General features: G+C 72.3%; 50 protein-coding genes and 1 riboswitch (1 of these 51 cut by a window edge). Of the genes, 8 read left to right on the forward strand and 42 right to left on the reverse strand.

What is annotated here, in order from left to right:
• Window positions 1–305: 305 nt before the first annotated feature.
• Entirely contained in the window at window positions 306–1421 is a 1116-nt protein-coding gene (locus ACH4J0_RS17800; RefSeq protein WP_396241067.1) for a HoxN/HupN/NixA family nickel/cobalt transporter, read from the reverse strand.
• A gap of 31 nt (window positions 1422–1452) precedes the next feature.
• A riboswitch (cobalamin riboswitch) is annotated at window positions 1453–1647 on the reverse strand.
• An 81-nt stretch (window positions 1648–1728) separates the two neighbouring features.
• Here ACH4J0_RS17800 and ACH4J0_RS17805 point away from each other — a divergent pair.
• Both ACH4J0_RS17805 and ACH4J0_RS17810 read left to right on the forward strand, forming a co-directional pair.
• Window positions 1729–2112, forward strand: coding sequence for an ArsR/SmtB family transcription factor (locus ACH4J0_RS17805; protein WP_396241069.1), 384 nt, complete (start codon window positions 1729–1731; stop codon window positions 2110–2112).
• 69 nt (window positions 2113–2181) lie between these two features.
• On the forward strand, window positions 2182–3852 hold the full coding sequence (locus tag ACH4J0_RS17810; RefSeq protein WP_396241071.1) for a hypothetical protein: 1671 nt from the start codon (window positions 2182–2184) through the stop codon (window positions 3850–3852).
• Here ACH4J0_RS17810 and ACH4J0_RS17815 read toward each other — a convergent pair.
• From ACH4J0_RS17815 to ACH4J0_RS17880, 14 genes are all read right to left on the reverse strand, one after another.
• Entirely contained in the window at window positions 3849–5840 is a 1992-nt protein-coding gene (locus tag ACH4J0_RS17815; protein WP_396241073.1) for an AAA family ATPase, read from the reverse strand. The genes ACH4J0_RS17810 and ACH4J0_RS17815 overlap by 4 nt on opposite strands.
• Window positions 5841–5910: 70 nt before the next feature.
• Window positions 5911–6720 (reverse strand): Fpg/Nei family DNA glycosylase, encoded by an 810-nt coding sequence (locus ACH4J0_RS17820; RefSeq protein WP_396241075.1) that lies wholly within the window; start codon window positions 6718–6720, stop codon window positions 5911–5913.
• A gap of 97 nt (window positions 6721–6817) precedes the next feature.
• The gene (locus ACH4J0_RS17825) at window positions 6818–7741 is read right to left on the reverse strand and encodes an AAA family ATPase (protein WP_396241408.1); all 924 of its coding nucleotides are present in this window, start codon (window positions 7739–7741) and stop codon (window positions 6818–6820) included.
• A 141-nt stretch (window positions 7742–7882) separates the two neighbouring features.
• Window positions 7883–8311, reverse strand: coding sequence for a type II 3-dehydroquinate dehydratase (gene aroQ, locus ACH4J0_RS17830; RefSeq protein ID WP_396241410.1), 429 nt, complete (start codon window positions 8309–8311; stop codon window positions 7883–7885).
• A gap of 8 nt (window positions 8312–8319) precedes the next feature.
• Window positions 8320–9411, reverse strand: coding sequence for a 3-dehydroquinate synthase (gene aroB / locus ACH4J0_RS17835; protein WP_396241077.1), 1092 nt, complete (start codon window positions 9409–9411; stop codon window positions 8320–8322).
• Complete coding sequence (locus ACH4J0_RS17840; RefSeq protein WP_396241079.1) at window positions 9404–9925, reverse strand: shikimate kinase; 522 nt, start codon at window positions 9923–9925, stop codon at window positions 9404–9406. Before ACH4J0_RS17840 ends, aroB begins: the two co-directional genes overlap by 8 nt.
• On the reverse strand, window positions 9922–11106 hold the full coding sequence (gene aroC, locus ACH4J0_RS17845; protein ID WP_396241081.1) for a chorismate synthase: 1185 nt from the start codon (window positions 11104–11106) through the stop codon (window positions 9922–9924). Before aroC ends, ACH4J0_RS17840 begins: the two co-directional genes overlap by 4 nt.
• 171 nt (window positions 11107–11277) lie before the next feature.
• Window positions 11278–12111, reverse strand: a complete 834-nt coding sequence (locus ACH4J0_RS17850) for a shikimate dehydrogenase (protein WP_396241083.1) — start codon at window positions 12109–12111, stop codon at window positions 11278–11280.
• 34 nt (window positions 12112–12145) lie between these two features.
• Window positions 12146–13960 carry an endolytic transglycosylase MltG gene (mltG, locus tag ACH4J0_RS17855; RefSeq protein ID WP_396241085.1) on the reverse strand — a complete coding sequence of 605 codons (1815 nt, stop codon included), beginning with the start codon at window positions 13958–13960 and terminating at the stop codon, window positions 12146–12148.
• A gap of 188 nt (window positions 13961–14148) precedes the next feature.
• Entirely contained in the window at window positions 14149–15390 is a 1242-nt protein-coding gene (gene mltG / locus ACH4J0_RS17860; RefSeq protein ID WP_396241087.1) for an endolytic transglycosylase MltG, read from the reverse strand.
• A gap of 158 nt (window positions 15391–15548) precedes the next feature.
• Complete coding sequence (gene ruvX / locus ACH4J0_RS17865) at window positions 15549–16031, reverse strand: Holliday junction resolvase RuvX (RefSeq protein ID WP_396241089.1); 483 nt, start codon at window positions 16029–16031, stop codon at window positions 15549–15551.
• Entirely contained in the window at window positions 16031–18700 is a 2670-nt protein-coding gene (gene alaS / locus ACH4J0_RS17870; RefSeq protein WP_396241091.1) for an alanine--tRNA ligase, read from the reverse strand. Before alaS ends, ruvX begins: the two co-directional genes overlap by 1 nt.
• The gene (locus tag ACH4J0_RS17875) at window positions 18700–19149 is read right to left on the reverse strand and encodes a DUF6167 family protein (RefSeq protein WP_396241093.1); all 450 of its coding nucleotides are present in this window, start codon (window positions 19147–19149) and stop codon (window positions 18700–18702) included. Before ACH4J0_RS17875 ends, alaS begins: the two co-directional genes overlap by 1 nt.
• Window positions 19150–19153: 4 nt before the next feature.
• Window positions 19154–19633 (reverse strand): DUF948 domain-containing protein, encoded by a 480-nt coding sequence (locus ACH4J0_RS17880; RefSeq protein WP_396241095.1) that lies wholly within the window; start codon window positions 19631–19633, stop codon window positions 19154–19156.
• A 219-nt stretch (window positions 19634–19852) separates the two neighbouring features.
• On the opposite strand from ACH4J0_RS17880, the gene ACH4J0_RS17885 reads away from it, so the two are divergent.
• Window positions 19853–22072, forward strand: coding sequence for an ATP-binding protein (locus ACH4J0_RS17885; protein WP_396241097.1), 2220 nt, complete (start codon window positions 19853–19855; stop codon window positions 22070–22072).
• Window positions 22073–22120: 48 nt separating this feature from the next.
• The gene (locus ACH4J0_RS17890; protein WP_396241099.1) at window positions 22121–22438 is read left to right on the forward strand and encodes a tetratricopeptide repeat protein; all 318 of its coding nucleotides are present in this window, start codon (window positions 22121–22123) and stop codon (window positions 22436–22438) included.
• 96 nt (window positions 22439–22534) lie between these two features.
• Here the strand turns inward: ACH4J0_RS17890 and rpsD are convergent, their stop codons facing one another.
• The 7 genes from rpsD to ACH4J0_RS17925 all read right to left on the reverse strand — a co-directional run bounded on the left by rpsD (window position 22535) and on the right by ACH4J0_RS17925 (window position 30378).
• Window positions 22535–23149 (reverse strand): 30S ribosomal protein S4, encoded by a 615-nt coding sequence (gene rpsD, locus ACH4J0_RS17895; RefSeq protein WP_270148363.1) that lies wholly within the window; start codon window positions 23147–23149, stop codon window positions 22535–22537.
• 314 nt (window positions 23150–23463) lie between these two features.
• A complete protein-coding gene (locus ACH4J0_RS17900) occupies window positions 23464–24870 on the reverse strand; it encodes a replication-associated recombination protein A (protein WP_396241101.1) in 1407 nt (468 codons plus the stop codon).
• Between the two features lie 217 nt (window positions 24871–25087).
• Entirely contained in the window at window positions 25088–25906 is an 819-nt protein-coding gene (ppk2, locus tag ACH4J0_RS17905; protein WP_396241103.1) for a polyphosphate kinase 2, read from the reverse strand.
• Between the two features lie 91 nt (window positions 25907–25997).
• Window positions 25998–26516, reverse strand: coding sequence for a GNAT family N-acetyltransferase (locus tag ACH4J0_RS17910; protein WP_396241105.1), 519 nt, complete (start codon window positions 26514–26516; stop codon window positions 25998–26000).
• Window positions 26517–26609: 93 nt separating this feature from the next.
• Entirely contained in the window at window positions 26610–28400 is a 1791-nt protein-coding gene (aspS, locus tag ACH4J0_RS17915) for an aspartate--tRNA ligase (RefSeq protein WP_396241107.1), read from the reverse strand.
• Window positions 28397–29659 (reverse strand): histidine--tRNA ligase, encoded by a 1263-nt coding sequence (gene hisS / locus ACH4J0_RS17920; protein ID WP_396241109.1) that lies wholly within the window; start codon window positions 29657–29659, stop codon window positions 28397–28399. The genes aspS and hisS overlap by 4 nt, the downstream gene beginning before the upstream one ends.
• Window positions 29660–29670: 11 nt before the next feature.
• Window positions 29671–30378 carry an MBL fold metallo-hydrolase gene (locus tag ACH4J0_RS17925; RefSeq protein ID WP_396241111.1) on the reverse strand — a complete coding sequence of 236 codons (708 nt, stop codon included), beginning with the start codon at window positions 30376–30378 and terminating at the stop codon, window positions 29671–29673.
• Between the two features lie 239 nt (window positions 30379–30617).
• Here ACH4J0_RS17925 and ACH4J0_RS17930 point away from each other — a divergent pair, with 239 nt between their 5' ends.
• The gene (locus ACH4J0_RS17930) at window positions 30618–31463 is read left to right on the forward strand and encodes a peptidylprolyl isomerase (protein WP_396241113.1); all 846 of its coding nucleotides are present in this window, start codon (window positions 30618–30620) and stop codon (window positions 31461–31463) included.
• A gap of 264 nt (window positions 31464–31727) precedes the next feature.
• Window positions 31728–32957, forward strand: coding sequence for a DUF349 domain-containing protein (locus tag ACH4J0_RS17935; protein ID WP_396241115.1), 1230 nt, complete (start codon window positions 31728–31730; stop codon window positions 32955–32957).
• A gap of 66 nt (window positions 32958–33023) precedes the next feature.
• Here the strand turns inward: ACH4J0_RS17935 and ACH4J0_RS17940 are convergent, their stop codons facing one another.
• From ACH4J0_RS17940 to pgsA, 16 genes are all read right to left on the reverse strand, one after another.
• On the reverse strand, window positions 33024–35540 hold the full coding sequence (locus tag ACH4J0_RS17940; protein ID WP_396241117.1) for a RelA/SpoT family protein: 2517 nt from the start codon (window positions 35538–35540) through the stop codon (window positions 33024–33026).
• Between the two features lie 117 nt (window positions 35541–35657).
• A complete protein-coding gene (locus ACH4J0_RS17945) occupies window positions 35658–36209 on the reverse strand; it encodes an adenine phosphoribosyltransferase (RefSeq protein WP_396241119.1) in 552 nt (183 codons plus the stop codon).
• 25 nt (window positions 36210–36234) lie between these two features.
• A complete protein-coding gene (secF, locus tag ACH4J0_RS17950; RefSeq protein ID WP_396241121.1) occupies window positions 36235–37332 on the reverse strand; it encodes a protein translocase subunit SecF in 1098 nt (365 codons plus the stop codon).
• A 4-nt stretch (window positions 37333–37336) separates the two neighbouring features.
• Window positions 37337–39184: a protein translocase subunit SecD gene (gene secD, locus ACH4J0_RS17955; protein WP_396241123.1), complete on the reverse strand. Its 1848-nt coding sequence runs from the start codon at window positions 39182–39184 to the stop codon at window positions 37337–37339.
• Window positions 39185–39331: 147 nt separating this feature from the next.
• Entirely contained in the window at window positions 39332–39742 is a 411-nt protein-coding gene (gene yajC, locus ACH4J0_RS17960; RefSeq protein ID WP_396241125.1) for a preprotein translocase subunit YajC, read from the reverse strand.
• A gap of 260 nt (window positions 39743–40002) precedes the next feature.
• Window positions 40003–41070 (reverse strand): Holliday junction branch migration DNA helicase RuvB, encoded by a 1068-nt coding sequence (gene ruvB / locus ACH4J0_RS17965; protein WP_396241127.1) that lies wholly within the window; start codon window positions 41068–41070, stop codon window positions 40003–40005.
• A gap of 131 nt (window positions 41071–41201) precedes the next feature.
• Window positions 41202–41813 carry a Holliday junction branch migration protein RuvA gene (ruvA, locus tag ACH4J0_RS17970; RefSeq protein WP_396241129.1) on the reverse strand — a complete coding sequence of 204 codons (612 nt, stop codon included), beginning with the start codon at window positions 41811–41813 and terminating at the stop codon, window positions 41202–41204.
• Complete coding sequence (ruvC, locus tag ACH4J0_RS17975) at window positions 41810–42367, reverse strand: crossover junction endodeoxyribonuclease RuvC (protein ID WP_396241131.1); 558 nt, start codon at window positions 42365–42367, stop codon at window positions 41810–41812. Before ruvC ends, ruvA begins: the two co-directional genes overlap by 4 nt.
• Window positions 42368–42565: 198 nt before the next feature.
• A complete protein-coding gene (locus ACH4J0_RS17980) occupies window positions 42566–43324 on the reverse strand; it encodes a YebC/PmpR family DNA-binding transcriptional regulator (RefSeq protein WP_380612089.1) in 759 nt (252 codons plus the stop codon).
• An 89-nt stretch (window positions 43325–43413) separates the two neighbouring features.
• Window positions 43414–44031 (reverse strand): pyridoxal 5'-phosphate synthase glutaminase subunit PdxT, encoded by a 618-nt coding sequence (gene pdxT / locus ACH4J0_RS17985; RefSeq protein WP_396241133.1) that lies wholly within the window; start codon window positions 44029–44031, stop codon window positions 43414–43416.
• A 96-nt stretch (window positions 44032–44127) separates the two neighbouring features.
• Window positions 44128–45039: a pyridoxal 5'-phosphate synthase lyase subunit PdxS gene (gene pdxS / locus ACH4J0_RS17990; protein WP_030286348.1), complete on the reverse strand. Its 912-nt coding sequence runs from the start codon at window positions 45037–45039 to the stop codon at window positions 44128–44130.
• Between the two features lie 129 nt (window positions 45040–45168).
• Window positions 45169–45669 (reverse strand): hypothetical protein, encoded by a 501-nt coding sequence (locus ACH4J0_RS17995; RefSeq protein WP_396241412.1) that lies wholly within the window; start codon window positions 45667–45669, stop codon window positions 45169–45171.
• Window positions 45670–45757: 88 nt separating this feature from the next.
• Complete coding sequence (locus tag ACH4J0_RS18000) at window positions 45758–46126, reverse strand: 5-carboxymethyl-2-hydroxymuconate Delta-isomerase (RefSeq protein ID WP_396241135.1); 369 nt, start codon at window positions 46124–46126, stop codon at window positions 45758–45760.
• Window positions 46127–46236: 110 nt separating this feature from the next.
• Window positions 46237–47421 carry a glycosyltransferase family 4 protein gene (locus ACH4J0_RS18005; RefSeq protein WP_396241137.1) on the reverse strand — a complete coding sequence of 395 codons (1185 nt, stop codon included), beginning with the start codon at window positions 47419–47421 and terminating at the stop codon, window positions 46237–46239.
• A gap of 40 nt (window positions 47422–47461) precedes the next feature.
• Window positions 47462–48427 carry a phosphatidylinositol mannoside acyltransferase gene (locus ACH4J0_RS18010; RefSeq protein ID WP_396241139.1) on the reverse strand — a complete coding sequence of 322 codons (966 nt, stop codon included), beginning with the start codon at window positions 48425–48427 and terminating at the stop codon, window positions 47462–47464.
• Between the two features lie 16 nt (window positions 48428–48443).
• The gene (gene pgsA / locus ACH4J0_RS18015; protein WP_030286338.1) at window positions 48444–49091 is read right to left on the reverse strand and encodes a phosphatidylinositol phosphate synthase; all 648 of its coding nucleotides are present in this window, start codon (window positions 49089–49091) and stop codon (window positions 48444–48446) included.
• Between the two features lie 232 nt (window positions 49092–49323).
• On the opposite strand from pgsA, the gene ACH4J0_RS18020 reads away from it, so the two are divergent.
• Window positions 49324–51372, forward strand: coding sequence for an elongation factor G-like protein EF-G2 (locus tag ACH4J0_RS18020; RefSeq protein ID WP_396241141.1), 2049 nt, complete (start codon window positions 49324–49326; stop codon window positions 51370–51372).
• Here ACH4J0_RS18020 and ACH4J0_RS18025 read toward each other — a convergent pair.
• Entirely contained in the window at window positions 51360–51803 is a 444-nt protein-coding gene (locus ACH4J0_RS18025; protein ID WP_396241414.1) for a thiol-disulfide oxidoreductase DCC family protein, read from the reverse strand. The genes ACH4J0_RS18020 and ACH4J0_RS18025 overlap by 13 nt on opposite strands.
• A gap of 198 nt (window positions 51804–52001) precedes the next feature.
• Between ACH4J0_RS18025 and ACH4J0_RS18030 the strand changes: the two genes are divergently transcribed.
• On the forward strand, window positions 52002–53648 hold the full coding sequence (locus ACH4J0_RS18030) for a hypothetical protein (RefSeq protein ID WP_396241143.1): 1647 nt from the start codon (window positions 52002–52004) through the stop codon (window positions 53646–53648).
• 83 nt (window positions 53649–53731) lie between these two features.
• On the opposite strand, the gene ACH4J0_RS18035 is transcribed toward ACH4J0_RS18030, so the two are convergent.
• The 3 genes from ACH4J0_RS18035 to ACH4J0_RS18045 all read right to left on the reverse strand — a co-directional run.
• Entirely contained in the window at window positions 53732–54292 is a 561-nt protein-coding gene (locus tag ACH4J0_RS18035; protein WP_396241145.1) for an HIT family protein, read from the reverse strand.
• Between the two features lie 81 nt (window positions 54293–54373).
• Window positions 54374–56353 (reverse strand): threonine--tRNA ligase, encoded by a 1980-nt coding sequence (gene thrS, locus ACH4J0_RS18040; RefSeq protein ID WP_396241147.1) that lies wholly within the window; start codon window positions 56351–56353, stop codon window positions 54374–54376.
• Between the two features lie 88 nt (window positions 56354–56441).
• Window positions 56442–57177, reverse strand: the 3' portion of a protein-coding gene (locus ACH4J0_RS18045) for a hypothetical protein (RefSeq protein ID WP_396241149.1). The gene runs 431 nt beyond the window's last position; only the last 736 of its 1167 coding nucleotides appear in the window; the start codon falls outside the window, past its right edge; its stop codon occupies window positions 56442–56444.

The raw sequence follows: 57177 nt of genomic DNA on the forward strand, positions 1-57177 counted from the left end.
GGGCGCCCCCCCCCGCCGGCGGGGGCGCCCTGGCCCCCCCCCCCTCCGGCCCCGGTTCGTCCCCTCACCGGGCCGGGCCCCCCCCCCCCCCGGGGGCCCCCCCGCTTCCGGCGTACGGACGACGCTGCTGCTCGTACTGTGCGTCCAGCGGCTCGTCAACGTCCTCGTCGGCGGTGCCGCGCTGCTGATCGGCCCGCGCCGCACCGACACCTCCGGGCTGCTGCGACTGCGCCCGGTCCAGGTGGTCGGCGCCGGGCTCGCCGTCGCGGGCACGCTGCTGCCCGCCGCGGCGTGACCGCCCTCCGCTACCCCTGCCCGGTGGGCGTCCAGCGCTTCTCGACGCCCGCCAGCTTCCAGTAGGCGATGGCGATCGCCCACACCACCACGAACAGCCCCGCGATCGCGTAGCCGACGTTGTCCAGCGAGATGTCCGCGATGAACCCGGTCACCGGGTCGGTCAGGTCGAGCTTCTCGTGCAGCACGCCGACCAGCTCGATGGTGCCGATGACGAAGGCCACCGCGATCGACAGCCCGGTGATGGTCAGGTTGTAGTACACCTTGCGCACCGGGTTGGAGAACGCCCACTGGTACGCGAAGTTCATGAACGTCCCGTCCAGGGTGTCGAACAGGCTCATCCCGGCCGCGAACAGCAGCGGCAGGCAGAGGATCGCGTACCAGGGCAGCCCGGCCGCCGCGCCCGAACCCGCCATCACCATCAGCGTCACCTCGGTCGCGGTGTCGAAGCCCAGGCCCAGCACCATCCCGACCGGGAACATCTGCCCGGGCCGGGTGATCGAGCGGGTCGCCCGGTTCAGGATCCGGGCCATGAAGCCGCGCGAGTCGAGGTGCTCCTCCAGCTCCGCCTCGTCGTACTGCCCGGCGCGCATCGAGCGGAACACCTTGAGGATGCCGAGCAGCGCCGCCAGGTTGAGCGCGCCGATCAGGTAGAGGAAGGCGCCGGAGGCCGTGGTGCCGACCACCCCGAGCCACTTGTGGGTGGCCGAGTCGTCGTCCATCAGCGTGTTCGCCAGCTGGGCGCCGCCCGCCACCAGGGCGGCCATCACGACCACCATCGAGGAGTGGCCGAGGGCGAACCAGAAGCCCACCGAGACCGGTCGCTTGCCGTCCGCCATCAGCTTGCGGGTGGTGTTGTCGATCACGGCTATGTGGTCGGCGTCGAAGGCGTGCCGCATGCCCAGGGTGTACGCGGTGATGCCGAGACCGACCCCGAACACCTGGGTGCCGACGGCGTAGTTCTGCGGGGCGACCAGGAAGACGAGCGTCCCGAACGCCACCACGTGCATGGCCAGGATCACCCCCATCAGCCCGGCGGTACGGAGGGTGTCCTCGCGCTTCCAGCGGAAGGCGGGCAGGACGGAGGGGGCCGCCTCGACGGGCGTGGCGGTTTCGGGCAGGGTCATATCGGGATCACGCTCCAGCACCTCGTGGAATGACTTCGTGAGATGCCGTGGCCGGTCTCCTGGCTTACGGGGCTTCCGAACCCGCCTTCCCAGGCGCACGAGGCGCCCAGTGGCACGTGGGTCCGGACAACTCTCCCCCGATCACAGTGGCGAGGGCCGCTCCGGACTGGGACCCGTTGATGGTCCGTCACCGGTCTTCCCGAGCACCACGGCGGGGAACACCGTAGGGGCAGGACCTCACCCTCGCAAGGTTGCGCACCCGTGCAGGTGTCCAGGATCACAGGTGGTGAGCTGCCAGAATGTCCGCATGCATCTCGTACCGGCCGACCGCGCGGGCCACCGCACCATCGACGGACACCGGGTCTGCGAAGCCATCGCCGCCATCGGTGACACCGACCACGTCCGCTCCTGGGCCGAGCGGTTCTCCCTGCTCGCCGACCCCGGACGGCTCGCCCTGCTGCTCGCCCTCCACCGGGCCGGCCCGCTCGCCGTCAGCGACCTGGCGGTGGCCACCGGCATGCGCGACCCCGCCGTCTCCCAGGCCCTGCGGCTGCTCCGCACCGCGGGCGTGGTCAGCGGTGACAAGGACGGACGCGTGGTGCGCTACCGGCTCGTGGACGACGGCATGCGCCCCCTCCTCGACGAGTGCGCCGCCGCCGACCACGAGGAGCCGACCGCGGCCGCGGGCTGACCGACACTCGGGGCCGGCGGACTTCCGCTGAACGGACGCCACGACCCGGCGGATGAGTACGATCACGATGTGCCGTCCCACCCCCACGTCTGGCCCGCCGACCGCTGGAACACCCGCCCGGTCAAGGCTCGCGTGCTGGCGGTCGCCCGCACCCTCACCTCGGCGACCCGGGTCCTGGACGTCCTCACCCTGCTGCACCCGGACGGCATCGAGCGGTACTTCACGGTCAACCCCGGCTCCGCGTTCGCCGACCGCGCCCTGGACGACTTCCTCCACGGCCTGCCCGGCTACACCGTGCTGGACTGGGAGGACGCCGTCCGACGCCGCTTCGACCTGGCGGTCGCCTGCGCCGTCCACGCCTCCATGCACCGCCTGGACGCCCACCTCGTCGTGCTGCCGCACGGCGCCGGCTACAACCGCCTGGTCACCGAGTCCACCGGCGACACGGTCAGCGCCGCCGGCCTCTCCCGCCACGAACTCACCCACCGCGGAAGGGTGTTCGTCGACGTCCTCGGCCTCTCCCACCCCGAACAGCTGGACCGGCTGCGGTTCTCCTGCCCCGAGGCACTGGACGTCGCCCGGGTCGTCGGCGACCCCTGCTTCGACCGGATCCTGCGCAGCGAACGCTCCCGCGACGGCTACCGCGCCGCGCTCGGAGCCGTCGACGGCCGTCGGCTCGTCGTCGTCAACTCCACCTGGAGCGAGCACTCGTTATTCGGCCGCCACCCCGACCTGCCGCAACGCCTGGTCCGCCGCCTGCCAGCCGACGAGTACACGGTGGCCGTCGTGCTCCACCCCAACGTGTGGAGCCGCCACGACCCCGAAGCCCTGCTCGACGACGCCCGCCGGATGGGCCTGCGGCTCATCCCGCCCCACCAGGGCTGGCAGGCCGCGCTCGTCGCCGCCGACTGCCTGATCGGCGACCACGGCTCGGTCTCCGTCTACGGCGCCGCCCTGGAACGCCGCACCCTGCTCGTCGCCACCGGCGCCGCCGAACTCGATCCGCGCTCCCCCAGCTACGCCTTCGGCCAGAACGCACCCGCGCTCGACCCCGACGGCGACCTCGCCGCCCAACTCGAACTCGCCCTCGCCCGGGACCGGACCGACCTGAGCGACCTCACCGACCGCTCGCTCGCCCACCGCGGCGAATCCGCCCGGGTGCTGCGTCCGCTGCTCTACTCCTTCCTCGACGGCCTGGACGAACCCGCCGACGAACCGGTCCTTCCGCCCTACCCCAGGCCCGCGCCCCACCCGACCGGTGACGGGCCCACCGCGTACGACGTCGAGGGCAAGAGCGAGGGCACCGAGGTCAGCCTGCGGCGCTACCCCTTCCACCCCGACGACCACACCCCGCGCGGCTTCCACGCCCTCACCGACGACCACCCAGGCGACGCCCTGCGCTACACCGCCGAGGTCCTCGCCCGCACCGAGGCGCACGCCGAACGCCCCGCCGTCCGCTGGCTCGCCGACACCGCGCTCGAACTGCCCGGCCTCGCCGTCGCGGTGGCCGCCCTCGGCCCGGCCCGCCACCTGCTCCGGCTGCACGGCGGCCTGCTCCTGGAAGCCCGCGCCGAACGGGACTTCGGCTGCCCCGACCCCAGCCTCGACCCCCTGCTGCTCGGCTCCGCCGTGGCCAGCTGGCTCGCCGACGGCGGCGACCCGGTCGGCCTGCCCCACCACGGCCTCACCGTCCGCACCGGCGAGCACCGCACCCGGGTCTCCTTCACCGCGGGGCCCTAACCCTCCAACTCCGCCAGCCGCGACCGACTGCGCTCGGCCAGCTCGGCGTCGTCCAGCTGCTCGGCGAGGGCGACCAGCAGGGTGTGCGCCTGGGCCTCCTTGGCGTACTGCTTGCGGGCCCTGGCCCGCTCGACGCAGGTACCGGCGTGCTCGACCGCGAGGGCGAGCTGCCCGAGCGCCCGGTGGCCCCGGGCCCGGACCAGCGGCAGCTTCATCAGCATGTCGTGGTCCTCGGTGGCCACGGCCAGCGCGGTCGCCCCGCTCAGCACGGCCAGCGCGTCGTCCGGGCGGCCGTCGGCGATCAGCGCCTGTGCCAGGTTGTAGCTCTGCACGATCTCGCCGTGGGCGTCGCCCTCGTTGGCCTCCCGGGCCAGCGTGAACTTCTCGACCGCGTCCCCCGGGCGGCCGTCGGCCAGGCACAGCAGGCCGTCCGTCTCGTACAGCACGCCCACCACCTGGCGGTTGGACACGAGCGGCACCTGCTCCGCGGCGAGCGCCAAGTGCTCGACGGCCGAGGGGAATTCCTCCCGCTCGTAGTGGGCCCGCGCCAGCTGGTTGTGCATCCGGACCACCGCGTCCGGGTTGTTGGCCCACCGGGCCGACTCGATCCCGGCCTCGTGGGTGGCGATCCAGTCCGCGTACAGCTTCCGGCCGTGGTAGAGCGGCCACAGCGACTCGCACAGCCGCCACACCTCCTCGTGCCACTGCCGCTCGGCCGCCGCCTCCACCACCGCGCGCAGGTTGGCCCGTTCGGCGTGGAGCCACTCCAGAGCGGCCGCCCCGGAGGGGAACCCGGGCAGGCCCTCACCGCTCGGCTCCTGCAGGCGCAGTCGTGGGCCCATCGCCCGGTCCGCCAGCGACGCCCTGCCCCGGTAGTACGCCACCACCCGCGCCAACAGCCCGCTCCGGCCGGGCAGTTCCCGCGCGCAGGCGTAGGCGTGGGTCCGCACCACGTCATGGGCCTGGAAGCGCTCACCCGGCCCCTGGTCGACGACCACGTCCAGCAGGTGCACGGCGCACAGCTCGTCCAGGGCCTCCTCCGCCCGCTCGACGCCCGCCGCCTCGGCCAGTTCGGCCGACACGAAGGGCCCCGGATGCACGCCGACCAGCTGGTAGAGCGACCGGCCCTGCGGCGAGAGCCGCTCGTACACCGGGTCGTAGGTCTCGTGGAGGTTCCCCTCCTCGTTGTTCAGGATGGCCAACCTGCCCTCCTGGTGGGACAGTTCCGCCACCACCTGGCCGACGGACAGGCGCCCGCGGCCCAGCAGCTGGCTCCCGACGGCGTTCAGCGCGAGCGGCAGTCCCTGGCACCGCTCCACCAGCGCCGCCACCTCCAGGTCGGTGCCGCGCCCGGCGCTCAGCCAGCCCCGGACGAGTGCCGCGCCGGCCGCCGCGCTCAGCCGGTCCAGTTGCAGCACCTCGGCACCGTCCATCCGCAGCGCGTCCAAGCGCCGCCTGCCCGCCGCCACCACCAGCCCGCTGGACGGCAGCAGGGCACGGACCTCGGCGGCGTGCTCGACGTTGTCCAGGAAGACCAGGCAGCGCCGGTCCGCGGTGACGGTGCGGAACTCCCCGAACCGCTCCGCCTCGACGTCCGGAGGCCGGACCCCGAGGGCGCGCAGGAAGCCCTCCAGCACCCCGGCGAGGTCCACCGCGGACCGGTGCCGGTAGGCCTTGAGGTCGGCGTACAGCACACCGCCAGGGAAGTGCGCCGCCTGCTCGGCGGCGAACTTCGCCACCAGCTCGGTCTTGCCGACGCCGCCCAGGCCGGTGAACACGACGATCGCCGGCCCTCCCCGGTCGGACCGGGCCAACGCGTCGGTGAGCGCCGCGAGTTCGTGCTCACGGTTGACGAAGCTCGCCCGGGGCGGACGCACCTGGTGCGGGCTCGGGCGCTTCGGTGGCAGGTGGACCGTGACGTTCCGCCCCTGGACCACGTGCCCGTGCACCGTGCCCGACACGCTGTTGGACACCTCGTAGCCGTCCACCCGTCCGCTCCCTCCGACCGGCCCGGGCCCCAGCCTACGGCGTGCGGCACCCCCCGGTGCCGAATCCGCCTCAGGCCGCCTGGCAGGTCGGGCACCAGAACAGGTTGCGCGCCGCGTGCTCCTCCGTCCGCACCTCGGTGCCGCAGACCAGGCAGGGCATCGCGGCGCGGCGGTAGACGTACACCTCGCCGCCGTGGTCGTCCACCCGGGGCGGGCGGCCCATCGCCTCGGGGGTGTGCTCGGGACGGACGGTGTCGATCCGGCCGGCGGCGACGCCCTCCTGCATCAGGGCGACCAGATCGGCCCAGATCGCGTCCCACTCCCGGCGGGTGAGGTCGCGGCCGGCCCGGTGCGGGTTGACGTGGTGGCGGAACAGCACCTCGGCGCGGTAGACGTTGCCCACCCCGGCCAGCACCTTCTGGTCCATCAGCAGCGCGGCGACGGTCGTCCGGCTGCCGGATATCCGGCGCCAGGCGGCCTCCGGGTCGGCGTCGGTGCGCAGCGGGTCGGGGCCGAGGCGGGCGGCGACGGCGGCCTTCTCGGCGTCGGTGACCAGGGCGCAGGTGTTGGGACCGCGCAGGTCGGCGTAGCCGTCGTCGTTGGCCAGCCGCAGCCGGACCAGGCCGACGGGCTCGGGCGCGGGGCCGGTGCCGAAGCTGAAGCCGCCGTAGAGGCCGAGGTGGATGTGCACCCAGGCACCCTCCTCGAAGCCGAGGAAGAGGTGCTTGCCGGTGGCCTCCGCGCCCGTGAGCAGCTGCCCGTCGATCGTCCTGGCCTCGTCGGCGAAGCGGCCCTGCGGGCTGGAGACCTGCACCGGTCGGCCGCCGAAGGCCTCGCGGCTCTGGCCGGCGAGGCGGTGGATGATGTGGCCTTCCGGCACGGGTGTCAGCTCCCCGGGTGGTTCTGGCGGGACCGGTCCATCATCGCAGCCGCCACCGACACGTCGGTGGCACCCCGGATCCGCCGGGGTGGGCAGGTCAGCGGACCGGCATCCCCATCAGCCGGGCCAGGATGACGCGGTCCAGCTCGGCGGCCGTACCCGCGACGTCCAGGTAGGAGTTGTCGATGATCGGCAGCCCGGAGTTGTACCAGCCGGCCATCCGCCCGTGGATGCGTGCCACCTCCTCGTCGCCGAGCCGCCGGGTGCCGCTGCGGCGGGCGTTGCGGCGCAGCACCGAGTCCAGGCTGGGCAGCAGCACGACCGGGATCATGCCGGGGCCGATGTGCCGCTTCCAGCCGCCGAGGCCGATCGCCGGGCGGTCCGGGAAGACGGCGTCGTCGATGATGCAGGAGATGCCGTTGGCCAGGTAGTTGCGGCAGGCGAAGCCGCAGGTGCGGCGGGCCAGCCGGTACTGGGCCTCGGAGGCGTTGTTCCAGCCGGACTGCGGGTTGGCGAAGCCGGACTGCACCCACTCCCGGACGTCGTCCAGGCTGATGTGCGCGGTCGGGGTTGCCCGGCGCTCGGCCCAGTGGCGGGCGACGGTGGTCTTGCCCGCCCCGGCCGGACCGATCAGCAGGACGGCGATCGGCCCGGCGGGCGCGTGCCGCTGCGGCGGGTGGGCGGGGAGCTGGACGGGCGTGCCGGCGGGCAGCACGAAGTGCCCGGTGCCGCCGGCCGGTACGGGCGCACCGGGCGGCGGCGCGGCGGCCGGAGGCCGGGCGGGCGCAGGTGCGGGTGCGGGTGCGGGCGCAGGCGCCGGAGCCGCGGCGGGCACCGGGGCAGCGGGCGCAGGCGCCGGAGCCGCGGCGGGCACCGGGGCAGCGGGCGCCGGAGCCGCGGCCGGCACCGGCCCCGGGGCGGGTACGGGAGCAGCCGCGGGCCGAACCGTCGGTGGCGGCGGAGAGGGTGGCGGAACCGGCGCCCCCGACGGGGACACCCCCGTGCCGCCCCCCGGCGGCACCGGCGGAGCGGCGGGACGCGGCGGGACCTGCCCACCTCCGGCGTACTGCGTCACGGCACCTCCTCCCGACACCTCTCAGCGGGGACACTACACGGCGGCCCGGCGGCGGGCACAGTCCGCCGCCGGGCCACTGACCAGCAGTCAGCGCGAGGAGAGCTGCTCCGCCAGCGCCCGGAGCGCCAGCTCGTACGACCCGATCCCGAAGCCCGCGATGGTCCCGGAGGCCACCGCGGCGATCACCGAGGTGTGCCGGAAGGTCTCCCGCGCGTACGGGTTGGAGATGTGCACCTCGATCAGCGGCGCGGTGCGCTGCGCCGCGGCGTCCCGCATCGCGTACGAGTAGTGGGTGAACGCACCCGGGTTGATCACCACGGGCACCTTCCCGTCGGCCGCCTCGTGCAGCCACTCCACCATCTGCTGCTCGGAGTTGGTCTCGTGCACCTCGACCTCGAAGCCGAACTCCTCGCCGAGCGCGGTGCAGCGCTCGACCAGCCCGGCGTACGAGGTGGCGCCGTAGACGTCCGGCTCCCGGCTGCCCAGCCGGCCGAGGTTGGGGCCGTTGAGCACCATCACCCGGGTCACGCGGAGACCTCCGCGTAGGCGGCGACCAGCAGGGACGGGTCCGGGCCCTCCAGCACGGAGGTCTTGCCGAGGCCGTCGAGGACGATGAAGCGGATCAGGTCGCCGCGCGACTTCTTGTCGATCTTCATCGCGTCCAGCAACTTCGGCCAGGCGTCCGCCCGGTAGGTCAGCGGCAGGCCGACCGAGGCCAGCACGGTGCGGTGCCGGTCGGCCGTCTCGTCGTCCAACCGCCCGGCCAGGCGGCCGAGTTCGGCCGCGAAGACCATGCCGATGGAGATCGCCGCGCCGTGCCGCCACTTGTAGCGCTCGTTGCGCTCGATGGCGTGGCCCAGGGTGTGGCCGTAGTTGAGGATCTCGCGCCGGCCCGACTCCCTGAGGTCCCCGGAGACGACGTCGGCCTTGACCTGGATGGCCCGGCGGATCAGCTCGACGGTGTGCGGTCCGGCGGGCGACTTGGCGCCCTCCGGGTCGGCCTCGATCAGGTCGAGGATGGCCGGGTCGGCGATGAAGCCGCACTTGATGACCTCGGCGAGGCCGGAGACGTAGTCGTGCCTGGGCACGGTCTCCAGGGTGCCGAGGTCGGCCAGCACGCCCACCGGCGGGTGGAAGGCGCCGACCATGTTCTTGCCCTCGGCGATGTTGATGCCGGTCTTGCCGCCGACGGCCGCGTCGACCATGCCGAGCAGCGTGGTGGGCATGGAGATCCAGCGCACCCCGCGCAGCCAGGTGGCCGCGACGAAGCCGGCCAGGTCGGTGGTGGCACCGCCGCCGAGACCGACCACGACGTCGCTGCGGGTGAACCCGGTCTGCCCGAGCACCGACCAGCAGTACGCGGCGACCTCGGCGCTCTTCGCCTCCTCGGCGTTGGGCACCTGGAGCGCGATCGCCTCGTACCCCTCGCCGGCCAGGTCCTCGCGGATGGCGTCGGCGGTGGCGGCCAGCGCCTCCGGGTGGATGATCGCGACCCGCTTGGCCCGCGTCCCGATCAGCGGCGCCAGCTCGCCGAGCAGCTGGTGCCCGATCAGCACGTCGTACGGGTCGTGGCCGGCGCTGCCGCCGACGTGAATCCTGACGGTGGTGTCAGTCATGGGGGGTCTTCAGCTCCAGTGCTTCCAGTACGGCGTCCGCGACCTGCTCGGGGGTGCGGTCGGCGGTGTCGACGACGGCGGTGGCCACCTCCAGGTAGAGGGGGCGGCGGGCCTCCATCAGCTCGCGCCAGCGGGCCCGCGGGTTGACGGCCAGCAGCGGACGCGGGGCGTCCAGGCCGACCCGCTTGACCGCGTCGCCGAGCGGGACCTCCAGGAAGACCACCGGCAGCTCGCGCAGCAGCTCACGGGTGGCCTCGGCCATCACCGCGCCGCCGCCGAGCGCCAGCACTCCGCCGTGCCCCTCGGCGGCCACGCGCACGGCGCGGACCTCCAGCTCGCGGAAGTGCGGCTCGCCCTCGTCGATGAAGATCTCCGGGATGGGCTTGCCCGCCAGCGCCTCGATGTCGGCGTCTGTGTCCCGGAAGCCGACGCCCAGGCGTTCGGCCAGGGCCCGCCCGACGGTGGACTTGCCACTGCCGGGCGGCCCGACCAGCACCACGACGGGCGTCATCATCGGATGATCAGGTTGTCGAGGTAGCCCTGCACGTTGCGACGGGTCTCGGAGACGTTGTCGCCACCGAACTTCTCGCTCACCGCGTCGGCCAGCACCAGCGCGACCATCGCCTCGGCGACGATGCCGGCGGCCGGCACCGCACACACGTCCGAGCGCTGGTGGTGCGCCTTGGCCGGCTCGCCGGTGCGCACGTCCAGGGTCTGGAGCGCCCGCGGCACGGTGGCGATCGGCTTCATCGCGGCGCGCACCCGCAGCACCTCGCCGGTGGTCAGGCCGCCCTCGGTGCCGCCGGAGCGGCCGGAGGTGCGTTTGACACCCTCGGGGGTCGGGACGATCTCGTCGTGCGCCTTCGAGCCCGGCACCCGGGCCAGCTCGAAGCCGTCGCCGACCTCGACGCCCTTGATCGCCTGGATGCCCATCAGCGCGGCGGCCAGGCGGGCGTCCAGCCTGCGGTCCCAGTGCACGTGCGAGCCGAGGCCCACCGGCACGCCGTACGCGAGCACCTCGACCACGCCGCCGAGGGTGTCGCCGTCCTTGTGGGCCTGGTCGATCTCGGCGACCATCGCCTTCGAGGCGTCCGCGTCCAGGCAGCGCACGGGGTCGGCGTCCAGCCGGGCCTCGTCCGAGGGCAGCGGCACCACACCGGCCGGCGCCTTGGCGGCGGCCAGCTCGACCACGTGGCTCACGATCTCGATGCCGGCCACCTCCTTGAGGTACGCGCGGGCGACGGCGCCCAGCGCGACCCGGGCGGCCGTCTCCCGGGCGCTGGCGCGCTCCAGGATCGGCCTGGCCTCGTCGATCGAGTACTTCTGCATGCCGGCCAGGTCGGCGTGGCCGGGCCGGGGGCGGGTCAGTGCCTCGTTGCGGGCCAGGCCCGCCAGCACCTCGGGGTCGACCGGGTCGGCCGACATGACCTGCTCCCACTTCGGCCACTCGGTGTTGCCGACCATGATCGCGACCGGGCTGCCCATGGTCAGGCCGTGCCGCACGCCCCCGAGGAAGGTCACCTCGTCCTGCTCGAACTTCATCCGCGCCCCGCGGCCGTAACCGAGCCGGCGGCGCGCCAGCGCGTCGGCCACCACGTCGGTGGTGACCGGTACGCCGGCGGGCAGGCCTTCCAGCGTCGCGACGAGTGCGGGGCCGTGCGACTCCCCCGCCGTCAGCCAGCGCAACGTACCCAACGGAGCTCCTTCATCAGCGGACCGGCCCACGGCACCGCCGCGGCCCGCCCGAGCGTGCCTTCTGTCCGAATCCTTTCACGACCCGGCGGCACCCGGGGGCACAGTCCGCGTGACGGACGGCAACCGGTCATCCAACGAAACGATCTAGCCGCGGCCCGTCCGCCCGGAAGGTCACCAGCGGTCGGCGAGGGCCTTCTCCCCCGCCTCGCGCATCGCCGCCAGCGGCCCGGGCCCGCGCCCGGTGAAGGCCTCGCTCTGCAGCACCGCCTGGTGCACCAGCAGGTCCAGGCCGCCCAGGACGGTCGACCCGCGCTCGGCGCAGGCGGCGGCCAGCGCCGTCGGCCACGGGTGGTACAGCACGTCGAACAGCGCGCCCGGGGCCGTCGGCAGCGCGTCGGCGAAGGAGTCGGTCGCCCCGACCGGCGTGGTGGAGACGGTCAGCGGCCGCTCCAGCGCCTCGGCACCGCGCTCCCAGTCGGCGGTGCGCACCGCGACGCCGAGCCGCTCGCCCAGCTCGGCCATCTCCCGGGCCCGCCCGGCGCTGCGCACGTAGACCGTCACCTCGCCGGTGCAGACCTGGGCGAGCGCCGCCAGCGCCGAGGAGGCGGTCGCCCCGGCCCCCAGGACGGCGGCGGCGGACACCTCGGTGATGCCGCGCTCGCGCAGCGCGTTGACCAGGCCGGGGACGTCGGTGTTGTCGCCGGTGCGCCGCCCGTCGGCCGTGAACACCACCGTGTTCACCGCGTCCACCGAGCGGGCCGTCGCGCTGACCTCGTCCAGCAGCGGGATGACGGCCCGCTTCAGCGGCATGGTCAGCGACAGCCCCGCCCACTCGGCCTCGTCCAGCCCGGCGAGGAAGCCGGGCAGGCCGGCCTCGTCGACCTCGAAGCGGTCGTAGCGCCAGCCGTCCAGCCCGAGCGCCGCGAAGGCGGCCCGGTGCAGGTCCGGCGAGAGCGAGTGGGCGATCGGCGAGCCGAGGACGGCCGCCCGGTGCTTGCTGGTCAACGCTGCCTCTCCGTGAACGACGTTGCGATGACGGCTACTTGCTGGTGCAGTGCAGGCCGACCTTGTCGAAGCCCTGGCCCGCCGCCTTGCAGTACGCCTCGACGTTGGCCGCGTGCTCCTTGTCCGTCTCGGCGAACAGGGTGTTGGTCGGGGACATCGCGATGAAGTACAGCCACTTGCCGTCCGCCGGGTTGAGCACCGCGTTGAGCGCCTCGTCGCCGGGGTTGGAGATCGGCGTCGGCGGCAGGCCCGGGTTGATGTAGGTGTTGTACTTGTTGGACCCGTCGTTGATGTCCTTCGACGTGAGTTCCTTGCGGCCCAGCGAGTACTGCAGCGTGGTGTCCATGCCGAGGGTGTGGTGCACGGTGTCGCTCGCCAGACGGTTCTGGATGGTCCTGGCCATCTTGGCGAAGTCGCCCGGGTTGTTGCCCTCGCGCTGCAGGATGCTCGCCTCGATGACCACCTCGTAGCCGTTCTTGAGGCCCGCCTTGGAAGCCTGGCCGTCCAGGTTCGCGTACTTGTCGGCGGCGTTCTTCACCATCTGCTTGAGCAGGTCCTCGGGCTTCATGCCGTCGGCGATGTTGTAGCGGGTCGGCCAGAGGAAGCCCTCGATGTTGCCGTTCGCGTACGCGGGCAGGCCGAGGCCGTTGACCTGGGCCTTGGCGACCCCCGCCGTGGTGCCCTTCTGGAGCTTCAGCTTGTCGTCGATCTTGGCGTAGATCTCGGAGGAGTTCATGCCCTCCGGGAACACGATCGCCGCGCCGCCCGCCTGGTCGAGCAGCTCCTTGAGCGCGGCCGTGGCGGGCATCTCCTTCTTCAGCGCGTAGAAGCCCGGCTGGATGGTGCCGCACTTGGGCTCGGCGTCGCACGCCTTGGTGAACGCGTCGACGCTCTTGACCACGCCGGCGTTCTTCAGTGCGAGGCCGATCTGGCCGCCGACCGCGCCCGGCTTGACCTCGACCTGGACGGAGCCGGTGCCGTCACCGGTGAAGTCCGGCGGCGGGCCGAAGTTCTTCTGGTAGAAGCCGTAGCCCCACCAGCCGGCGCCGCCCAGCAGGCCGACCAGCACCAGCGCCACCACCAGGCAGGCGCCGCCGTTGCGGCGGCCCGCCTTCTTGCCCTTCTCCTTGCGCTTCTTCTGCGCCTCGCGGGACTCGTCCTGCTCGCCGAGGAAGCCGACCTCCTCGGCCTCGGCGTGCTCCTCGACATAGCCCTCGTCGCCGTGCGGCTCGTCCTCGTGGTGGCCGTCCCACTCCTCGGCCTCTGGCTCGTGCGCCCCGCCGACCGGGTCGGCGCCGGACTCCAGCGCGGCGGCCTCGGCCTCCCAGTCGATCCCGTCCGGTCCCGGACCGGAAACGGACTCGGGGGCCTGGGCCTGCTGCGGCACGGGATGCGCCTGGGCCTGCTGCGGCACGCCCTGCTGCTGCATCGGCATCTGCTGCTGCGGATAGCCCTGGGGCATCCCCTGCGGCATCGGCATCTGCTGCTGGGCGTAGCCCTGCTGCGGCATTCCCTGCTGCGGCATTCCCTGGGGCACGCCCTGCTGCTGGTAGCCCTGCTCGAAACCGTGTTGTGGCATCTGCTGCTGCGGGTACTGCTGCTGGTACCCCTGCGGGTACCCGTCCTGCGACATGCCCTGGGGCATCTGCTGCATCTGCTGCTGCGCGTACCCCTGCTGCACGTCCTGGTACGGCTGCTGGATCTGTTGGCCGTGCTGCCCCTGCTGCGGGTACTGCTGCCACTGGCCGTCCTGCTGGCCGGGGACCGGCTGCCGGCCGCCGTACCCGGGATCACCGGGGTGCCACGGCTGCTCGCCCTGGGGGCCGTAGCCCCGACCCAGATCGGTCATTGATCCCCTTAACCGACGGTGACGACCGGAGGATCGGACCGGCCGTCCGGGACGACGCCGTCCCGGCTGATTCTCGAACCGGCGTGCTAGCGCAGCGCCTGGGAGGAGACGTTACCGTACCGCAGCCGTACCCCCGCCCGGGCGAACGAACTGTCAGTGACCGACCTCACGCCCGGCACACGGGGCCGTCACGGCGTGGCCGTGCCCGGCGTCGAGGCCGTGGCGGCGGCCGGACCGGGGGCCGGACCGGGGGCCGGGGCGCTCGGCGCGGCCGCCCGGGCGGCGTTGAACTCCGCCACGTTGCGCTGGTGCACGTCGAAGCTGTCGGTGAACCGCGTGTCGCCCGGCTTCACGGTCACGAAGTACAGCCAGTCGCCGGGCGTCGGGTCCAGCGCCGCCATGATCGCCTGCCGCCCCGGGTTAGAGATCGGTGACGGCGGCAGCCCCGGGTGCAGGTAGGTGTTGTACGGGGAGTCCAGCTTGGTGTCGGTGACGGTGGTGTTCAGGGTCGAGCGGCCGAGCGCGTAGTTGATGGTGGAGTCCAGCTGCAACGGCATCCCCTTGGCCAGCCGGTTGTAGATGACCCGGGCCACCTTGCCCATGTCCTCGGTGTTGTCGGCCTCGCCCTGGACCATGCTGGCGACGGTGACCAGCCCGTACAGGCTCTGTCCGAGGTTCTGCGCGACGACGTTGGCGTCGTCCCGGCTGTACTCCTTGCCGGCCCGGTCGACCATCTGCTTCAGCAGGTCCAGCGGGGTGGTCCCGTCGGTGACGGCGTAGGTGGCGGGGAACAGGTAGCCCTCGGGGCTGCCGTTGGTGAAGTCCGGCAGGCCGAGCTCGGCGCCCTGCTCCTTGGCGGCCTTCTGGGTGGTGCCCTCGGGGAGGTTCAGCTTCTTGTCGATCGCCGCGTAGATCTGGTTGCCGCGCCAACCCTCGGGGATGGTGAGGCCGTTGGCGTTGGCCGGGTCGATCAGGACGGACAGCGCGGCCGCCGCCGACATCCTCCGCTTGAGCGTGTACGTCCCGGGCTGGATCCGCCCGGCTGCCGCCGCGCTGCCCTTCGCCGCCCGGGTGAAGGCGAGCGAGCTGGCCACCACCCCGTTGCGGACCAGCGCGGAGGCGATCTGGGACAGGCCCGCGCCCTCGGGCACCGAGACCTGGACGGTGCCGTCGCCCTGCCCCGCGTAGTCGGCGGCCGCCGGAGGTCTGCGCTGCCGCTGGAACCAGGTGTAGCCGGTGAGCCCGATCCCTCCGAAGACCGCGATCAGCGCGAAGGCGGTGAGCGCGCAGGCCAGTCCGTTACGCCGTCGGTGCGGATCCGGCGCATCGGGGCGCGGCCGGGGCGCGGCCGGCGGACGGCCCTCCGGCTCCAGTACCGGTGCACCGAGGTGGCCCGGCGTGAGCCCCGGGTGGAAGTCCTGGTCGGTCATGGCTCGCGGCCCCCTCGGCGGTCCCGGATCGCTGCGAATCGCTCCGATCGGTTTCGTATCGATCCAGATCGATACGAAACGGACACGGAACGGAACAAAAAAGGGTCCGTGCGGACGCGTCCGCACGGACCCCTCAACGGGACGTTAGAGCAGGCCGGTCAGCCGACCGCCTCGACGCTCTCACCGGGTGGGCGTCCGCTCACCCGTTCGGACTCAAGGGCGGTCTGCAGGATCACCACCGCGGCGGCCTGGTCGACCACCGAGCGGCCCTTCTTCGCCTTGACCCCCGAGGCGCGCAGCCCGTGGGTCGCGGTGACGGTCGACATCCGCTCGTCCACCAGCCGCACCGGCACCGGGTAGAGCCGGTTGGCCAGCCGGGCCGCGTACGCCCGGACCTTCTCCGCCGCCGGGCCCTCCTTGCCGCTGAGCGAGCGCGGCAGCCCGACGATCACCTCGATCGCGTCGTACTCCTCCACGATCGCGGCGATCCTGGCCTGCGACTTCACCCCGGCCGGGACGGTCTCCACCGGTGTGGCGAGCACCCCGTCGGGGTCGCAGGACGCGACCCCGATCCGGGCGTCGCCGACGTCGACGGCGATCCGCCGTCCACGCCGGAAGGGCTTCGGCTCCGCTTCGAGCATCAGGAGGCGCGCTCCGCGACCAGGCCGCGCACCGCGGCGATGGCCTCGCCGACCGCGGCCGGGTTGGTGCCGCCGCCCTGGGCGACGTCGTCCTTGCCGCCACCGCCGCCGCCGAGGGTCTTGGCCGCGGTGCGGACCAGCTCGCCGGCCTTGATGCCACGGCCGCGGGCGTCCTCGTTGGTGGCGATCACGGTCAGCGGGCGGTCGTTGGCCACGGTGAAGGCGGCGACCACGGCCGGGCGCGAGCCCAGGCGGCCGCGCACGTCCAGGACCAGCTTGCGCAGCTCGTCCGCGCCCACGCCGTCGGCGACCTGCGCGGCGACCACGGCGATGCCGTGCACGTCCTCGGCCGAGTCGGCCAGGCCCGCCGCGGCGGCCAGCACCTTCTCGGCGCGGAAGCGCTCGATCTCCTTCTCGGCGTCCTTGAGCTTGGCGAGCATGCCCGAGATCTTCTCCGGCAGCTCCTCCGGGCGGCCCTTGACCAGCTCGGTGAGCTGAGAGACCACGGTGTGCTCGCGGGCCAGGAACTTGTACGCGTCGACGCCGACCAGCGCCTCCACACGGCGCACGCCGGAGCCGATGGAAGACTCGCCGAGCAGCTTCACCAGGCCCAGCTGGGCGGTGTTGCCGACGTGGGTGCCACCGCACAGCTCCTTGGAGAAGTCGCCGATGGAGACGACCCGCACCTCGTCGCCGTACTTCTCGCCGAACATCGCGATGGCGCCGGCCTTGCGGGCCTGATCCATCGTCATGACCTCGGCGGTGACGTCGAGTTCGCGGCCCAACACGTCGTTGATCTTCTGCTCGACGTCCACCAGCACGCTGCCCGGAACGGCGGCGGGCGAGCCGAAGTCGAAGCGGAAGCGGCCCGGGGCGTTCTCGGAACCGGCCTGGGCGGCCGTCGGGCCGAGCGCGTCGCGCAGCGCCTGGTGGGTCAGGTGGGTGGCCGAGTGGGCACGGGCGATCGCCCGGCGGCGCTCGGTGTCGATCGTGGCGTACGCCGAGGCGCCGAGCACGACCTCGCCGAACAGCACCCCGCCGGAGTGCACGACGACGCCCGGGACGGGCTGCTGCACGTCGCGGATCTCCACCACCGCGCCGGACTCCAGCCGGATCCGGCCGTGGTCGGCGAGCTGGCCGCCGCCCTCGGCGTAGAACGGGGTGCGGTCGAGGATGATCTCGACCTCGTCGCCCTCGGAGGCGGCCGGCGACGGCACGCCGTCCACCAGCAGGCCGACCACGGTGGCCTCGCCCTCGGTCAGGGAGTAGCCGGTGAAGACGCTCGCGCCGGACTTGTCGGCGACCTCGCGGTACGCGGCGACGTCGGCGTGGCCCATCTTCTTGGCCTTGGCGTCCGCCTTGGCGCGGTCCCGCTGCTCCTGCATCAGGCGGCGGAAGCCGGCCTCGTCCACCTGGAGGCCCTGCTCCTCGGCCATCTCCAGGGTGAGGTCGATCGGGAAGCCGTAGGTGTCGTGCAGCTTGAACGCCTGCTCGCCGGAGAGCACCACGCCGCCGGCCTGCTTGGTCTCGGTGACCGCGACGTCCAGCAGGTTGGTGCCGGCCTTCAGGGTCTGCAGGAAGGCCGCCTCCTCGCCGATGACGACCGTCTCGATGCGCTTGCGGTCGCTCTCCAGCTCGGGGTACTGCGGGGCCATCGCCTTGATCGCGACGTCGATGAGTTCCTTGGCCACCGGCTCGGTGGCGCCCAGCAGCCGCATGTTGCGGATCGCGCGGCGCAGGATGCGGCGCAGCACGTAGCCGCGGCCCTCGTTGCCGGGGGTGACGCCGTCGCCGACCAGCATCAGCGCGGTGCGGATGTGGTCGGTGACCACGCGCAGCGAGACGTCCGACTTGTGGTCGGCGCCGTAGGTGTGGCCGGTGAGCTCGGCGGCGCGGTCGAGGATCATCCGGCTGGTGTCGATCTCGAAGAGGTTGTCGACGCCCTGGAGGATGGCGGCGAGGCGCTCCAGGCCGAGGCCGGTGTCGATGTTCTTGCTCGGCAGGTCACCGAGGATCTCGAAGCCGTCCTTGCCGTCCCCGTGGCCGCGCTCGTACTGCATGAAGACCAGGTTCCAGATCTCCAGGTAGCGCTCGCCGTTGACCGCCGGGCCGCCCTCCTCGCCGTACGCGGGGCCGCGGTCGTAGTTGATCTCGGAGCACGGGCCGCACGGGCCGGGCACGCCCATCGACCAGAAGTTGTCCTTCATGCCCAGGCGTTGGATGCGCTCGGAGGGCACGCCGATGACGTCGCGCCAGATCTGCTCGGCCTCGTCGTCGTCCTTGTAGACGGTGATCCAGAGCTTCTCCTTCTCCAGGCCGTAGCCACCCTCCGCGACGGGAGTGGTGAGCAGCTCCCAGGCGAACTTGATGGCTCCTTCCTTGAAGTAGTCACCGAAGGAGAAGTTGCCGCACATCTGGAAGAAGGAGCCGTGCCGGGTGGTCTTCCCGACCTCCTCGATGTCCAGGGTGCGCACGCACTTCTGGACGCTGGTGGCGCGCGAGAACTGCGGCTTGACCTCGCCCAGGAAGTAGGGCTTGAACGGCACCATGCCGGCGTTGACGAGCAGCAGGGTGGGGTCGTCGGCGACCAGGGACGCCGACGGAACGACGGTGTGGCCGCGCTCCTCGAAGAAGCGCAGCCAGCGGCGGCGGATCTCAGCCGACTCCATTAGTGGTCCTTCCGGTTCGTTCCGCCCCGCGGCAGGGCTCGGCGGGGCGTTTCTTCCATGGTCTGTGGGGTGGTGCGGGCACTGCCGTCGGGCAGGGCGCGGGCGGGGGGCAGGGCGCGGGCGGGGGGCAGGGCGGCGGCCGGACGACCGGGCGCCGCCGAGATAGCTCGGTACTGCGGCTCGCCGCGCAGGACCCGGCGGGTGCTCCGGGGCTCCGCGACGGCGGTGCCGTGCAGTCCGAGGTCGTCCTTCAGCTGCTCCTCGCGCTCGGCCATGCCGGAGCGCACGTCCTGGGCGAACTGCTTGGCGAGGTCGCCCAGGTGCAGCGCACCGCGCGCGGCGGTGCCGGAGAGGCTGTCCGGGGTGAGCCGCTGCACCGCGTCGTTGGCCTTGTTCATGGCCCACACGGCGGCGCCGGCGCCGACCGCCATCCAGAAGATGCGTGCCATGCCGTCAGCCCCTCACCGCTCGCCGGACCCGGGAGAGCAGGCCTCCCCTGGGCGCGGTCGCGGCGCGCACCTCGGCCCGGATCAGCCGGGCCAGCTCGTCGCGCTCGCCGGCCTGCAGCGGCACGTTCGGCAGTGCGCCCTGCTGCTTGGCGACGGCCTTGCGGACGCCGTAGCTGAAGGCGGCGACCTTCATCAGCGGTCCGCCCAGCGTGGCGGCGGCGGTGGAGGACAGCGCCTTGGCGTTGGCGGCGGCGTCCTGCACGTTGGCGGTGATCTCGTCCACCCGGTCCAGCTGTTCGTTGGCGCTGCGCACGGCGGCGCCCGCCTCGGTCAACAGGGGCACGGCCTGTTCGGTGACGGCGGAGACCAGGACGGTGGCCTCCTTCAGCACCCGGGAGAGTCGGACCAGCACCACCGCGAGCAGGGTGACCAGGACCGCCCAGAACACGGCGACGAGCAATCCGGCCAGCTCTCCCACGGACACTTCTGCGCGCTCCCTCGCCTTGCCGGTTTCCAACCGAACCCTATCGCGCCCACGCCCGGTTTCCGGACCGGGTCACGGCCGTGGCCTCGTCCGGGTGTGCGAACCGCGCGCGTAACCTACCGGCCGGTCACCTCGTTCTGCCAGGCGGGCCGTCGGCCGTACGGCCCGACGCACGTCCGGACCGCCGCGGTCCGGGCTCGGAACGACGGGGAGCAGCGCTTGGCCGGCGACTGGACAGCACAGCCCGAGGCGTGGCCGCCCGAGCCGGGGCCCGGCGGACTGCCGGCCGAGGTGACCGGCTTCGTCGGACGGCAGCGGGAACTGGCCGAGCTGGCGGGACTGCTCGCCGGCGCCCGGCTGGTGACGGTGACCGGGCCGGGCGGGGTGGGCAAGAGCCGGCTCGCGCTGCGCGCGGCGGCCCGGGCGGCCGGGGCCTTCCCGGACGGCACCTGGCTGGTGGACGTGGCCCCGGTGCAGGACCCGCTGCTGCTCGGCCACGCCGTCCTGGAGGCGCTGGGGTTGACCGACGGCACCGCCCGGCCGCCGCTGGACGTGCTGGGCGAGCACCTGGCGGGGCGCCGCCTGCTGCTGGTGCTGGACGGCTGCGAGCACCTGGTGGAGGTCTGCGCCGAGCTGACCGACGCGCTGCTGCGCGCGCTGCCCGGCCTGCGGGTGCTGGCCACCAGCCGCGCCGCCCTGCGGGCCTCGGGCGAGCACCTGCTGACGCTGGCCCCGATGGCGGTCGGACCGCTGCCGACCCAGCGGGTGGGGCCGGGCCCGTTGCCGGACGCCGTCCGGCTGTTCGCCGACCGGGCCAGGGCCGTCCTGCCGTCCTTCGAGGTGACCGAGGCGAACGCGGAGGCGGTGGGCCTGCTCTGTTGCCGCCTGGACGGCATCCCGCTGGCCGTGGAGCTGGCCGCCGGGCGGCTGCGGGCGCTGTCGGTGGAGCAGATCACGGCCCGGCTGGACGACCGCTTCCGGCTGCTCACCGGCGGGCCCCGGACGGCCCTGCCGAGGCACCAGACGCTGCGCACCACGATCGGCTGGAGCCATGAGCTGTGCACAGTGCAGGAACGTTTACTCTGGGCCCGTCTGTCGGTCTTCGCCGGCAGCTTCGACCTGGAGGCCGCCGAGTACGTCTGCGCCGGCGAGGGCATCGAGCCCGAGGACGTGCTCGACCTGCTCGACGAACTCGTCGCCAAGTCCGTGGTGCTGCGCGAGGAGGGCGACCTCGGCGTCCGCTTCCGGCTGCTGGACACCCTGCGCGAGTACGGCGGCCACTGGCTGCGCGCCGCCGGCGAGGAGCCACGGTTGCTGCGCCGCCACCGGGACTGGTACCTGGGCGTCGCCACCTGGGGCGAGGTCGAGTGGTTCGGCCCCCGGCAGCCCGAGACCGCCGAACGCACCCGGCTCGCCCACACCAACCTCCGCGCCGCGCTGGAGTTCTGCCTCGCCGAACCCGGCGAGGAGCAGATCGCCCTGCTGCTGGCAGGCACCCTCTGGTTCTACTGGGTCGGCTGCGGCCACCTCGGTGAGGGCCGGCACTGGCTGGAGCGCGCGCTCGCCCTGGACCGCGAGCCCACCGAGGCCCGGGCCAAGGCCCTGTGGGTGACCGGCTACCTCGCCACCCTCCAGGGCGACCTCGGCAGCGCCCGGCCCGCCCTGGAGGAGTGCCGCCGCCAGGCCCTGGACACCGGCGACGCCCGGGCCCTCGCCTACGCCGTCCACCGCCAGGGCTGCGCCGCCCTGATCGGGGACGACCCGGAGCGCGCCGCCGAGCTGTTCGAGGAGGCGCTCTGGCACTACCGGACCATCGGCGAGCTCAACAGCAACGTGGTGATGGCCATGATCGAACTGGGCCTCGCCCACCTGTTCCAGCACGACCTGGACAGCGGCGAGCTGTGGTTCGGGCAGGCCCGGAAGGTGTGCGAGGAGCACGGCGAGCAGTGGGCGTACGCCTACGTGCTGTACGCGACGGCGTACTCGCACTTCCTGGGCGGCGCGGTCCAGCCGGCCCGCGCCCTGGCCCGCGAGTGCGTCCGGCTGAACCACCGCTTCCACGACCTGCTCGGCATCGTGCTGGGCATCGACCTGCTGGCGCTGCTGGAGACCGAGCCGGCCGGGCCGGGCGAGGCGGCCGACCTGCGCGAGGCCCGGGTGCTCCAGGGCGCCGCGCACCGGATCTGGCGCGCGGTCGGCAGTCCCTTCCTGGGCTCGCGCTCCTTCTTCGGCACCCACCGGCAGTGCGCCGAACGGACCCGGGCCGGGCTCACCGAGCGGGAGTACGAGGACTGCTACCGGGCGGGCGGCCGGCTGGACCTGGACGCCGCCGTCTGCCGGGCGCTCGGCGACGGGGGCCCGTCGGACGGGCCGGATCCCGGCCCCGGCCCCTGCTCGGTGCCGCCCGCGCCGGCTCCGGCACCGGCGCGGAATAGCTGAAGCTTGCGCATTGCTTGAGCAGGCAAGGATCTGCCCGGAAGGAACACCATGGCCATCCACGACGAGTACCGCCTCGCGAACTTCTACTTCGAGTCCAAGGCGTACACCGACGCCGCCCGCATGCTGGAGGGCGTGCTGGCCGAGGAGCCGGCCAACCTCTCCGTCCGGCTGCTGCTGGCCCGCAGCTACTTCCACTCCGCCCAGCTCGGTCGTGCCGAGGCCGAACTGCGCCGCATCCTCGACCTCGACCCGGCCGAGGACTACGCCCGGCTGATGCTCGGCCGCACCCTGGAGCGGCAGGGCCGCGCCGAGGAGGCCCGCCCGCACCTGCGGCTGGCCGCCGCGATGACCGGCGAGAGCCTCTGACGGCCCGCGCTCGATCCGCACAGCAGCGAGCCCCCGCCGCCTCGAAGGGCGACGGGGGCTCGCTGTGGTCTCGCGGTCTGCGGAACCGAGAGCGGGTCAGCGCGAGTAGTACTCGACGACCAGCTGCTCGTCACAGATCACCGGGACCTCCTTGCGCTGCGGCGCACGGTCCAGGCGGAAGGCCAGGGCCTTCAGGTTGACCTCGAGGTACTTCGGGGTCTGGCCCTCACCCGCGTAGCCACCCTCACGGGCGACCTGGAAGGGGACCTTCTCCTTGCTGCGCTCGCGGACGGTGACCACGTAGCCCGGCTTCATCTGGAACGACGGCTTGTTGACCTTGCCACCGTTGACCTCGATGTGGCCGTGGACGACCATCTGGCGGGCCTGGTAGATGGTGCGGGCGATGCCCGAACGCAGCACCAGCGAGTCCAGACGGGTCTCCAGCTCGGCGACGAGCGCCTCACCGGTCTTGCCCTCGGCCTTCTTCGCGCGGTCGAACGCGCGCGACAGCTGCTTCTCGCTCAGGTCGTACTGGGCGCGAAGACGCTGCTTCTCGAGCAGACGGACCTTGTAGTCCGAGTTCTGCTTGCGGCCACGGCCGTGCTGGCCGGGCGGGTACGGGCGGGCCTCGAAGTACTTGACGGACTTCGGGGTCAGCGGCACGCCGAGCGCACGCGCGATCTTGACCTTGGGACGCTTCTGGTTCGCCATGAACCAAACCTTCCTTGCTTACGAATACGGCTTTCACCAGGTGTTGACGGAGGTCGCATGTCGCGACCCGGAGAAAACCCCTGTCGCCTGCGCGAAGGGATCAGCCGCTCTCCGGAGCCGGGCACGAGAAGTGCTGGTCACACGAAGGGCCCGGTGAACCGGGCCGTCCGCGACACCGAAACGGTGCGCGACGCTCCTGGTGCGGGCCTCCCGGGGGAGGCCTACGGCCGATGTCCCGCTGGTGCGGCCGGTCGGTGGGGTCTCCCCCGCCGCCGTCCCGGGAACATGGCACTCCGACCGAGTATACCCGTGGATCACTCGCCCTTTTCCCCGGGCTGCTCCGCAGCCTTCCCGGTCTTCTGCTCCGCCCGGCGCTCCCCCCGCAGCCGCCCGCGCGTCCACTCCACGGTGTCCGCGTACCGGACCTCGCCGCCGCGCCGGTTCGGCTGGTAGTACTCCCGCCCGTGCACCGAGTCCGGCGCGTACTGCTGGGCCGCGATGCCCTCGGGCAGGTCGTGCGGGTACTGGTAGCCCTTGCCGTGGCCCAGCTTGCCCGCCCCGCCGTAGTGGGCGTCCCGCAGATGCGGCGGAACGGCGCCGGCCAGCCCCTGGCGGACGTCCGCCAGCGCCGCGTCGATCGCCAGGTAGGCCGAGTTGGACTTGGGCGCCAGAGCCAGCGCGATCGCCGCCTGGGAGAGGATGATCCGGGCCTCCGGGAAGCCGATCAGGGCCACCGCCTGGGCCGCCGCCACCGCCGTCTGCAGCGCCGTCGGGTCGGCCAGGCCGACGTCCTCGCTGGCCGAGATCATCAGCCGCCGGGCGATGAACCGCGGGTCCTCCCCCGCCTCGATCATCCGCGCGAGGTAGTGCAGGGTGGCGTCCACGTCGCTGCCGCGGATCGACTTGATCAGCGCGCTGGCCACGTCGTAGTGCTGGTCGCCGTCCTTGTCGTAGCGCACCGCCGCCTGGTTGACGGCCGTCTCGGTGGTGGCCAGCGTGATGCTCGCCTCGCCCTTCTCCAGCGCCGCTCCGGCCGCCGCCTCCAGCGTGGTGAGCGCCCGCCGGGCATCCCCCCCGGCGAGCCGCACCAGGTGGTCCTCGGCCTCCGCGGTCAGCTCCAGCGCGCCCTCCAGCCCGCGCTCGTCGGCCACCGCACGGCGCAGCAGCGCCCGGATGTCGTCGTCGGTCAGCGACTCCAGGGTGAGCAGCAGCGAGCGGGACAGCAGCGGGGAGATCACCGAGAAGTACGGGTTCTCGGTGGTCGCCGCGATCAGGGTGACCCAGCGGTTCTCCACGGCCGGCAGCAGCGAGTCCTGCTGGGCCTTGGAGAAGCGGTGGATCTCGTCCAGGAAGAGCACCGTCTCCCGGCCGGACATGCCGACCGCCCGCCGGGCGCCGTCGATCACCGCCCGGACCTCCTTGACCCCGGCCGTGATCGCGGACAACTCCACGAAGCGGCCCTCCACGGCCTGGCTGATCACGTGCGCGAGGGTGGTCTTGCCGGTGCCGGGCGGCCCCCAGAGGATCACCGAGCTGGTGGCCGCCGGGCCGCGCGAGTTCGCCACCAGGCGCCGCAGCGGCGAGCCGGGCTTCAGCAGCTGCCGCTGCCCGGCCACCTCGTCCAGCGTGCGCGGGCGCATCCGTACGGCCAGCGGCGCCCGGCCGGGCTCCCTGGTCTGGCGTTCCTCGGCGGCGGCGGTGAAGAGGTCCGGTTCGTCCACACCGGAAGCCTAGTTCAGCCCGATGACGCTACTGCCCGGGATGCGCGGGGCGGTCCAGCGGCACCGCGTCGAACTCCTCCGAGGACCGCAGCGTGCCGCCCAGCGCGGCCGGCGCCCGCGGGGCGCGCGGACGGTACGGACGAACACGAGCGCGCCTCCTGCGGACGCCCGGACGCCACACGGGCCGTTCTCATGGGCAGCGCCCGGCGGGGCCCGTCTACTCCAGTCTGGCGGCGTGGTCCGGGACGTACTTCTGCAGGTCGCGCGGGGGCCGCTGGTAACCGCGCGGGTCCGGGCGGGGCGGCAGCTCGATCCTGGGCGGGGTGACCTCGTGGTACGGCACGGAGGAGAGCAGGTGGGCGATCATGTTGATCCGGGCCCGCCGCTTGTCGTCGCTCTCCACCACGTGCCAGGGCGACTGGGGGACGTCGGTGTAGACGAACATCTCGTCCTTGGCCCGCGAGTAGTCCTCCCAGTGGGTGATCGACTCCACGTCCATCGGCGAGAGCTTCCAGCGCTTCATCGGGTCCTCCAGCCGGTCCCGGAACCGCTGCTCCTGCTCGGTGTCGCTCACCGAGAACCAGTACTTGCGCAACAGGATGCCCGCCTCGATCAGCATCTGTTCGAAGGTCGGACACTGGTGCAGGAACTGCCAGTACTCCTCGTCGGTGCAGAAGCCCATCACCCGCTCGACCCCGGCCCGGTTGTACCAGCTGCGGTCGAACAGCACGATCTCCCCGGCCGCCGGCAGGTGTTCGACGTACCGCTGGAAGTACCACTGGGTCTTCTGCCGCTCGGTCGGGGTGGGAAGCGCGGCGACCCGGGCGATGCGCGGGTTCAGGTAGTCCGTCACCCGCTTGATCGCTCCGCCCTTGCCGGCCGCGTCCCGCCCCTCGAAGACCACCACCAGGCGGGCGCCCTCGACCCGCACCCACTCCTGGAGCTTCACCAGTTCCTGCTGCAGCCGCAGCAGCTCCCGCTCGTACGGCTTCTTCGCCAGTCGTGCCGGCTTCGCGGTCCGCTGCTCCTCGGCCACCCTCGGGTCCTCCGTCCGACTCCTGCTGATGACCCTTCACCGTAGGCCCAGAACGGTGACCCCGCAGGTCGGAGTGGAAGGAACGGGCGGGCTACACCGCGACGAAGGGCTCCGGATAGCGGCACAGCCCGCGCGGACCGCCGTCGTAGGCCGCCAGCGGCAGCACCTGGAAGTAGGCGTCCGGCACCTCGAAGGGGCCGGTGACCTCGTGCCGCCCGGCCGGGAGGAAGCCGAACCGCCCGTAGTACTCCGGGTCGCCGAGCACGACCACCAGCCTCTCCCCCGCCTCCTCGGCGGCCGACAGCGCGGCCCGGACGACGAGTTCGCCGACGCCCTGGCGCTGCCACTCGGGCGCGACCGCGACCGGCGCGAGCGCCAGCGCGTCACCGTTCGGGCCGCCGTCGCCGACCCGCAGCCGGGTCAGCAGGGCGTGCCCGACCACCAGCCCCGCGTCGTCCACCGCGACCAGCGACAGTCCGGGCAGCCAGGCGGGGTCGCGCCGCAGCGCGTCCACCAGGTCCGCCTCGTCCGGCCCGGGGAACGCGGCCATGTGGACGCGTCTGGTCGCCGGGGCGTCCTCCGGACATTCGACTCTCGTGGTGATCTGCATGAGTCAACCCTCCCTGTGTCACACGACGTTGTGGACCGGCCCCGGACGGAGGACCGTCCGGGGCCGTTGCAGGTTAGCGCGTATGACGGGGCGTCAGCCCTTGGGCTGGGCCTCGGACTTGGCGTCCTCACGGACCTTCGGCTGGGCGTCCACGCCGGCCTCCCGGCGCTGCGCCGGGGTGATCGGGGTCGGGGCGCCGGTCAGCGGGTCACCACCGGTGGACGTCTTCGGGAAGGCGATCACGTCGCGGATGGTGTCGTACCCACCGAGCAGCGTGACGATCCGGTCGAGGCCGAAGGCGACCCCGCCGTGCGGCGGCGGGCCGTAGTTGAAGGCGTCCAGCAGGAAGCCGAACTGCGAGGCCGCCTCCTCCTCGGAGAGGCCGATCGCGTCGAACGCCCGCTTCTGCACGTCCCGCTGGTGGATACGGATCGAACCGCCGCCCAGCTCCGAGCCGTTGAGGACCAGGTCGTAGGCGTTGGACAGGGCCGAGCCCGGGTCGGTGTCGAAGCTGTCCAGCGACTCCGGGGTCGGGGCGGTGAACGGGTGGTGCACCGCGTGCCAGCCCTGGAACTGGCCCTTGTCGTCCTCGATCGGCTCGAACATCGGGAAGTCGACGACCCAGAGGAAGGCCCACTTGGACTCGTCGATCAGCCCGCAGCGGCGGCCGATCTCCAGACGGGCGGCGCCCAGCAGCTCCTGCGAGGCGCGCTCCTTGCCGGCCGCGAAGAAGACCGCGTCGCCGTTCTTCGCGCCGGCCGCGGCGGCGAGGCCGGCCAGGTGCTCCTCGGAGAGGTTCTTGGCGACCGGGCCGCGCAGCTCGCCGGTCTCGGCGTCGATCAGCACGTAGGCCAGACCCTTGGCGCCGCGCGCCTTGGCCCAGTCCTGCCAGGCGTCCAGCTGCTTGCGCGGCTGCGACGCGCCGCCCGGCATGACCACGGCGCCGACGTACGGGGCCTGGAAGACGCGGAAGTCGGTGCCCTTGAAGTACTCGGTCAGGTCCGTGAGTTCCTGGCCGAAGCGGACGTCCGGCTTGTCGGAGCCGTAGCGGCCCATGGCGTCCGCGTAGGTCATCCGCGGCAGCGGGGCGGGGATCTCGTAGCCGTGGACCTCGCGCCAGATGGCGCCGACGATCTTCTCGCCGAGGGCCAGGATGTCCTCCTGGTCGACGAAGGAGGCCTCGATGTCCAGCTGGGTGAACTCCGGCTGCCGGTCGGCGCGGAAGTCCTCGTCGCGGAAGCAGCGGGCGATCTGGTAGTAGCGCTCCATGCCGGCCACCATCAGCAGCTGCTTGAACAGCTGGGGCGACTGCGGCAGCGCGTACCAGTGGCCGGGCTGGAGGCGGACCGGGACGAGGAAGTCGCGGGCGCCCTCGGGGGTGGAGCGGGTGAGGTACGGCGTCTCGATGTCGAGGAAGTCGTTCTCCTCCATCACCCGGCGGATGATGTTGTTGACCTTGGAGCGCAGCCGCAGGCCCTTGGCCGGGCCCTCGCGGCGCAGGTCCAGGTAGCGGTAGCGCAGCCGGACCTCCTCGTTGACCGTGCCGGGCTCGTACTCGGCGACCGGGAACGGCAGCGGGGCGGCCTCGGAGAGCACCTCGATGTCGCTGACGACGACCTCGACGGCGCCGGTCGGGATGTCCGGGTTCTCGTTGCCCTCGGGGCGCACCCGGACGTCGCCGACGACCTTGACGCAGTACTCGGCGCGCAGGCCGTGCACCGAGTCGAGGTCGCGGACCACGATCTGCACGGTGCCGGAGGCGTCGCGCAGGTCGATGAAGGCGACGCCGCCGTGGTCGCGGCGGCGGGCGACCCAGCCGGCCAGGGTGACGGTGGTGCCTGCGTGCTCCGGGCGGAGCGTGCCCGCGTCGTGCGTGCGGATCACAGCTGCTTCTCCTTCAGGGTGGTGACGAGTGCGTCGAGGGCGACGGGGGTCTGCTCGCCGGTGCTCATGTCCTTGAGCTGGACGACGCCCTCGGCGAGGTCCCGGTCACCGGCGATCAGGGCGAAGCGGGCGCCGGACCGGTCGGCGGACTTCATGGCGTTCTTGATGCTCTTGACGCCGAAGGCGAGGTCGGTGGCCACGCCGGCCCGGCGCAGCTCGACCACCTTGGCGAACAGGACGTTCTTGGCCTCCTCGCCCAGCGCGACGGCGTAGACGGCGGTGGCGGCCGGCAGGTCGAGGTCGACGCCCTCGGCCTCCAGCGCCAGGTACGTGCGGTCGACGCCGAGCGCCCAGCCGACGGACGGCAGCGCCGGGCCGCCGATCATCTCGGACAGGCCGTCGTAGCGGCCGCCGCCGCCGATCGCGGACTGGGCGCCGAGGCCGTTGTGCACGAACTCGAAGGTGGTGCGGGTGTAGTAGTCCAGGCCGCGGACCAGCTTCGGGTCGTCGACGAAGGCCACGCCGTTGGCGGTGAGCAGCTCGCGCACCTTCTCGTCGTACGCCTTGCACTCCTCGCACAGGAAGTCGCGCAGCATCGGGGCGCCGACCAGCTGCGCCTGCACCGACTCGCGCTTGTCGTCCAGCACGCGCAGCGGGTTGATCTCGGCGCGGCGGCGGGTGTCCTCGTCCAGGTCCAGGCCGGAGAGGAACTCGATCAGGGCGGCGCGGTAGACCGGGCGGCACTGCTTGTCGCCGAGGCTGTTGAGCAGCAGCGAGTAGTTGCTCAGGCCCAGCGAGCGGAAGGCGTCGTCGGCCAGGATGATCAGCTCGGCGTCCAGCGCCGGGTCCTCGGCGCCGACCGCCTCGGCACCGACCTGGGAGAACTGGCGGTAGCGGCCCTTCTGGGCCCGCTCGTAGCGGTAGTACGAGCCGGAGTACCAGAGCTTGACCGGCAGGTTGCCCTGCTTGTGCAGGTTGGCCTGGAGCGCGGCGCGCAGCACCGAGGCGGTGCCCTCGGGGCGCAGCGCGAGCTCGTCGCCGCCCTTGGTGGTGAGGGTGTACATCTCCTTGGAGACGATGTCGGTGGACTCGCCGACACCGCGGGAGAACAGCTTCACGTCCTCGAAGACCGGGGTCTCGACGTAGCCGTAACCGGCCCGGCGGGCGGGCGCGGCGATGCGCTCGCGGATCGCCAGGAAGGTCGCGGAGCTGGGGGGCAGCAGGTCGTAGGTGCCCTTGGGGGCGGTGAAGGTGCTCAACTTCTCTTCCGTCACATTCCTCGTCGCGGGAAAGCCGGGGCGCCGGCCGCCCCCGCTGCCTGTCGGAGGTAGGGGTTGGTGGCGCGCTCGCGGCCGATGGTGGTCTGTCCGCCGTGGCCGGAGAGGACCACGGTGGAGTCGTCGAGGGGCAGGCACACCCGGGCCAGCGAGCGCATGATCGCTTCGCCGTCCCCGCCCGGGAGGTCGGTACGCCCGATGGAGCCGGCGAACAGCAGGTCGCCCGAGAACAGCACCGGGGGGAGGTCCTCGGCACCGGGCGTCCGGAAGGTCACCGACCCCCCGGTATGGCCCGGGGCGTGGTCCACGGTGAGCCGCAGTCCGGCCAGCTCCAGCACGCTGCCGTCGGTGAGCTCGCGCACGTCGTCGGGCTCGCCGACGGTGAGCTCGCCCATCAGCTGGGTGCCGAAGGCGCGGCCGACGGCCTTCTCCGGGTCGGACATCATGTACCGGTCCTCGGGGTGGATCCAGGCCGGGATGCCGCGGGCGCCGCAGACCGGGACGACCGAGGCGACGTGGTCGATGTGGCCGTGGGTGAGCAGGACGGCGACGGGCTTGAGCCGGTGCTCACGGATGAGCTCCTCGACGCCGCGGGCGGCCTGGTGGCCGGGGTCGACGATGACGCACTCCTCGCCCGCCGCCGGCGCGACCAGGTAGCAGTTGGTGCCCCAGGCTCCAGCGGGGAATCCGGCGATGAACACGCGCGTCCTTCGGGTCTGTGTGCGGCGGGGGGCTGCGGTGGCTACCAGTAGTGATGACGTAAGGGAAGCCTACCGGCGGTCCGGGTCCGGTTGCGAACCAGATACGCCGTGACCGGTCCGGCCGCCGGACGTGTTCACCGGGTTCTTAGGGCCCGGTCCCTACACTTGGCCGCCGATGGATGCGATGATCCGCTCCGGAACCATCCACTTTTCCCGCACATGCTCAGGAGACACGGCCGGTGGTCAGCAGCGAACAGCGGCGGCGGCAGCTCGCCCGCGAGAAGTACGAGCGCCAGATGCAGCGCCGCGCCGAGGCGGCGTCGGCCCGCAGGCGGCGCAACACGATCCTGGGCGCCTCGCTCGCGGTCGTGGTGCTGGCCGGCGGCGGCACGCTGTTCGCCTCCGGCGCCTTCAGCTCGGACGGCAAGGACAAGAGCGCCTCGGCCGCCTCCTCCGCCCAGGCCGCGCCGACCCAGGCCGACCCGACCGCCGCGCCGACCCGCAAGCCGGTCGAGGGCTGCGCCACCCCGGCGCCGGGCTCGCCCAACGGCAAGCAGTTCAAGGCCGAGCCGGCCATGTCGATCGACCAGAACGCCTCGTACACCATGGCGCTGGACACCAACTGCGGCAAGGTCACCGTCGCGCTGGACGCGGCCAAGGCCCCGCACACGGTGAACTCGTTCAACTTCCTGGCGGGCGAGCAGTTCTTCGACCACACCAAGTGCCACCGCCTCACCACGGACGGCATCTTCGTGCTCCAGTGCGGCGACCCGACCGCCAGCGCGACCGTGCCGGGAGGCACGGGCGGCCCCGGCTACAAGTTCGCCGACGAGAACCTGACCGGCGCGACCTACCCGGCGGGCACCGTGGCGATGGCCAACTCCGGCCCGGGCACCAACGGGAGCCAGTTCTTCCTGGTCTACAAGGACACCCAGCTGCCGCCGAACTACACCCCGTTCGGCAAGATCACCGGTGGCCTGGACGTGGTCCAGAAGATCGCCGCCGCGGGCACCCTGGAAGGCGGCCCGGACGGCCACCCGATGGCCGACGTCACCTTCAACTCGGTTACGGTGTCCAAGGGTTGACCGATCCCGGGGCCGTCGGCGGCGGGCGCCGAGAGCGCTCCCGCCCGGCTCCGGACCGAAATCGCCCGGCCCGGATGCGGACAGCACCGGGCCTGGTCGCCTATGTTGGCGTTGTATAGGGTGCCCGCACCCGCCTGGCCGTCACCCTCGGCAGCAGGACACGGCGGACGGGGACGGCGGGCTCATCGGTCCGCCGCACATCAACTGTGGACGACGGACGCGCGCCGCCCCGGCGCGGGCGCGACGTCATGTGGAGGACGCGCTATGAGCAGCGACCCGTGGGGCCGTGTGGACGAGCAGGGCACGGTGTACGTCAGGACGGCCGACGGCGAACGCGTGGTCGGTTCCTGGCAGGCCGGCTCGCCCGAGGAGGCCCTCGCCTACTTCGAGCGCAAGTACCAGGGCATCGAGGTGGAGATCGGCCTGCTGGAGAAGCGGGTGCGCACCACCGACCTGGCCGCCAAGGACGCCCAGACCGCGCTGGAGCACCTCCGCGCGCAGGTGACCGAGGGGCACGCGGTGGGCGACCTGGACGCGCTGGCCAAGCGGCTGGACACGCTCGCCGGTGAGATCGAGAGCCGGCGGGAGGAGCGCAAGGCCGCCCGCGCCAAGGCCCAGGACGAGACGCGCGCCGCCAAGGAGGCGCTGGTCTCCGAGGCCGAGCAGCTCGCCGAGTCCACCCAGTGGCGGGAGGCCGGGGACCGGCTGCGCGCCCTGGTGGACACCTGGAAGGGCCTGCCGCGGCTCGACCGCAAGAGCGACGACGAGCTGTGGCACCGCTTCTCGCACGCCCGCTCGGTCTTCTCCAAGCACCGCAAGGCGCACTTCGCGACGCTGGACGCCGAGCGCGAGCAGGCCCGGCAGACCAAGGAGTCGCTGGTCTCCGAGGCCGAGGCGCTGTCCTCGTCCACCGACTGGGGCACCACCGCGGCCGCCTACCGCGACCTGATGGCGCGCTGGAAGGCCGCCGGCCGGGCGCAGCGGGACGTCGAGGACGAGCTGTGGGCGCGGTTCCGCGGTGCGCAGGACGTCTTCTTCCAGGCCCGTTCCGCGGTGTTCAGCGAGCGGGACGCCGAGCAGGTGGAGAACCAGAAGCTCAAGGAGGCGCTGGCCGCCGAGGCCGAGGCGATCCTGCCGATCACCGACCTGAAGGCCGCCAAGGCCGCGCTGCGCGAGGTCAACGAGCGCTGGGAGGCCATCGGCCACGTGCCGCGCGACGTCCGTCCGAAGCTGGACGGCCGGCTCAACGCGGTCGAGCGGGCCATCCGCGAGGCCGAGGACGCCGAGTGGAAGCGCTCCAACCCGGAGGCCAAGGCCCGTGCGGCCGGCATGGTGGGCCTGTTCCAGGCGAAGGCCGACAAGCTCCAGGCCGACCTGGACAAGGCCCGCGCGGTCGGCAACGCCGGCAAGGCCGCCAAGCTGGAGTCCGAGCTGGCCGGCGTGCAGACCCTGCTGGAGCAGGCGCACAAGAGCCAGGAGGAGTTCAGCGGCTGATCCGGCCGACCGACTGAACGGCGAAGGCCCCCGGGGAGCGCCCCGGGGGCCTTCCTCATGCCCTGGTCACTTGCGGGCCGAGGTGACCCGGTAGACGTCGTAGACGCCCTCGACGCCGCGCACCGCCTTGAGCACGTGGCCCAGGTGCTTCGGGTCGCCCATCTCGAAGGTGAAGCGGCTCATCGCCACCCGGTCCCGGGAGGTCTGGACCGCCGCCGACAGGATGTTGACGTGCTGGTCGGAGAGCACCCGGGTGACGTCCGAGAGCAGCCGGGAGCGGTCCAGCGCCTCGACCTGGATGGCCACCAGGAACACCGAGGACTGGGTGGCCGCCCACTCGACGTCGATCATGCGCTCGGGCTGCTGGCTCAGCGACTCGACGTTGACGCAGTCGGCGCGGTGCACCGAGACGCCGTTGCCGCGGGTGACGAAGCCGACGATCGGGTCGCCCGGCACCGGGGTGCAGCAGCGGGACAGCTTGACCCAGACGTCCTCGACGCCCTTGACGATCACGCCCGGGTCGCCCTTGGCCCGGCGGCGCACCGCCCGGCGGTTGTCATGGGTCGGGGTGGCCGTCTCGGCGAGGTCCTCGGTCGCGCCCTCCTCGCCGCCGAGCGCCTGGACCAGCTTCTGGACGATGTTCTGCGCTGCGACGTGGCCCTCGCCGATGGCGGCGTAGAGCGAGGAGATGTCGGGGTAGCGCATCTCGTGGGCCAGGGTGACCAGCGAGTCGCCGGTCAGGATCCGCTGGATCGGCAGGCCCTGCTTGCGCATCGCCCGGACGATCGCCTCCTTGCCGTGCTCGATCGCCTCCTCGCGGCGCTCCTTGGAGAACCAGGCGCGGATCTTGTTGCGGGCGCGCGGCGACTTGACGAAGCCCAGCCAGTCGCGGGAGGGGCCGGCGTTCTCCGCCTTGGAGGTGAACACCTCGACGGTGTCGCCGTTCTCCAGGGTCGACTCCAGCGGCACCAGCCGCCCGTTGACCCGGGCCCCTATGGTCCGGTAGCCGACCTCGGTGTGGACCGCGAAGGCGAAGTCCACCGGGGTGGCGCCGGCCGGCAGCGCTATCACGTCACCCTTGGGGGTGAAGACGAAGACCTCGTTGCTGGCCAGGTCGAAGCGCAGCGACTCCAGGAACTCGCCCGGGTCGGCGGTCTCCTTCTGCCAGTCCAGCAGCTGCCGCAGCCAGGCCATCTCGTTGACGGCGCCGGCCTTGTCGTCCTTGCGGACCTGGGTCGGGGTGTCGGTGCGGACCTTGGAGGCCCCGGCGACCGCGCGCTGCTTGTACTTCCAGTGCGCGGCGATGCCGTACTCGGCCCGCCGGTGCATGTCGAAGGTGCGGATCTGGAGTTCGACGGGCTTGCCGCCGGGACCGATCACCGTGGTGTGCAGCGACTGGTACATGTTGAACTTGGGCATCGCGATGTAGTCCTTGAACCGCCCCGGCACCGGGTTCCACCGCGCGTGGATGGTGCCCAGCGCCGCGTAGCAGTCGCGGACGGTGTCGACCAGGACCCGGATGCCCACCAGGTCGTAGATCTCGGCGAAGTCCCGGCCCCGGACGATCATCTTCTGGTAGACCGAGTAGTAGTGCTTCGGCCGGCCGGTGACGGAGGCGGTGATCCGGGCGCCGCGCAGGTCCGCCTGGACCTGGTCGATGACGGTCGCCAGGTACTCGTCCCGCTTGGGGGCGCGCTCGGCGACCAGCCGGACGATCTCGTCGTACATCTTGGGGTAGAGGATCGCGAAGGCGAGGTCCTCCAGCTCCCACTTGATGGTGTTCATGCCCAGCCGGTGCGCCAGCGGGGCGTAGATCTCCAGCGTCTCGCGGGCCTTCTTCTCCTGCTTCTCCCGCTTGAGGTAGCGCATCGTGCGCATGTTGTGCAGGCGGTCGGCCAGCTTGATCACCAGGACCCGCGGGTCCTTGGCCATCGCCACGACCATCTTGCGGACGGTCTCCGCCTGCGCGGCCTCGCCGAACTTGACCCGGTCCAGCTTGGTGACGCCGTCGACCAGCAGGGCCACCGAGTCGCCGAAGTCCTTGCGCAGGGTCTCCAGCCCGTAGTCGGTGTCCTCGACGGTGTCGTGCAGCAGCCCGGCCATCAGCGTCGGGGCGTCCATGCCGAGTTCGGCGAGGATGGTGGCGACGGCCAGCGGGTGGGTGATGTACGGGTCGCCGCTCTTGCGCTTCTGCCCGCGGTGCCACTTCTCGGCGACGGCGTAGGCGCGCTCGATGTCGCGCAGCAGCGCCGGGTCGGCCTTGGGGTCGTTCGCCCGGATCGAGCGGAACAGCGGCTCCAGGACGGGGTTCAGCACGCTGGAGCGCTGGCCGCCGAGGCGGGCCAGCCGGGCGCGCATGCCGCCGCCGCTGCCGGAGCCGCGGCCGAGCGGGGCGGAGGGACGCGAGGAGGTCGGCGTCGGGCGTGCCGGTGTGGCCCCCGGGGGCGTGGGACGGTTCTCGGGGGCGGCCGCTGCGGCCGTGGGCACAACCTCGTCGGGCAAGGACACTCCTCGGGGCACCGGGGCCGACCCCCCGCCGGGCCCGTGACGTCCGGGCACAACCGGGAGGGGATGAATCTTCATGGTACCGAGCCCGGCGGCCCGGCGTTCATCCGGCCGGGCCCGGATACGGAAGGACGGCGGCCAGATGATCCGACCGCCGTCCCCGGAGCCCGTTCCGGAGCCCCATGGGGCCCGTCCCTAGACCGTGACCAGCGTCTCCAGCGGAGCACCGCCCAGGTGCCCGGCCAGCCGCTCGCGGCCGTCCAGGAAGCCGAGCTCCATCAGCACCACGACGCCCGCCAGCTCGGCGCCGGCCTCCTTCACCAGGTCCAGCGAGGCACCGATGGTGCCGCCGGTGGCCAGCACGTCGTCCACCACCAGCACCCGCTCACCGGGTGCGAAGGCGTCGCACTGGACCTCCAGCGTCGCCGAGCCGTACTCCAGCTCGTACGAGCGCCGGAACACCTCGCCGGGCAGCTTGCCCTGCTTGCGGATCGGCACGAAGCCGAGCCCGGCCGCGAAGGCCGCCGGGGCCGCCAGCACGAAGCCGCGCGCCTCCAGCCCCACCACCTTGGTCGCCCCGAGCTCCTCCGCCCGGTCCGCCAGCGCCCGGGTGAGGGCGCCGAAGGCCCCGGCGTCGGCGAGCAGCGGCGCGATGTCCTTGAACAGCACACCCGGCTTCGGGTAGTCCGGGACGTCCCGGATCCGGCTGTTCAGCAGCTCGGCCAGTGCGGTGTCGACGGTGGTCACGGTGGTGGGTTCCTTCGGTTCGGGTTCAGCGCTTGGTGGACGGACGGCCCTTGGCACGCGAGGTGCCGGCCGACCGGCCGCGCTGACCGACCATACCCGCAGGCTGGTCCTCGTCCGCGACCTCGTCCGTCGCCACCGCGTCCGAGGCCTCCGCCTTGGCGGCCGCGGCCCGGTGCTGCAGGACGCGCTTGCGCAGCGCCTTCATCTCCGGCTGCTCCTCCTTGAGCTGCGCCAGCAGCGGGGTGGCGACGCAGATCGAGGAGTAGGCACCGGCCGCGAGGCCGATGAACAGCGCGAGTGAGATGTCGTTCAGGGTGCCGGCGCCCAGGAGACCGCCGCCGATGAACAGCAGCGCGGCGACCGGCAGCAGCGCCACCACGGTGGTGTTGAGCGAGCGCACCAGGGTCTGGTTGAGGCCGGCGTTGGCCGCCTCGCTGTAGGTGAGCTTGTTCTGCTTGGTGAGCCCCTTGGTGTTCTCCTTCACGGTGTCGAAAACGACGACCGTGTCGTAGAGCGAGTACCCGAGGATCGTCAGGAAGCCGATCACCGTACCGGGGGTGACCTCGAAGCCCACCAGGGCGTAGACGCCGATGGTGATCAGGAGGTCGTGGATCAGGGCGACCAGGGCGGCCACCGCCATCCGCCACTCGAAGGCGATCGCCAGGTAGACCGTCACCAGGACCATGAAGATGATCAGGCCGGTGATCGCCTTGTTGGAGATCTGCTTGCCCCAGCTGGGGCCGATGACCTGGGCCTCGACGGTGTCCAGCGGCACGCCGATCTTCTCGGCGAGCTGGGAGCGGACCTCGTCGGAGCTCTTCGGCTCGTCGGTGCTGACCTGGATACGGATCTTGTTGTTGTCGGTCGACTGCACCAGCGGGTGCGAGGAGGTGACCTGGTCGGCCTTCTCCTGCGCCTGCGAGACCGTCAGGCCCGGCTTGGTCACGGTGTAGACCGAGCCGCCCTTGAACTCGATGCCCAGGTGCAGGCCCATGGCCAGGCCGATCGCCGCGACCAGCACGATCACGCCGGAGATGGAGTACCAGAGCTTGCGGCGCCCGACGAAGTCGAAGCTGACCTCGCCCTGGTAGAGCCGGTGGCCCAGATTGGAGAAGCGCGACACGGTGTCAGGCCTCCTTCACGGCGGCAGAGGAGGGGCTACGACGACGGCTGCTGCGCAGCGGCGGGCGGGCGCCCAGCCGCTTGGGGTCCAGGCCGGACCACGGGTGGCCGTCGGAGAAGAACTTGCGCCGGGCCAGCAGCGTGATCAGCGGCTTGGTGAAGAGGAAGATCACCACGACGTCGAGCGCGGTGGTCAGACCCAGGGTGAACGCGAAGCCCTGGACCTTGCCGACCGACACCACGTAGAGCACGGCGGCACAGAGGAAGGACACGAAGTCCGAGACCAGGATGGTGCGCCGCGCGCGCGGCCAGGCCCGCTGGACCGCCGGGCGCAGCGGGGCGCCCTCGCGGACCTCGTCGCGGATGCGCTCGAAGTACACGATGAAGGAGTCGGCGGTGATACCGATCGCGACGATCGCGCCGCAGACCGCCGGCAGGTTCAGCGCGAAGCCGATCCCGCCGCCGAGCAGGCTCATGATCGAGTAGGTCAGGGCCGCCGAGACGACCAGACCGGCGATCGAGACCAGTCCGAGGCCGCGGTAGTAGACCAGCGAGTAGGCGACGACCAGCAGCATGCCGATCGCGCCGGCCACCAGACCGGCCTTGAGCTGGTCACTGCCCAGCGCCGGGGAGACGGTGGTGATGTCGCTCTTGGCGAACTCCAGCGGCAGGGCGCCGTAGCTCAGCACGTTGGACAGGTCCTGCGCCTCGGCCTGGCTGAAGCGGCCGGTGATGACCGCGCTGCCGCCCGGGATCGCGCCGTTGACCTGCGGGTGCGAGACGACCTGGTTGTCCAGCACGATGGCGAACTGGTTGGTCGGCGGGGCCTGGGTGGCCAGCTGACCGGTGACCTTGGCGAAGGCGTCGGTGCCGGTGCCGTTGAACTGCAGCTGCACCTGCCAGCCGGCACCGGTCTGGGTGTCCAGGCTCGGCTGGGCCTTCGAGACGTCCGAGCCCTTCACGGCCGCGGGGCCGAGGGCCAGCTTCTCGTAGTAGCCGTTCTCGGGCTTCTGCGAGCAGGCGACCATGGCCTTGTCGTCGGCGCCGGTCTGCGCCGCGCGGACCTCGGGCTTGGAGCAGTCGAGGTTCGCGAAGGCGGCCTGCAGCTCCGGCGGGACGGTGCCCTGGGTCATCGCGGCGCTCAGGTCGGCGGCGCTCGGCTGGGTGGCCTGGGCACTCGGGGCGCCGGAGGCGGACGGGGCGGCCGAGCCGGAGGCGGCGGCGGACGGAGCGGTGCTCGCGCCCGTGGCGGCGGCCGACGGGCTGGCGGCCTCGGCGGCCAGCGCCTCACCGACGGAACGGCCCTGCTTGGTGGCGCTCGCGGAGGCGGTCGGCGCGTGGCTCGCGGAGGAACTCGCGCCGGCCGGGGCCGACGGGGTGGCGCTGCCCGAGGGGGCGGCGCTCGGGCTGCCGGAGGCGCCGGCGGACGGGGTGCCGGTGGGCGCCGGCGCGGTGATGCCGCTGGGCGCCACGGCCAGGACCGGACGGAAGAACAGCTTCGCGGTGGTACCGACCTGGTCCGCCGCGTTCTGCCGGTCGCCGCCCTTGGGGATGTTCACGATGATCGTGTCCGAGCCCTGGGTCTGGACCTCCGCCTCGGAGACACCCATTCCGTTGACCCGGCGCTCGATGATCCCGGTGGCGATGTCCATGTTGGACTTGTTGACCGCCTTGGGATCGGTCGACTTCGCGGTCAGCGTGATGCTGGTGCCACCGGCGAGGTCGATACCGAGCCGGGGCTTGGTGTTGCCCGTCCCGAACATGAGGGCGACCAGTCCGACGGTGACGACCAGGATGAGGGCCAGCGCCCGCCCTGGGTAGCCGTCGCGCGGGCGCGACTTGGGTGTTGCCACCTTGCTCGTTTCTCCCTGTCCATGCCACCTCCCCGACCGGACCCCCGTCCGGCTCGTGGCGGGACGGGGGCATGGTGGTTCTGCGGCCCTGAGGTCCTGTGGGCTCGCGGCACTGCGCCGCGCGGACGGGCGGGTTGCCCGTCCGTACTACTTGCTCGCGGGAGCCCCGCCCTCGGCGTCGCCCTTCTCGGCGCTGTCCTTGGTGAGCGACAGCGGCTTGTCCTCGGCCGGCGCGGCGTCGGTGACGTCCTCGGCCTCCGGCTCGGACAGCTCGTCGTCCTCGGGGCGACCGTTGATGATCGCGTCGTACTCCTGGGGGTCCAGGACGGCCGCGATGGCGCTCTTCGTGAAGTGGGTGACCACGCCGGGAGCGATCTCCAGCTCGACGGTCTCGTCGTTGACCGCCTTCACCTGGGCGTACAGGCCGCCGATGGTGCGCACTCCCGCCCCGGGCTCCAGCGCCGTCTGCATCTGCTGCATCTGCGACTGGCGCTTCTTCTGCGACCGGAACATGAGCACGATCGCGATGATCGGGAGGAGAAGGATGATGAGGTTCACTGCAGCCAGGGTCCTTTACGGGCCGCCGGCCGGCGGCCTGTGTGGTATGGGTCGGCCCGTCAGGTGAGAGGGGCGGTCCGGCGGAGTCTAGGCGACCCCGAACTGATCGGACAACGCCAAGCATCGCATCCTGCCGCCGAAAGTGGCGACCCTCCGCCTGCACGGTTTCCCCGGACTTCCACCCTGGCATCTCCAAGGGGCTCGGCACCGGGGCAGGCCGGGAACCGGCGGCCACCTCTCACCCGTTCAGCCCAGCCGGGTCAACTTCCGTCCGCCGGGAAGAGCTCCGGCTGGGGTGGCACGCTCCCGCGCGTGGTCTGGACCGGCGGGGTCATCCCCAGGTGCTGCCAGGCCGCGGCGGTGGCGATCCGCCCGCGCGGGGTGCGGGCGAGCAGGCCCTCGCGGACCAGGAAGGGCTCCGCCACCTCCTCGACCGTCTCCGCCTCCTCCCCCACGGCGACCGCGAGTGTCGACAAACCGACCGGGCCGCCGCCGAACAGCCGCAGCAGGGCGTCCAGCACCGCGCGGTCCAGCCGGTCCAGACCGCGGGCGTCCACCTCGTAGACGTCCAGCGCCTGGCCGGCGATCTCGGCCGTGACCACACCGTCGTGCCGGACCTGGGCGTAGTCGCGGACCCGGCGCAGCAACCGGTTGGCGATGCGCGGGGTGCCGCGCGAGCGCCCGGCGATCTCGGCCGCGCCGGCCGGGTCTATCTCCACGTCCAGCAGCGTGGCCGAGCGGTGCACGACCCGCTGCAGCTCGGCCGGGGCGTAGAACTCCATGTGCCCGGTGAAGCCGAAGCGGTCGCGCAGCGGCGGCGGCAGCAGGCCGGCCCGGGTGGTGGCGCCGACCAGGGTGAAGGGCGGCAGCTCCAGCGGGATGGCGGTCGCGCCCGGGCCCTTGCCGACGATCACGTCGACCCGGAAGTCCTCCATCGCCATGTAGAGCATCTCCTCGGCCGGCCGGGACATCCGGTGGATCTCGTCGAGGAAGAGCACCTCACCCTCGGTGAGCGAGGAGAGGATCGCCGCGAGGTCCCCCGCGTGCTGGATGGCGGGGCCGGAGGTGATCCGGATCGGGGCGCCCAGCTCGGCGGCGATGATCATGGACAGGGTGGTCTTGCCCAGTCCGGGCGGGCCGCTCAGCAGCACGTGGTCGGGCGCGGCACCGCGCTTGCGCGCCGCCTGGAGGACCAGGGACAGCTGCTCGCGCACCCGCTCCTGGCCGATGAACTCGTCCAGCAGCTTGGGGCGCAGCGCGGCCTCCACCGCCTGGTCCTCGCCGTCGGCGGCGGCCGTGACCAGCCGGTCAGCGGGTTCCTCGTACATCCTCGCGGGCTCCAGGGTCTCCGGTGTCGATGACGTCGGTCGACGGTGTCGGCCGGGTCGACCGGGTCGGCGATGTCGATGGTGTCAAGGGTGCCGACCATGTCGACAAACGGACAGGTCGTCAGGCGGGCTCAGCGGGCCCGGTTCAGGCCGCGCAGCGCGAGCCGGAGCAGCGCGCCGACGTCCGGCGTCTGCTGCGCCTCCGCCTCCGGGGTGACGGCCGCGACCGCCTCGTCCGCCTCGCGCGGCGCGTAGCCGAGGCCGGTCAGCGCGGAGTGCAGCTGCTCGCCCCACGGCGCCGGGCCGCTGGCGACCGGCTTCTGCGCGGGCACCGCGCCGTGCGGGGCGCCCAGTTTGTCCTTGTACTCCAGCAGCAGCTTGGCCGCCTTCGCCTTGCCGATGCCCGGCACCGCGACCAGCGCCTTCTCGTCCCCGCCCGCCACCGCGGCGCGCAGCGCGTCGGGGCTGTGCACGCCGAGGATCGCCTGGGCCAGCTTGGGGCCGACGCCCGGTGCGGCCTGGAGGATCTCGAACACCGCGCGCTCGTCGTCGTCGGCGAAGCCGAAGAGGGTCAGCGAGTCCTCCCGGACCACCAACGAGGTCGCCAGCCGGGCCGGCTCGCCCAGCCGCAGGCCGGCCAGGGTGTTCGGGGTGCACTGGACGGCCATGCCGACCCCGCCCACCTCGACCACCGCGACTCCGGAGGCGATGGCCGCCACGGGTCCTTGTACGAAGGCGATCACCGCGAAGTGCCTTTCAGGGAGGAAGGGGCTTTCAGGGGGGAGGTGCGGGCGGCCTGGACGGCGGCCTGGAGCCGGTTGGTCGCCCCGCCGCGCCAGATGTGGCAGATCGCCAGCGCCAGCGCGTCGGCGGCGTCCGCGGGCTTGGGCGGGGCGTCCAGCCGCAGCAGGCGCTGCACCATGGCCGTGACCTGGGCCTTGTCCGCCCGGCCGGAGCCGGTGACGGCGGCCTTGACCTCGCTGGGGGTGTGCAGGGTGACGGGGATGCCGCGCCGGGTGGCGCAGAGCATCGCGACCGCGCTCGCCTGCGCCGTACCCATCACCGTCCGCACGTTGTGCTGGGCGAAGACCCGCTCGACGGCGACGAGGTCCGGCCGGTGTTCGTCCAGCCAGCTCTCAAGGCCCTCCTCGACCAGCAGCAGCCGTCGGCCGATCTCGGCCTCGGCCGACGTGCGCACCACGCCCACCCCCGCCATCCGCAGAGGCCGGCCCGGCGCGCCCTCGACCACGCCGACCCCGCACCTGGTCAGCCCCGGGTCCACACCCAGCACCCGCACGTCACGCCTCGTCTCTCTGTGGCTCGCAGCGAAGGACCGCCCCAAGGCGAGCGACCTGCGAAGGCTACCGCCCGGGTCCGACAACCCCGCCGACGACACCGGCCCGGCGGTCCTGGGACCACCGGGCCGGGCAGTGAGAACGATCACTCGCCGTCGATCGATCGACGCCGTGTCACTCGCGTCGTCACTCGGCGACCGTCACTCGGCGTCGAGCTGCGCACCGACCTCGTCGGAGATGTCGAAGTTGGCGAAGACGTTCTGCACGTCGTCGCTGTCCTCCAGCGCGTCGATCAGCTTGAGGATCTTGCGGGCGCCGTCGACGTCCAGCTCGACCTGCATGCTCGGGAGGAAGTTGGCCTCGGCCGAGTCGTAGTCGACGCCGGCGTCGACCAGCGCGGTGCGCACGTCGACCATCTTGGAGGCCTCGGAGACGATCTCGAAGGAGTCGCCGAGGTCGTTGATCTCCTCGGGGTCCTGGTCGAGGACGATCTCGAACAGCTTGTCCTCGTCCACGCCGTCAGCCTTGGGGACGATCACGACGCCCTTGCGGGTGAACAGGTAGGACACCGAGCCCGGGTCGGCCATCGAGCCGCCGTTGCGGGTCATCGCGACGCGCACGTCGGAGGCCGCGCGGTTGCGGTTGTCGGTGAGGCACTCGATCAGGACGGCGACACCGTTCGGGCCGTAGCCCTCGTACATGATGGTCTGGTAGTCGGCGCCGCCGGCCTCCAGACCGCCACCGCGCTTGACGGCGCGGTTGATGTTGTCGATCGGGACCGAGCTCTTCTTCGCCTTCTGGATGGCGTCGTAGAGGGTCGGGTTGCCCGCCGGGTCGGGACCGCCGGTGCGCGCCGCCACCTCGATGTTCTTGATCATCTTGGCGAAGAGCTTGCCGCGCTTGGCGTCGATCACGGCCTTCTTGTGCTTGGTGGTAGCCCACTTAGAGTGGCCGGACATCGCCAGCTCCTTTACGTCGCCAAAGGGAAATGAAACAGATGAGATCTTACCGGTGTCGTCACCGGTAAGAAGCACACGGCCACGGGGCCCTACTCGCCGGCGAGGTGCTCCTCGACCATCTTCACGAAGTAGGCGTGCACCCGGTGGTCACCGGTGAGCTCGGGGTGGAACGAGGTGGCCAGCAGGTTGCCCTGGCGCACGGCCACGATCCGGCTCTCCGGCCCGTCCGCGCCGGGCAGCTCGGCCAGCACCTCGACGCCCGCGCCGACCGACTCGACCCAGGGGGCGCGGATGAAGACGCCGTGCACCGGAGCGTCGTCCAGGCCCTTGAAGGCGATGCCCGACTCGAAGGACTCGTTCTGGCGGCCGAAGGCGTTGCGGCGCACCGTCATGTCGATGCCGCCGACGCTCTCCTGGTCCTCCCGGCCGTCGAGGATCTTGTCGGCCAGCATGATCATGCCCGCGCAGGTGCCGTACACCGGCATCCCGGCCGCGACCCGCTCCCGCACCGGCTCCATCACACCGAACAGCAGCGCCAGCTTGGACATGGTGGTGGACTCCCCGCCGGGGATCACCAGCGCGTCGACCTCGGCCAGCTCCTCGGCGCGGCGCACCGGACGGGCGAGCGCGTCGGCTTCGGCCAGAGCCACCAGGTGCTCGCGGACATCGCCCTGCAGGGCGAGGACGCCGATGACGGGAGTGCTCACGGTCTTCAACCTCAATCGATCGTTACTACGGGCGTACGCGGCGCGGCCCGCCGCACACCGAGGCGCTGCGGCGGGCCGGCGAAGGGGAGGGAGCGACTACCAGCCGCGGTTGGCGTAGCGCTCGGTCTCCGGCAGGGTGTCGCAGTTGATGCCGACCATGGCCTCGCCCAGGTTGCGGGAGGCGTCCGCGATGATCTTCGGGTCGTCGAAGAAGGTGGTGGCCTTCACGATGGCGGCGGCACGCTTGGCCGGGTCGCCCGACTTGAAGATGCCGGAGCCGACGAAGACGCCCTCGGCGCCCAGCTGGCGCATCAGCGCGGCGTCGGCCGGGGTGGCCACGCCACCGGCGGAGAACAGCACGACCGGCAGCTTGCCGAGCTCGGCGACCTCCTTGACCAGCTCGTACGGGGCGCGCAGCTCCTTGGCGGCGGCGTACAGCTCGTTGTGGTCCAGGGCGCGCAGGTGGCCGATCTCGTTCTTGATCTGGCGCAGGTGGCGGACGGCCTCGACGACGTTGCCGGTGCCGGCCTCGCCCTTCGAGCGGATCATGGCCGCGCCCTCGGCGATGCGGCGCAGGGCCTCGCCCAGGTTGGTGGCACCGCAGACGAAGGGGGTGGTGAAGGCCCACTTGTCGGAGTGGTTGACCTCGTCGGCCGGGGTGAGCACCTCGGACTCGTCGATGTAGTCGACACCGAGCGACTGCAGCACCTGGGCCTCGACGAAGTGACCGATGCGGGACTTGGCCATCACCGGGATGGAGACCGCCTCGATGATCTCCTCGATCATGTTGGGGTCGGACATGCGGGCCACGCCGCCGTCCTTGCGGATGTCGGCCGGAACCCGCTCCAGGGCCATGACGGCCACCGCGCCGGCGTCCTCGGCGATCTTGGCCTGCTCGGCGTTGACCACGTCCATGATCACACCGCCCTTGAGCTGCTCGGCCATGCCGCGCTTGACCCGGGCGGTACCGATCTGCGGCTGGTCTGCGGTGGTGGGGGTGGTGGACACGTGAGACCTCACTCGAAGATGAACCAGTGCTATCGCCCTATGGTAGGCGGAACGGGTGACCCAAACGATGTGCCACCGAGTCCAGCCCGGACGACGGGATGCGACAAACGGGCCGTATCCGGGGACAGCCTAAGCAGGCGCCCCCTCCGGCGTGAGAGCGGGCGGCGGAGCATCGTCCATCTCGAAGGCCATCGGGAACGGCGCCTTGCCCGCCAGCCGGAAGTACCGCACCAGCCGGTGCTCCCGCACCGCCCGCGCCGCCCGCACCGCGTCGTTGTGGAACCGGCGGGCCATCGGCACCCGGCGCACCGCGGCCGTCAGATCACGAACCGCCTCCTCGCCCCCCGGCTCGGCCACCAGCGCCGCCACCTGCTCCGGCTCCTCCAGCACCGCCCGCAGTGCCAGGCTCAGCTGGCTCTCCGCCACCTCGCGCTGCTCGTCCTCGGCCTGCCGGGCCGCGTGCGCCGCGTCCAGCAGCAGCAGCGAGGCCGCCGGATCCAGCAGCGAGGACGTCGCCAGCTCCATCGCCACCGAGGCCCGGCGGACCAACTGCGCGTCCAGCGCCGCCCGCGCCGCGTCGATCCGGGCGTGCAGCCGGTCCAGGCGCCCGGCCGTCCAACTCAGGTACATGCCGAACAGCACCACGGCCACGCCGGCCCAGATCCAGGTAGTCACGGGCCGCTACGTTACCGGGTGTCACCGGCCGCCCCGCCCGGCGTCAGCCGTGGGCGGTCGCGTTGCGGTAGCTCCCCCGGTCGATGTCCTCGACGTTCACCGCCGTGAACAGCCGGGCGCCGGGCGGCGGGGTCACGTGCTCGGCCAGCAGGGCGATGACGCCCTCGCTCAGCGCCGCCTTCGCCTCCGGCGTACGGCCGGGGAAGATCTGGAACTCGACGTACACCTGGGCGTCGCCCTCCGGCCCGGTGCTGCCGACCACCAGGTCCTCGCTCCGCCGGAACAGCGTCTTGCAGGACTCCGGCTTCGCGTCGATGGTCTCCTCGGCCAGCCGGTTGATCGCCAGGCCCAGCGCCCGGCGGTCGAAGGTCCCGGCCAGGCTCGACGAGTAATCGACGGAAATCTGCGGCATCGTTTCCCCCATGGGTCACAGTGGTGCGGTCGGCCCGACCCTAACGCCGCTGACACCCGGCCCCACTCCCGGGACCCACCCGCGGCGAGCGACCCGCGATCGGTCCGCGGTCAGTCCCTGGCCAGGCCGAACCGGCCCCGCCGCCCGCTGCGCACGTCCTCCTCGACCACCGCCGCGGCTCCGGCCGTCACCGTCTCGTACACCGCCAGGATGTCCGCGCCGACCGTCGACCAGTCGAACCGCCGCACGTGCCGCGAGGCCGCCTTGCGCAGCTCGTCCAGGCGCGCCGGATCCCCCAGCAGCCGCAGCGCCGTACGGGCCAGCCCGTCCGCGTCCTCCACCGGGAACAGCTCCCCGGCGTCCCCGCCGTCCAGCACCTGCTTGAACGCGTCCAGGTCGCTGGCCAGCACGGGGGCACCCGCCGACATCGCCTCCACCAGGATGATCCCGAAGCTCTCGCCCCCGGTGTTCGGCGCCACGTACAGGTCCACGCTGCGCAGCAGCCGGGCCTTCTCCCGGTCCGAGACCATGCCCAGGAACTCCACCTGGCCGCGGACCTCCGGCGGGAGCCCGGCCACGGCCTCCTCCTCGTCGCCCTTGCCCGCCACCAGCAGCCGCACCCCGGGCCGCTCGGCCAGGATCCTCGGCAGCGCCGCCAGCAGCGTGGGCAGGCCCTTGCGCGGCTCGTTGATCCGGCCGATGAAGCCGATCGTGCCCGGCTCCCCCGCCGCCGCACCGCCGGTCCACCGCCCGTCCGGCTCGGCCCCCGCGAAGAACCCGACGTCCACCCCGTTCGGGATCACCACCGCGTCCCCGCCCAGGTGCTCCACCAGGGTGCGCCGGGCGTACTCCGACACCGCGATCCGGGCCCGCATCTTCTCCAGCCCCGGCTGGAGGATCGGCGAGGCCGCGATCATCGCCCGCGAGCGCGGGTTCGAGGTGTGGAAGGTGCCCACCATCGGCCCGGTGGCCGACCAGGCCGCCAGCATCGACAGGCTCGGCGAGGCCGGCTCGTGCACGTGCAGGATGTCGAAGCGCCCCTCCCGCAGCCACCGCCGCACCCGCGCCGCCGACAGGATGCCGAAGCTCAGCCGCGCCACCGAGCCGTTGTACGGCACCGCCACCGCCCGTCCCGCCGAGACCACGTACGGCGGCAGCGCCTCTTCGTCCTCGGCCGGCGCCAGCACCGACACCTCGTGGCCCAGACCGATCAGGTGCTCGGCGAGGTCCCGGATGTGGAACTGCACCCCGCCGGGGACGTCCCAGTCGTACGGGCAGACGATGCCGATCTTCACGGGTTCCTCAAGCTCCTTCGGGAGGTCGTACGGGCCGGGCTCAGGCCCCGGAAGCCTCGGCGGCGGACTCCGCGGCAGGCTCGGGACGCACCCCGGCGGAGCCGCCCCCCACCGTCTCACGGGCCGGCAGGTCGGCCAGCCAGAACTTCTGCAGCATGTGCCAGTCCTGCGGGTGCTCGCTGATCCCGCGCTGCCACACGTCCGCCATCGCCTGGGTCATCGCCAGCGTCCGCGCCTTGCGGTCACCCTCCTGGGGCACCGGCACCTCGGGGTGGATCATCCCGCGCAGCACCGGCCCGTCGTACCACAGCGTCGCCGGCAGCAACGCCGCCCCGGTGCGCTGGCACAGCGCCGCCGGCCCGGCCGGCATCCGGGTCGGCTCGCCGAAGAACGACACCTGGAGGCCCGCCTCCGAGAGGTCCCGGTCCCCCACCAGGCAGACCAGCCTGCCCTCGCGCAGTCGCCGCGCCAGCGTGCCGATCACGTTCACCCCGCCCCCGGTCAGTGCCAGGACCTCCATGCCCTGGCCCTCCCGGAACGCGACGAACCGGTCGAACAGCCGCTCCGGCTTCAGCCGCTCGGCGACCGTGGTGAACGGGTGCCCCAGGTGCGCTATCCAGGTGCCCGCCAGGTCCCAGTTGCCCATGTGCGGCAGCGCCACCACCACGCCCCGCCCGGACTCCAGCGCCTCCTCCAGGCGCTCCAGGCCGTCCACCCGGACGTCCCGCAGGACCCGCTCCCGGCTCCACACCGGCAGCCGGAAGGACTCCATCCAGTACCGCAGGTACGAACGCATCCCGGCCCGCGACAACCGCCGCAGCGCCGCCTCGTGCAGCCCCGGCCGCACCCGGCGCAGGTTCGCCTCCAGCTGGCGCACCCGCGGACCCCGGCGGCGCCAGGCGTAGTCCGCCAGCCGGTCGAACAGCCACCGCGCCACCGGCTCCGGCAGGTGCTTCAGCACCGCCCACCCCAGCGCGTACGCCCAGTACACCAGTCGGTCCGTCACCGCAGGACGCCCCCCGTCAACTCCCGGCCGCCGCTCGGTCGGCCTCGAACGCCTCCCGGCGCACGGTCAGCATCCGCTGGAACACCGTCACCAGGCTGCCCGCCGCCACCAGCCACAGCGCCACCGGCAGCAGCCACTCCACGTACGGCACCCCGAACTCGTGCAGACCCGCGACCCCGGCCGCCACCAGGCTGATCACCAACCGCTCGGCCCGCTCCACCAGCCCCGACACGTCACACGGCAGGCCCTGGCTCTCCGCCCGCGCCTTGGTGTACGACACCACCAGACCACTGGCCAGACAGAAGATCGCCACCGCGCACAGCAGGTTGTTGTCACCCTTGCCCGCGTACCACATCGCCAGACCACCGAAGATCGCCGCGTCCGCGACCCGGTCCAGCGTGGAGTCCAGGAACGCCCCCCACTTGCTGCTCCGGCCCAGCTGCCGGGCCATGTTCCCGTCCACCAGGTCCGAGAAGATGAACAGCGTGATCGTGATGGTGCCCCAGAAGAACTCCCCACGCGGGAAGAACACCAGCGCACCGGCCACCGAACCGGCGGTACCGATCAGCGTCACGGCATCCGGGCTCACCCCCAACCGGATCAGGAACGCGGCGAACGGGGTCAGAACACGTGTGAAGAAGGCACGCGCGTATTTGTTGAGCATGGCCTTCCCAGCCGCTCCGATCTCCCAGGTACCCGCCTGGCGCAGCACGCGCGGCAGACGGCCGGACGAATGAGCCCGCCCGGCGCACCCATCGTAGCCACGCCCGGGACACCCTCCGTCTCAGGCACCGCCGGACGGCACCCCGCACACGGACGGTCACACAACACGCGCCCGGACGACACCCGACCCTAGACTGCGAGGGACAGCCTCGGCGCCACGGGAGGAGACCCCGATGCCCGACCGCAGCACCGCACGAGCCGGCCAGGCGCCCGCCGTCACCGGCCCCCAGGACCTGCGCAACGTCGTCCTCATCGGCTCCAGCGGTGTGGGCAAGACCACCCTCGCCGAATCCCTCGCCCTCGCCGCCGGCGCCACCGGCCGCGCCGGACGCGTCACCGACGGCACCACCGTCTCCGACCACGAGGACATCGAGCACCAGCAGCAGCGCTCCGTCCAGCTCTCCCTGCTCCCGCTCGAATGGAAGGGCGTCAAGATCAACCTGATCGACCCGCCCGGCCACCCCGACTTCGCCGCCGACCTGCGCGCCGCCCTGCACGCCGCCGACGCCGCCGTCTTCGTCGTCTCGGCCACCGACCCGGTCACCGCCCCCACCCGCACCCTCTGGCGCGAGTGCGCCGCCGAGGGCATCCCCCGTGCCATCGCCGTCGCCAAGCTCGACCTCGCCCGCACCGGCTTCGAGGACATCCTCACCACCTGCCACGACGCCTTCGAACTGGGCCCGGACACCCTGCGCCCGCTCTTCCTGCCCGTCCTCCACGACGGACACCCCGACGGCAGCGTCGACCTCCTCACCGGCGACACCTACGGTGACGCCACCCCCCTCCCCGACACGGGGCCCGCCCACGACAGCCTCGTCGAAGCCATCTCCGGCCAGGACGACGCCCTCATGGAGCGCTACCTCTCCGGCGACCCCCTCGACACCGACGCCCTCGAAGCCGGAATGCGCCGCGAAGTCCTCAGCTGCGCCCTCCACCCCGCCGTTCCCACCAGCGAGAACGGGCTAGGCGCCGCCGAACTCCTCGACCTGATCGCCCACACCTTCCCGAACCCCACCGAACGCACCCGCCCGGCCCCCGACTGCGACCCCGACGCCCCGCTCGCCGCCCAGGTCATCCGCGTCACCGGCGACGCCTACGTCGGCCGGATCAGCCTGCTGCGCCTGTACGCCGGCACCCTGCGCCCCGACACCAAGATCCACCTCGCCGGCCCCGCCCACACCGCCGACCAGAACGGCGACGAACGCGTCACCGGGCTCACCAGCCCCTTCGGCAAACTCCAGCGCCCTGTCCCGCACGCCGTCGCCGGCGACCTCGTCTGCGCCGCCAAACTCACCACCGCCCGGGCCGGCGACACCGTCCACGACCCCGGCCACCCCGTCGAGCTCGACGCCTGGACCCTGCCCGAACCCCTGCTGCCGATCGCCGTCGAGGCCCACAGCAAGGCCGACGACGACAAGCTCTCCCAAGCCCTCACCCGGCTCGGCGCCGAGGACCCGGCCCTACGGCTCGAACAGAACCCCGACACCCACCAGCTCGTCCTCTGGTGCACCGGCGAGGCCCACGCCGAGGTCGTCCTCGACCGGCTGCGCACCCGCCACGGCGTCCACGTCGACACCGTCGAACCCAAGGTCGCCCTGCGCGAGACCTTCGGCACCGCCGCCGTCGGCCACGGCCGGCTCGTCAAGCAGTCCGGCGGCCACGGCCAGTACGCCATCTGCGACCTGGAGGTCGAACCCCTCCCGGCCGGCGCCGGCTTCGAGTTCCAGGAACACGTCGTCGGCGGCGCCGTCCCCAAGCACTTCATCCCCTCCGTCGAGAAGGGCGTGCGCGCCCAACTCGCCAAGGGCGTCGCCACCGGACACCCCCTCGTCGACGTCCGGGTGACCCTCACCGACGGCAAGGCGCACTCCGTCGACTCCTCCGACGCCTCCTTCCAGAACGCCGCCGCCCTCGCCCTGCGCGACGCCGCCGAGCACGCCGTCATCCGCCTGCTCGAACCCGTCGCCGCCGTCAGCATCCTGCTGCCCGACGAGTACCTCGGCGCCGTCCTCGGCGACCTCTCCGCCCGCCGCGGCCGCGTCCTCGGCACCGAGACCGGCGGCCAGGGCCTCACCCTGCTGCGCGCCGAGGTCCCGGAACTCGAACTCGTCCGCTACCCGGTCGACCTGCGCTCACTCACCCACGGCACCGCCGAGTTCTCCCGCGCCTACCTGCGCCACGAACCCATGCCCACCGCCCTGGCCGACCGCTACACCGGCTGAGCGGGCCTCCGGTTCGGCAGCGCACACGCCGTCGTACCCCCCGGCATCCGGTGCCGGTTGCGCGACACCCAGCGGTACACCGCACCCGTCACCGGACGCACCGGCCCCAACGCCATCAGCGCGCCCAGGTACGCCCACGCGCCCCCGGAGCGCATCAACAGCCGCGCCACCGCCTGCGCGCCCCCGTACACCCGGCCCGCCGGCGTCACCCACAGCACCTCGCGCTCGGCCCGTTCCGGCGACACCTCACCGCGGCCGCCCGCCAGCGCGTCCAACTCCGCCAGCTCCGCGAACTGGAACGGCACCGCCTCCCAGCCCCCCGAGGCCAGCGTCTGCCGCAGGTACTTCTCCCCCCAGCGCACACAGGACGAGCAGAACGCGCAGTCCCCGTCGAAAACCAGCACCGGATCCTTCACGGCAACCCCCTTCATCGGCTTCACCCTCATCCTCCTCCACCACCACACCGGTGGTTCGCGCGGGTATCGACCCGGCCGAAGCTGGGCATCATGCCTTCCAGGCCGGGTACGGCCGGAACGCACCGGTTCGTGACGGTACTTCAGACGATCATCCGCGCGGGGGTGCCACGGCACGGTAACCTGCCGCTGACAAGGGGAGGAGCAGACGCCACCGTGCCCACACTCGACATGACCCCGGGTGCGCAGATACCCCGGACTGACGCCGGCCCGCAGACCGCCGTCACCCAGGCGCTCTCCTCGGCCGCCTACCGCGACGGCGAGATCGGCAAGTTCGTCGACGACGTCACCGACGCCAAGGAGAAGAAGGGCCGCTTCGCCCTCTTCCGCCCCAACGTCGGCGAGGCGTTCAGCAAGGCGATGATCTCCCGCGCCCTCGGCGGCGACCGCAAACCCCTCGTCCCGTCCTTCGGCGTCGACACCCGCCAGGTCGTCGAACACTGCCTGGCCGCCGAGGAACTGCGCCACGCCCGCGACCGGCAGCTCAGCACCGTCACCGTCGCCACCGGCCTGCTGTTCCTCCCCGGCACCCTGATCTGGCTCGGTGCCTTCCAACTGCGTGCCTGGCTCAAGCGGGACAACGCCCGCGGCGCCGACACCTACGGCGCCCTCGCCCTCATCGCCGCCGCCGTCCTCGCCGCCTTCCTGCTGCTCCGCCCCCCGGCGGACGGCGCCCTCGGCATCTACCTGCGGATCACCATGCTCGCCCCGGTGCTCGGCTGGTACCTCGCCCGCCGCATCGTCGAGCGCTCCGCCAAGGACCTCCGCGGGCGCTGGCAGGCCCTGGTCGAGGGCAGCGCCGTCGCCGCGACCGTCGCCAAGGCCGTCCCCCGCGACGACCTGGACAAGAAGGCCAACGAGCTGCGCGACAAGCTCGGCCGCCTGGACGCCGAGCAGGAGACCAACGTCCACCACTACGCCGGCCCCAAGGGCATCCTCGGCGCCGGCCGCCGCTGGGGCGAGTGGCGCCTCGCCGACACCCTCCACCCCGCCGAGGGCCACGCCGACTTCCGCGCCTTCCACCCCTGGGACCTGGTCCGCCGGATCTCCGCCCACCTCAAGGGCCTCGGCGTCAGCCACGTCGCCAACAGCGGCATCCCCAACGTCGCCATCAAGCAGTGGGTGGTCTTCGACGTCAGCGAGGGCGCCGACGAGATCAGCCGTCCCGGCGGCGCCGACATGGACGGCGAGCGGATGCGCGACTTCGCCGTGCAGAGCATCGCCGACAAGCAGACCTTCCCCGGCGGCCCCCGGCACTACCTGGCCACCCAGTTCATCACCCACGACGGCAAGCTGGTCATCACCTTCACCGTCACGGTGACGCTGCTCGCCAACGTGCTCAGCATCTCGGTGGCCGGCTACGCGCTCGGCCCGGTCAAGGGCGTCTTCTTCGACAAGCCGAAGGACAAGGAGAAGACGATCGCCAAGACGGTGAAGTTCTGGGAGGAGCGCACCGTCAAACTCCCGTTGATCGACAACGACGAGGTGGTCCGCCAGGCCGTCCGCGCCCCCTTCCACCGGATGCCCGGCCTGCTCGGCTGGCTCGGCGGCGGCCTCGGCCTGCCCGAACCCTTCGGGCTGCGGCACGCCTGGGTCGCCACCGCCTGGAACAACCGCTCCATGGTCGACAACGCGCTCAACGCCTCCGTCCCGGTGCTCAACGCGGTGCACACCGCCACCCTGGAGTTCCTCCAGGAGCACGACCTGGACGCCGACCGCTTCTTCAAGAACCGCACCTCGATCATCAAGTCCGAGGCCCAGGGCAGCCGCCCCTACAAGGTCGACCAGTTCGACGCCGGCTGATTCCGGCTCCCGGACGCACCGAGAGGGGCCCGCCACCGAACTCCCCGGTGGCGGGCCCCTCCTGTGTTTCGCGTCCCGCGGACTCAGCCCTGCGGCCAGACCTCGGCCAGCATCTTGCGGGTGTCCGCCAGCAGCTGCGGCAGCACCTTGGTGTGGCCGACCACCGGCATGAAGTTGGTGTCCCCGCCCCAGCGCGGCACCACGTGCTGGTGCAGGTGCGCGGCGATCCCGGCCCCGGCGGCCGCGCCCTGGTTCATCCCGATGTTGAACCCGTGCGCCCCCGAGGCCGCGCGCAGCGCGGTCATCGCCCGCTTGGTGAAGTCCGCCAGCTCGGCCGTCTCCGCCTCGTCGAGGTCGGTGTAGTCGGCCACGTGCCGGTACGGGACCACCATCAGGTGCCCGCCGTTGTACGGGTACAGGTTCAGCACCGCGAACACGGAGCTCCCCCGGGCGATGATCAGCCCGTCCTCGTCGCTCAGCGACGGGATCGAGCAGAACGGACAACCGTCGTCCGGAGCCGGGCCGGTGGGCTTGTTCTCACCCTGGATGTACGCCATCCGATGGGGGGTCCACAGGCGGCGGAAGCCGTCCGGCTCACCGACACCCCGCTGCAGTTCCGGCTCAGTCGTCATGCTGATCAGCATATTCGCCCAACCGTGCTTGCGAAGCCGTGCGGGGCAGACTCCTGGAGAGCCCGCCCCGCACGCGATCGTCCGACTACGGCGTCACACCTGGATGCGGTTCTTCACCGCGTCCACGATCTCGGCGACGGCCTCGGCCACCGGCACACCGTTCTTCTGCTCGCCGTTGCGGTAGCGGAAGGAGACCGCGCCCGCCTCGACGTCGTCGTTGCCGGCGATCAGCATGAACGGAACCTTGGTCTTCTGAGCGTTCCTGATCTTCTTCTGCATGCGGTCGTCCGAGGTGTCCACCTCGACGCGGATCCCGTGCTTCTTCAGCTCGGCCGCGACATCCAGCAGGTACGGCACGTGCTCGTCGGTGATCGGGATGCCGGTCACGGTGACCGGGGCCAGCCACGGCGGCATGGCACCGGCGTAGTGCTCCAGCAGCACCGCGAAGAAGCGCTCGATCGAACCGAACAGCGCGCGGTGGATCATGACCGGCCGCTGACGCGAGCCGTCCGCCGCGGTGTACTCCAGGTCGAAGCGCTCCGGCAGGTTGAAGTCGAGCTGGATGGTCGACATCTGCCAGGTACGGCCGATGGCGTCCTTGGCCTGCACCGAGATCTTCGGGCCGTAGAAGGCCGCGCCACCCGGGTCCGGAACCAGCGGCAGCCCCTGCTTCTCGGCCACGGCGGCGAGGACCCGGGTGGCCTCCTCCCAGGTCTCGTCCGAGCCGACGAACTTCTCCGGGTCCTTGGTCGACAGCTCCAGGTAGAAGTCGGTCAGACCGTAGTCACGAAGCAGGTTGAGCACGAAGGTCAGGGTCGAGTCGAGCTCGTCCGCCATCTGCTCGCGGGTGCAGTAGATGTGGGCGTCGTCCTGCGTGAAGCCGCGGGCACGGGTCAGACCGTGCACGACACCCGACTTCTCGTAGCGGTACACCGTCCCGAACTCGAAGAGGCGCAGCGGCAGTTCACGGTACGAGCGGCCGCGCGCGTCGAAGATCAGGTTGTGCATCGGGCAGTTCATCGGCTTGAGGTAGTAGTCCACGCCCTCGTCGAGCTGCATGGGCGGGTACATGCCGTCCGCGTACCAGTCGAGGTGGCCGCTCTTCTCGAAGAGCTTCCCCTTGGTGGCGTGCGGGGTGTAGACGAACTCGTAGCCCTCCTCCTCGTGCCGCTTGCGCGAGTAGTCCTCCATGGCGCGGCGGATGATGCCGCCCTTGGGGTGGAAGACGGCGAGGCCGGAGCCGATCTCCTCGGGGATGGAGAAGAGGTCGAGCTCGTTGCCGAGCTTGCGGTGGTCGCGCTTCTCGGCCTCGACGAGGAAGTCCAGGTGGGCCTTGAGCTCGTCCTTGGTCGGCCAGGCGGTGCCGTAGATGCGCTGCAGCATCGGGTTCTTCTCGCTGCCGCGCCAGTAGGCGGCCGCGTTGCGCATCAGCTTGAACGCCGGGATGTGGCGGGTGCTGGGCAGGTGCGGGCCGCGGCAGAGGTCGCCCCAGCACTGCTCGCCGCTCTTGGCGTCCAGGTTGTCGTAGATGGTGAGCTCACCGGCGCCGACCTCGACGTCGGCACCCTCGCCGGCGGTGGCGGCGGAGCCCTTGAGGCCGATCAGCTCGAGCTTGTACGGCTCGGCGGCGAGCTCCTCGCGGGCGGACTCGTCGGTGACCACGCGGCGGGAGAACTTCTGCCCGCGCTTGATGATCTCCTGCATCTTCTTCTCGATGGCCTTGAGGTCATCGGGGTGGAAGGGCTTCTCGACGTCGAAGTCGTAGTAGAAGCCGTCCTTGACCGGCGGACCGATGCCGAGCTTGGCCTCGGGGTAGAGCTGCTGCACGGCCTGGGCCATGACGTGCGCGGTGGAGTGGCGCAGGATGTCGAGGCCGTCCTTGCTGTCGATCGCGACCGGCTCGACCTCCTCGCCGTCCTGGAGGACGTGGGCGAGGTCCCTGAGCTGGCCGCCGACGCGGGCGGCGATGACCGAGCGGTCGTCGGCGAAGAGCTCGGCGGCCGTAGTGCCCGTCGTCACCACGCGCTCTTCCCGATCGGGTTCGCGGCTGATGATTACCCGGACGTCCGTCACCGGTCTCTCCTGACGTGCTGGATTTCAGAGGACGCAACACTGCGCTGCGCGTGACGATGGTACCGAGAGCGCCACCCGCACCGCGCACCTACGTCCGCTCTCCCCTTTCCTGGAGCCCCTTGAGCAGCCGCTCGCGCTCGCCCTCCCCCCAACCGCACAGCTCCAGGCCGTGCGGCCGGGTCAGCCGGCGGAATCCGTCGCGCCGCTCCAGGCGGCCGGAGACCCGGACCGGGACCCCGGAGAGGTGGGCCTCGGCGGCGAGCCGGTAGTCGGGGTCGGGCAGGCGCAGCTTGAGTTCGCGGACCTCGGCTCCGTCGAGCACCCGCAGCCGCACCGAGCCCGGTCCTGAGGGGTCGGCGCGCTTGAGCCGGACCACCACGGCGACCACGGTGACGTCGACGGCGGGCTCGATACGTTCCAGCAGTTCGGCGGCCTCGGTCAGGGCGGGCAGGTCGCCGGGTGAGAAGTCGAGGTCGATCCGGCGGTCACCGAAACCGCCCGGGGTTCCGGCGGCGGGTGACCAGGCGACGGTGAGCCGGGCGGCGGTGGCACCGCGCACCAGGTCCTCGACCGACTGGACGAGTTCCCGGCTGACTCCGGACCGGACGGCGTTCCCGAAGGCCTCGGGCCCTCCGCTGACCCTCCGGTAGTCGACGGCGTCGCGCAGCGCCTCCAGGGCGCGGACGAGCGTGGTGACGGCGGTCCGGCCCTCTGGGGCGGGGGTGTAGGCGGTGAGGGCCGCGCCCTGGTCGACGACGCCCTGTTCGACGAGCAGGACCCGGTCCAGGAAGTCCCCGGCGAGGCCGTCCAGCCGGGCGCCGTAG

The sequence above is a fragment of the Kitasatospora sp. NPDC017646 genome, from assembly GCF_044329365.1.
Lineage (GTDB): Bacteria > Actinomycetota > Actinomycetes > Streptomycetales > Streptomycetaceae > Kitasatospora.

Excerpts from the sequence above, each read along its gene's own strand:
- ACH4J0_RS18020 (WP_396241141.1), top strand. The coding sequence starts at position 49,324 with ATGCCCGACCGCAGCACCGCACGAGCCGGCCAGGCGCCCGCCGTCACC.
- ACH4J0_RS17840 (WP_396241079.1), bottom strand. The coding sequence starts at position 9,925 with ATGATGACGCCCGTCGTGGTGCTGGTCGGGCCGCCCGGCAGTGGCAAG.
- ACH4J0_RS18025 (WP_396241414.1), bottom strand. The coding sequence starts at position 51,803 with ATGAAGGGGGTTGCCGTGAAGGATCCGGTGCTGGTTTTCGACGGGGAC.
- ACH4J0_RS17890 (WP_396241099.1), top strand. The coding sequence starts at position 22,121 with ATGGCCATCCACGACGAGTACCGCCTCGCGAACTTCTACTTCGAGTCC.
- ACH4J0_RS17910 (WP_396241105.1), bottom strand. The coding sequence starts at position 26,516 with ATGCAGATCACCACGAGAGTCGAATGTCCGGAGGACGCCCCGGCGACC.
- mltG (WP_396241087.1), bottom strand. The coding sequence starts at position 15,390 with ATGACCGACCAGGACTTCCACCCGGGGCTCACGCCGGGCCACCTCGGT.
- ACH4J0_RS18000 (WP_396241135.1), bottom strand. The coding sequence starts at position 46,126 with ATGCCGCAGATTTCCGTCGATTACTCGTCGAGCCTGGCCGGGACCTTC.
- ACH4J0_RS17875 (WP_396241093.1), bottom strand. The coding sequence starts at position 19,149 with ATGGCACGCATCTTCTGGATGGCGGTCGGCGCCGGCGCCGCCGTGTGG.
- pgsA (WP_030286338.1), bottom strand. The coding sequence starts at position 49,091 with ATGCTCAACAAATACGCGCGTGCCTTCTTCACACGTGTTCTGACCCCG.
- ACH4J0_RS17805 (WP_396241069.1), top strand. The coding sequence starts at position 1,729 with ATGCATCTCGTACCGGCCGACCGCGCGGGCCACCGCACCATCGACGGA.
- rpsD (WP_270148363.1), bottom strand. The coding sequence starts at position 23,149 with ATGGCGAACCAGAAGCGTCCCAAGGTCAAGATCGCGCGTGCGCTCGGC.
- aroQ (WP_396241410.1), bottom strand. The coding sequence starts at position 8,311 with ATGGTGCTCAACGGCCCCAACCTCGGCCGGCTGGGCAGCCGGGAGCCG.
- ACH4J0_RS17940 (WP_396241117.1), bottom strand. The coding sequence starts at position 35,540 with ATGAAGATTCATCCCCTCCCGGTTGTGCCCGGACGTCACGGGCCCGGC.
- ruvB (WP_396241127.1), bottom strand. The coding sequence starts at position 41,070 with ATGTACGAGGAACCCGCTGACCGGCTGGTCACGGCCGCCGCCGACGGC.
- ACH4J0_RS17935 (WP_396241115.1), top strand. The coding sequence starts at position 31,728 with ATGAGCAGCGACCCGTGGGGCCGTGTGGACGAGCAGGGCACGGTGTAC.
- ruvX (WP_396241089.1), bottom strand. The coding sequence starts at position 16,031 with ATGCTCGAAGCGGAGCCGAAGCCCTTCCGGCGTGGACGGCGGATCGCC.
- mltG (WP_396241085.1), bottom strand. The coding sequence starts at position 13,960 with ATGACCGATCTGGGTCGGGGCTACGGCCCCCAGGGCGAGCAGCCGTGG.
- ACH4J0_RS17995 (WP_396241412.1), bottom strand. The coding sequence starts at position 45,669 with ATGTACCTGAGTTGGACGGCCGGGCGCCTGGACCGGCTGCACGCCCGG.
- ACH4J0_RS17980 (WP_380612089.1), bottom strand. The coding sequence starts at position 43,324 with ATGTCCGGCCACTCTAAGTGGGCTACCACCAAGCACAAGAAGGCCGTG.
- alaS (WP_396241091.1), bottom strand. The coding sequence starts at position 18,700 with ATGGAGTCGGCTGAGATCCGCCGCCGCTGGCTGCGCTTCTTCGAGGAG.
- ACH4J0_RS17800 (WP_396241067.1), bottom strand. The coding sequence starts at position 1,421 with ATGACCCTGCCCGAAACCGCCACGCCCGTCGAGGCGGCCCCCTCCGTC.
- ACH4J0_RS18035 (WP_396241145.1), bottom strand. The coding sequence starts at position 54,292 with ATGCTGATCAGCATGACGACTGAGCCGGAACTGCAGCGGGGTGTCGGT.
- aroB (WP_396241077.1), bottom strand. The coding sequence starts at position 9,411 with ATGACTGACACCACCGTCAGGATTCACGTCGGCGGCAGCGCCGGCCAC.